43 protein-coding genes and 1 tRNA gene (1 of these 44 only partly in view) are annotated in these 44,277 nt (G+C 65.0%); 21 read left to right on the top strand and 23 right to left on the bottom strand.

What is annotated here, in order from left to right:
* Window positions 1–271: 271 nt before the first annotated feature.
* From msrQ to ACFO5X_RS12700, 4 genes are all read right to left on the bottom strand, one after another.
* Complete coding sequence (gene msrQ, locus ACFO5X_RS12715) at window positions 272–880, bottom strand: protein-methionine-sulfoxide reductase heme-binding subunit MsrQ (protein ID WP_380717838.1); 609 nt, start codon at window positions 878–880, stop codon at window positions 272–274.
* The gene (locus tag ACFO5X_RS12710; protein ID WP_380717837.1) at window positions 877–1,428 is read right to left on the bottom strand and encodes a hypothetical protein; all 552 of its coding nucleotides are present in this window, start codon (window positions 1,426–1,428) and stop codon (window positions 877–879) included. The genes msrQ and ACFO5X_RS12710 overlap by 4 nt, the downstream gene beginning before the upstream one ends.
* A complete protein-coding gene (msrP, locus tag ACFO5X_RS12705; RefSeq protein ID WP_380717836.1) occupies window positions 1,425–2,327 on the bottom strand; it encodes a protein-methionine-sulfoxide reductase catalytic subunit MsrP in 903 nt (300 codons plus the stop codon). Before msrP ends, ACFO5X_RS12710 begins: the two co-directional genes overlap by 4 nt.
* A 69-nt stretch (window positions 2,328–2,396) precedes the next feature.
* A complete protein-coding gene (locus tag ACFO5X_RS12700) occupies window positions 2,397–3,890 on the bottom strand; it encodes an FMN-binding glutamate synthase family protein (RefSeq protein ID WP_380717835.1) in 1,494 nt (497 codons plus the stop codon).
* Window positions 3,891–4,005: 115 nt separating this feature from the next.
* On the opposite strand from ACFO5X_RS12700, the gene ACFO5X_RS12695 reads away from it, so the two are divergent.
* Window positions 4,006–4,449 carry a DUF302 domain-containing protein gene (locus ACFO5X_RS12695; protein ID WP_380717834.1) on the top strand — a complete coding sequence of 148 codons (444 nt, stop codon included), beginning with the start codon at window positions 4,006–4,008 and terminating at the stop codon, window positions 4,447–4,449.
* A gap of 57 nt (window positions 4,450–4,506) precedes the next feature.
* On the opposite strand, the gene clpB is transcribed toward ACFO5X_RS12695, so the two are convergent.
* Window positions 4,507–7,122, bottom strand: coding sequence for an ATP-dependent chaperone ClpB (gene clpB, locus ACFO5X_RS12690; RefSeq protein ID WP_380717833.1), 2,616 nt, complete (start codon window positions 7,120–7,122; stop codon window positions 4,507–4,509).
* Between the two features lie 256 nt (window positions 7,123–7,378).
* Here clpB and pyrF point away from each other — a divergent pair, with 256 nt between their 5' ends.
* Window positions 7,379–8,095, top strand: a complete 717-nt coding sequence (gene pyrF / locus ACFO5X_RS12685; protein WP_380717832.1) for an orotidine-5'-phosphate decarboxylase — start codon at window positions 7,379–7,381, stop codon at window positions 8,093–8,095.
* 199 nt (window positions 8,096–8,294) lie between these two features.
* Here pyrF and ACFO5X_RS12680 read toward each other — a convergent pair whose 3' ends face one another.
* Window positions 8,295–8,705, bottom strand: a complete 411-nt coding sequence (locus ACFO5X_RS12680; protein WP_380717831.1) for an NUDIX hydrolase — start codon at window positions 8,703–8,705, stop codon at window positions 8,295–8,297.
* Window positions 8,706–8,822: 117 nt separating this feature from the next.
* Between ACFO5X_RS12680 and ACFO5X_RS12675 the strand changes: the two genes are divergently transcribed.
* Together ACFO5X_RS12675 and ACFO5X_RS12670 are read left to right on the top strand one after the other, a co-directional pair.
* Entirely contained in the window at window positions 8,823–9,653 is an 831-nt protein-coding gene (locus ACFO5X_RS12675) for a ParB/RepB/Spo0J family partition protein (protein WP_380717830.1), read from the top strand.
* Window positions 9,654–9,882: 229 nt separating this feature from the next.
* The gene (locus ACFO5X_RS12670; RefSeq protein ID WP_380717829.1) at window positions 9,883–11,136 is read left to right on the top strand and encodes a DNA polymerase IV; all 1,254 of its coding nucleotides are present in this window, start codon (window positions 9,883–9,885) and stop codon (window positions 11,134–11,136) included.
* A 14-nt stretch (window positions 11,137–11,150) separates the two neighbouring features.
* Here the strand turns inward: ACFO5X_RS12670 and ACFO5X_RS12665 are convergent, their stop codons facing one another.
* Window positions 11,151–12,011 carry an N-formylglutamate amidohydrolase gene (locus tag ACFO5X_RS12665; protein ID WP_380717828.1) on the bottom strand — a complete coding sequence of 287 codons (861 nt, stop codon included), beginning with the start codon at window positions 12,009–12,011 and terminating at the stop codon, window positions 11,151–11,153.
* 150 nt (window positions 12,012–12,161) lie between these two features.
* Between ACFO5X_RS12665 and ACFO5X_RS12660 the strand changes: the two genes are divergently transcribed.
* From ACFO5X_RS12660 to ACFO5X_RS12640, 5 genes are all read left to right on the top strand, one after another.
* A tRNA-Val gene (locus ACFO5X_RS12660) sits at window positions 12,162–12,236 on the top strand.
* A 78-nt stretch (window positions 12,237–12,314) separates the two neighbouring features.
* Entirely contained in the window at window positions 12,315–12,440 is a 126-nt protein-coding gene (gene ykgO / locus ACFO5X_RS12655) for a type B 50S ribosomal protein L36 (protein WP_380717827.1), read from the top strand.
* Between the two features lie 170 nt (window positions 12,441–12,610).
* Entirely contained in the window at window positions 12,611–13,627 is a 1,017-nt protein-coding gene (locus tag ACFO5X_RS12650) for a Fe(3+) ABC transporter substrate-binding protein (protein WP_380717826.1), read from the top strand.
* Window positions 13,628–13,849: 222 nt separating this feature from the next.
* On the top strand, window positions 13,850–14,734 hold the full coding sequence (locus ACFO5X_RS12645) for an adenylate/guanylate cyclase domain-containing protein (RefSeq protein WP_380717825.1): 885 nt from the start codon (window positions 13,850–13,852) through the stop codon (window positions 14,732–14,734).
* Window positions 14,731–15,606 carry a CobW family GTP-binding protein gene (locus tag ACFO5X_RS12640; RefSeq protein WP_380717824.1) on the top strand — a complete coding sequence of 292 codons (876 nt, stop codon included), beginning with the start codon at window positions 14,731–14,733 and terminating at the stop codon, window positions 15,604–15,606. Before ACFO5X_RS12645 ends, ACFO5X_RS12640 begins: the two co-directional genes overlap by 4 nt.
* Before the next feature lie 3 nt (window positions 15,607–15,609).
* Here the strand turns inward: ACFO5X_RS12640 and ACFO5X_RS12635 are convergent, their stop codons facing one another.
* Window positions 15,610–17,526 carry a glycosyltransferase gene (locus tag ACFO5X_RS12635; RefSeq protein WP_380717823.1) on the bottom strand — a complete coding sequence of 639 codons (1,917 nt, stop codon included), beginning with the start codon at window positions 17,524–17,526 and terminating at the stop codon, window positions 15,610–15,612.
* Between the two features lie 66 nt (window positions 17,527–17,592).
* Window positions 17,593–18,765, bottom strand: coding sequence for a glutamine-hydrolyzing carbamoyl-phosphate synthase small subunit (gene carA, locus ACFO5X_RS12630; RefSeq protein WP_380717821.1), 1,173 nt, complete (start codon window positions 18,763–18,765; stop codon window positions 17,593–17,595).
* A 165-nt stretch (window positions 18,766–18,930) separates the two neighbouring features.
* On the opposite strand from carA, the gene ACFO5X_RS12625 reads away from it, so the two are divergent.
* Window positions 18,931–19,398: a GatB/YqeY domain-containing protein gene (locus ACFO5X_RS12625; protein ID WP_380717820.1), complete on the top strand. Its 468-nt coding sequence runs from the start codon at window positions 18,931–18,933 to the stop codon at window positions 19,396–19,398.
* A gap of 54 nt (window positions 19,399–19,452) precedes the next feature.
* Here ACFO5X_RS12625 and proS read toward each other — a convergent pair whose 3' ends face one another.
* The 3 genes from proS to pepT all read right to left on the bottom strand — a co-directional run bounded on the left by proS (window position 19,453) and on the right by pepT (window position 23,027).
* Window positions 19,453–20,793: a proline--tRNA ligase gene (gene proS, locus ACFO5X_RS12620; protein WP_380717819.1), complete on the bottom strand. Its 1,341-nt coding sequence runs from the start codon at window positions 20,791–20,793 to the stop codon at window positions 19,453–19,455.
* Window positions 20,794–20,858: 65 nt separating this feature from the next.
* Window positions 20,859–21,689, bottom strand: a complete 831-nt coding sequence (locus ACFO5X_RS12615) for a class I SAM-dependent methyltransferase (protein ID WP_380717818.1) — start codon at window positions 21,687–21,689, stop codon at window positions 20,859–20,861.
* A 99-nt stretch (window positions 21,690–21,788) separates the two neighbouring features.
* Window positions 21,789–23,027 (bottom strand): peptidase T, encoded by a 1,239-nt coding sequence (gene pepT / locus ACFO5X_RS12610; RefSeq protein ID WP_380717817.1) that lies wholly within the window; start codon window positions 23,025–23,027, stop codon window positions 21,789–21,791.
* A gap of 154 nt (window positions 23,028–23,181) precedes the next feature.
* Here pepT and ACFO5X_RS12605 point away from each other — a divergent pair, with 154 nt between their 5' ends.
* The 4 genes from ACFO5X_RS12605 to ACFO5X_RS12590 all read left to right on the top strand — a co-directional run bounded on the left by ACFO5X_RS12605 (window position 23,182) and on the right by ACFO5X_RS12590 (window position 28,815).
* Window positions 23,182–24,249, top strand: a complete 1,068-nt coding sequence (locus ACFO5X_RS12605) for an AI-2E family transporter (protein WP_380717816.1) — start codon at window positions 23,182–23,184, stop codon at window positions 24,247–24,249.
* Window positions 24,249–24,929: a P-loop NTPase family protein gene (locus tag ACFO5X_RS12600; protein WP_380717815.1), complete on the top strand. Its 681-nt coding sequence runs from the start codon at window positions 24,249–24,251 to the stop codon at window positions 24,927–24,929. Before ACFO5X_RS12605 ends, ACFO5X_RS12600 begins: the two co-directional genes overlap by 1 nt.
* A gap of 43 nt (window positions 24,930–24,972) precedes the next feature.
* Window positions 24,973–27,147: an RNA degradosome polyphosphate kinase gene (locus ACFO5X_RS12595; protein ID WP_380717814.1), complete on the top strand. Its 2,175-nt coding sequence runs from the start codon at window positions 24,973–24,975 to the stop codon at window positions 27,145–27,147.
* A 120-nt stretch (window positions 27,148–27,267) separates the two neighbouring features.
* A complete protein-coding gene (locus tag ACFO5X_RS12590; RefSeq protein ID WP_380717813.1) occupies window positions 27,268–28,815 on the top strand; it encodes a Ppx/GppA family phosphatase in 1,548 nt (515 codons plus the stop codon).
* Between the two features lie 11 nt (window positions 28,816–28,826).
* Here the strand turns inward: ACFO5X_RS12590 and ACFO5X_RS12585 are convergent, their stop codons facing one another.
* The 6 genes from ACFO5X_RS12585 to msrB all read right to left on the bottom strand — a co-directional run bounded on the left by ACFO5X_RS12585 (window position 28,827) and on the right by msrB (window position 32,752).
* Window positions 28,827–29,111, bottom strand: coding sequence for a hypothetical protein (locus tag ACFO5X_RS12585; RefSeq protein WP_380717812.1), 285 nt, complete (start codon window positions 29,109–29,111; stop codon window positions 28,827–28,829).
* 174 nt (window positions 29,112–29,285) lie between these two features.
* Window positions 29,286–30,299, bottom strand: coding sequence for an endonuclease/exonuclease/phosphatase family protein (locus ACFO5X_RS12580; protein ID WP_380717811.1), 1,014 nt, complete (start codon window positions 30,297–30,299; stop codon window positions 29,286–29,288).
* Entirely contained in the window at window positions 30,299–30,982 is a 684-nt protein-coding gene (locus ACFO5X_RS12575) for a TerB family tellurite resistance protein (RefSeq protein ID WP_380717810.1), read from the bottom strand. The genes ACFO5X_RS12580 and ACFO5X_RS12575 overlap by 1 nt, the downstream gene beginning before the upstream one ends.
* Before the next feature lie 89 nt (window positions 30,983–31,071).
* The gene (locus tag ACFO5X_RS12570) at window positions 31,072–31,683 is read right to left on the bottom strand and encodes a VOC family protein (RefSeq protein ID WP_380717809.1); all 612 of its coding nucleotides are present in this window, start codon (window positions 31,681–31,683) and stop codon (window positions 31,072–31,074) included.
* A gap of 119 nt (window positions 31,684–31,802) precedes the next feature.
* Window positions 31,803–32,312, bottom strand: coding sequence for a peptide-methionine (S)-S-oxide reductase MsrA (msrA, locus tag ACFO5X_RS12565; RefSeq protein ID WP_380717808.1), 510 nt, complete (start codon window positions 32,310–32,312; stop codon window positions 31,803–31,805).
* A complete protein-coding gene (msrB, locus tag ACFO5X_RS12560) occupies window positions 32,309–32,752 on the bottom strand; it encodes a peptide-methionine (R)-S-oxide reductase MsrB (RefSeq protein WP_380717807.1) in 444 nt (147 codons plus the stop codon). Before msrB ends, msrA begins: the two co-directional genes overlap by 4 nt.
* A 182-nt stretch (window positions 32,753–32,934) precedes the next feature.
* Between msrB and ACFO5X_RS12555 the strand changes: the two genes are divergently transcribed.
* Window positions 32,935–33,417 (top strand): glutathione peroxidase, encoded by a 483-nt coding sequence (locus tag ACFO5X_RS12555; RefSeq protein WP_380717848.1) that lies wholly within the window; start codon window positions 32,935–32,937, stop codon window positions 33,415–33,417.
* Here the strand turns inward: ACFO5X_RS12555 and ACFO5X_RS12550 are convergent.
* The 4 genes from ACFO5X_RS12550 to ade form a co-directional block, all read right to left on the bottom strand.
* Entirely contained in the window at window positions 33,414–34,304 is an 891-nt protein-coding gene (locus ACFO5X_RS12550) for a DMT family transporter (protein ID WP_380717806.1), read from the bottom strand. The genes ACFO5X_RS12555 and ACFO5X_RS12550 overlap by 4 nt on opposite strands.
* Window positions 34,305–34,419: 115 nt before the next feature.
* A complete protein-coding gene (locus ACFO5X_RS12545) occupies window positions 34,420–34,707 on the bottom strand; it encodes an HU family DNA-binding protein (RefSeq protein ID WP_380717805.1) in 288 nt (95 codons plus the stop codon).
* 129 nt (window positions 34,708–34,836) lie between these two features.
* Entirely contained in the window at window positions 34,837–36,300 is a 1,464-nt protein-coding gene (locus ACFO5X_RS12540) for an AMP nucleosidase (protein ID WP_380717804.1), read from the bottom strand.
* Window positions 36,297–38,099, bottom strand: a complete 1,803-nt coding sequence (gene ade / locus ACFO5X_RS12535; RefSeq protein WP_380717803.1) for an adenine deaminase — start codon at window positions 38,097–38,099, stop codon at window positions 36,297–36,299. The genes ACFO5X_RS12540 and ade overlap by 4 nt, the downstream gene beginning before the upstream one ends.
* 111 nt (window positions 38,100–38,210) lie before the next feature.
* Between ade and ACFO5X_RS12530 the strand changes: the two genes are divergently transcribed.
* Entirely contained in the window at window positions 38,211–38,639 is a 429-nt protein-coding gene (locus ACFO5X_RS12530) for a VOC family protein (protein WP_380717802.1), read from the top strand.
* On the top strand, window positions 38,639–39,046 hold the full coding sequence (locus tag ACFO5X_RS12525) for a hypothetical protein (protein WP_380717801.1): 408 nt from the start codon (window positions 38,639–38,641) through the stop codon (window positions 39,044–39,046). The genes ACFO5X_RS12530 and ACFO5X_RS12525 overlap by 1 nt, the downstream gene beginning before the upstream one ends.
* Here ACFO5X_RS12525 and ACFO5X_RS12520 read toward each other — a convergent pair whose 3' ends face one another.
* Complete coding sequence (locus ACFO5X_RS12520) at window positions 39,047–39,910, bottom strand: LysR substrate-binding domain-containing protein (protein WP_380717800.1); 864 nt, start codon at window positions 39,908–39,910, stop codon at window positions 39,047–39,049.
* 107 nt (window positions 39,911–40,017) lie between these two features.
* Between ACFO5X_RS12520 and ACFO5X_RS12515 the strand changes: the two genes are divergently transcribed.
* The 4 genes from ACFO5X_RS12515 to ACFO5X_RS12500 all read left to right on the top strand — a co-directional run.
* Window positions 40,018–40,773, top strand: a complete 756-nt coding sequence (locus ACFO5X_RS12515; RefSeq protein WP_380717798.1) for a class II aldolase and adducin N-terminal domain-containing protein — start codon at window positions 40,018–40,020, stop codon at window positions 40,771–40,773.
* A gap of 24 nt (window positions 40,774–40,797) precedes the next feature.
* Window positions 40,798–41,958, top strand: coding sequence for an acyl-CoA dehydrogenase family protein (locus tag ACFO5X_RS12510; RefSeq protein ID WP_380717797.1), 1,161 nt, complete (start codon window positions 40,798–40,800; stop codon window positions 41,956–41,958).
* 270 nt (window positions 41,959–42,228) lie between these two features.
* Window positions 42,229–44,238, top strand: a complete 2,010-nt coding sequence (locus ACFO5X_RS12505) for an acetate--CoA ligase family protein (protein WP_380717796.1) — start codon at window positions 42,229–42,231, stop codon at window positions 44,236–44,238.
* Window positions 44,235–44,277: the 5' portion of a carnitinyl-CoA dehydratase gene (locus ACFO5X_RS12500; protein ID WP_380717795.1), read on the top strand. The gene runs 737 nt beyond the window's last position; only the first 43 of its 780 coding nucleotides appear in the window; the start codon lies at window positions 44,235–44,237; its stop codon lies beyond the right edge, outside the window. The genes ACFO5X_RS12505 and ACFO5X_RS12500 overlap by 4 nt, the downstream gene beginning before the upstream one ends.

Below are 44,277 nucleotides of genomic sequence, written 5' to 3'. Positions count from 1 at the left end.
AGGGGTATTTACGGGCTGACGTTCATACCCGCAAGGCCTTTCTAACGACAATGTCGTATTTTTTTGATTATTCCATTAAATCGTTCAAATTCAATTACTTGTATGATAAGATTTTTGCCCTGCCCGGGCTCCGGCGATCTGTTGTAGCGAAAAATCTGCGACTCAGTGGAAACCCGGATACCAGATTTTGCGTTATCCTCAGACTTACCCCCAACCGCGACCGGACTCACCCGTGAATCGGCCCGGTTCGCCGGCGGAATCAGGGCCCGAGTCAGGCCCCGACGCGAATCCAGCGCCGTACGGGCAGACGGATCAGCAGCAGCGCCACGATGATCGCCAGATAGACCAGCGGCTCGAGCCGGAATCCCTTGGCCAGCATCAGATAGTGCACCCCACCCAGGATCGCCGCGGGATAGACCAGCCGGTGCAGGGTCCGCCACTTCGCTCCCAGCCGGCGCACCGATGCATTGTTCGACGTCACTGCCAGCGGCACCATCAGGACAAAAGCCGCCATTCCCACCGCTATATAGGGGCGCTTGACGATCTCGGACCAAAGCTGCCCCAGCACCTGCAGATCGAGCACCGCCCAGACCAGCAGGTGACAGCAGACGTAATAGAAGGTGATCAGCCCCACGGCGCGGCGGAACTTCATCAGGTTCAGCCCGACCAGCCGGCGCAGCGGCGTGATCGCCAGCCCTGCCACCAGGAACTTGAGCGCCAGCTCGCCCAGCTCGCGCTCCAGCCCCTTCACCGGTTCCGGCCCAAGTCCGCCGCTGATCCCCTGCCAGAACAGCCAGGGCGCCCCGGCCATGCAGACGACATAAACCGCCCAGACCGGCACGCGCCGCAGCAGCCCGTTAACCCGGTCGATCAGGGTCATCTGCGCGCCTTCGCGCAGTCTCGGATGGCGAAACTGCCCGGATCGCCCGCCGTATAGACGACCGACACAACCATCTGTGCATAACAGGCTGTCGGCACGCGGTAGGGCGCCAGCTTGCGCGCGATGGTGATCCACTGCACCACCCGCCCGCCTTTCATGTCCGCCTGGAACACGTCCACCAGAGTCTTTTCGGCCACGCCCGCGTAATGAGTCGCCAGCCGGTCCGACCGGATGCCGCGGGCAAAGCCCTGCGCCGCCGTCCAGTCATCGACGAAGACGACAAAGACCTCGGCCTCACGTCCCTGCTCGCGGCTGACTCTGGCCGCGGGCATCACCGCCTCGATCACCCCGGCCGCATCGGCCAGGCGCACCGCCTCGGCAAAGCCCTCGGGTTCGCGGATCGTCACGATCGACACGGCGCCTCCGGCACCGTCCAGCAGGCGGTTGGGCAGGACCAGCTCGGGCGCCCCGACGCCCATGTCGTCCATCGGCGGAGGTGACTCCATGGCCACCCCAAGCGCGGCCAGCGTGATCAGCTCGCGGATCAATGGAATTTCGCCAGGTCCATTCCGGCATACAGCGATGCCACCTCGGCCTCGTAGCCATTGAACATCAGCGTCGGCTGCTTCTTGGCAAACAGCCCGCTGCCGACGCGCCGCTCGCTCGCCTGGCTCCAGCGCGGGTGATCCACATTTGGATTCACGTTCGAATAGAAGCCGTATTCGCGGTCGCTATACTTGTTCCAGGCGGTCGGCGGCTGCTTGTCCACCAGAGAAATCCGCACGATCGACTTGATCGACTTGTAGCCATACTTCCACGGCACGACCAGCCGCAGCGGCGCGCCGTTCTGGTTCGGCAGCGGCTTGCCATAGATCCCCGTCGCCATCAGCGTCAGCGGGTGCATCGCCTCATCCAGGCGCAGCCCCTCGACATAGGGCCACTCGATCACCGGATAGCGCACGCCCGGCATTTCCTCGGGGCGCAGCAGCGTCTCGAAGGCGACGAATTTTGCGCCGGACTGCACGCCCGCCATGTTCAGCAGGTCGGCCAGCTCGAACCCGTTCCAGGGCACCACCATCGACCAGGCCTCGACACAGCGGAAGCGGTAGATCCGCTCCTCGATCGTCATCGCGCTTAGGATCTGGTCCAGCGTGTAGTCCCCCGGCTTATCGACCATCCCGTCGATGGTCACACTCCAGGGCGAGGTCGTCATCTGCCCGGCGTAACGGGCCGGATCGTCCTTGCCGGTGCCGAATTCGTAGAAGTTGTTATAGGTGGTGATCTCTTCCCACCCGTTGGGCTCCAGCGCCTCGGCCCGCGCCCGCCCGGCGCCCAGGCCCACCATGCCGGCCGCAGCCAGACCGCCGATGATCTGCCGCCGGTTCACGAAAGCCGCTTCCGGCGTGACGTCGGCGGCGGTCAGGTCGTTCGTCCAGCGATGGGCCATGTCGGTCTCCGTTTTTGTTCTTTCGGAAAAGCTAGATCAGGACCGCCCGGGAAACCAAAACATTTCGTCTCACGTTTCGGAGACGGCGCTGTAACTTGGCAGGATCTGGTTCAAAGGTAGGCTTCTGCCGTCGGCCTGCACGATCCGTACGTGCCGCCGGCGCATCCGGCGCGGCTCGGACACGCCCACCGAATGGGCGATCATCTCGACCTCATGCACCATCTCGCGCGCGTAATGCGCGACTCGCATGTATTTGTCCTCGACCACCAGCCCCTTCTGCAGCCTCGGGTCATGTGTGGTAATGCCGGTGGGGCAGGTGTTGCGGTTGCACTTCAGCGCCTGGATGCAGCCCAGCGAGAACATGAACCCGCGCGCCGAGGTGACAAAATCCGCTCCCGCCGCCAGCGCCCAGGCCACATCCGAAGGGTTCACCAGCTTGCCCGAGGCGACGATGCGGATCCGCTCCTTCAGCCCGTGCCGGTCGCGCAGGTTCACCACCGGTGGCAGCGCCTCGCGGATCGACATGCCCACCAGGTCGATCAGCGGCATCGGCGCCGCCCCGGTGCCGCCCTCGCCGCCGTCCAGCGTGATGAAATCCGGCGCGCTTTCCGCCCCGCGCCGGTCAATCGCTTCGAACAGCTCGTCAAAGGTCTCGACCGAGCCGACCACGGTCTTGATGCCCGTCGGCTTGCCCGTCACCTCGCGCACATGGTCGATCATGTCGAGCAACTGCTCGAAATTCGCCACCTCTACATGGCGGTTCGGAGACAGGCTGTCCTGGCCCACCTGAATCCCGCGGATATCGGCGATCTCCTCGGTCACCTTGGCGCCAGGCAGGATACCGCCTTTGCCGGGCTTGGCCCCCTGCGCCAGCTTGATCTCGAACATCTGCACCTGCGGATGCGCCGCGATGGCGCGCAGCTTGTCGTCCGACAGATGGCCATGTGCGTCGCGCACGCCATACTTCGCCGTGCCGATCTGAAAGACGATGTCACATCCCCCCGACAGGTGATAGCGGCTGAGGCCTCCCTCCCCCGTGTTCAGCCAGACGCCCGCCTCCTTGGCGCCACGGCTCAGCGCTTCGACCGCCGGACGCGAGATCGCCCCGAAACTCATGCCCGAGATGTTGAAGAACGACGGCGCCATATAGGGTGTACGCGCGTGCGGACCGATCTCCATCGGCTCGGACTTCGCGTGCTCGTCATCCAGCGGCGGAAAGGCCGCGTTGACGAAGATCGGCGTGCCCACCAGCGACAGGCTGCGGGTCGAACCGAAAGCGACCGTATTGCCCTTTGCATCGGCGGCCCGGTTCACCCAGTCGCGCTGCGCCCGGTTGAAGGGCATCTCCTCGCGGTCCATCGCAAAGAAATACTGCCGGAAGAACTCGCCCAGCTCGGTGAACAGGATGCGGAACCGCCCGATGACGGGATAGTTGCGCCGGATCGCGTCACCGGTCTGGGTCCGGTCGATCACGAACAGCACCACCGCTCCCGCCATCAGCACCCCGATCAGCACCACAAAGGCCAGCGCCATCACTTCAAGCGCCTGCATCGCAAATCCCATATTCTTTCTCCGGCCCGCTTTGATGTGTCGCAATGTGCCCGCCGGCACTATATCCGAGACTGAGCGCCATAGCCCCCGCTGGCAAGCCGGGGCGCGTCACTTTGGGAGGATCACGATGAAACATGTCTTCATGGCCGCAGTACTGGCCGTGGCCGCGAATGGCGCAGCCGCCCAGCAGGCCGTCACCTATGCCACCAAGTCCAGCTTCGAGGACGTCATCTTCGAACTGGAGAACGCCATAACCGACGAAGGCCTGGTGGTCGACTGGGTCAGCCATGTCGGCGACATGCTGGAACGCACCCGCGCCGACGTCGGCTCGGACAAGGTGATCTTCGAGCGCGCTGACGTCTACAACTTCTGCTCGGCCCTGGTCTCGCGCCATGTGATGGAGGCCGATCCGATGAACATCGCCTTCTGCCCCTATGGCATCTTCGTCGCCCAGCTGGCCGACGAGACCGGGCAGATCATCGTCGGCTACCGCAGCTTCCCCGACGGTCCGATGCAAGAGGCCGCGGCGCTGCTCGACAGCCTCGCCCGCAAGGCCGCCGGAGTCGAATAGGCCGCACCGTCAGCGCAGCCGAGAAAAGAAAAGCCCCGCCGAAGCGGGGCTTTTGCGTTAGTGCACCACGGCGTCCCGCGGTGGCTGGCGGTTGCTCGCCGCCACCCGGTCGCCGATGATCAGGCCCTCGACTCCAGCCGTGACCGGCACCACCGACCCGTCCAGAATGTCCCCGGCCAGCAGCATCTCGGCCAGCGGGTTCTGCAGCGCGCGCTGGATCACCCGCTTCAACGGCCGCGCCCCGAACACAGGGTCGTAACCCTCGTCCGCCAGCCACGACTTCGCCGCCTGATCGAGCTCGATCACGATCTTCCGCCCGGCCAGCCGCTTCATCAGCCGCTTCAGCTGGATGTCGACGATCGCGTCCATATCCTTGCGCTGCAGACGGTCAAAGATGATCGTCTCGTCCAGACGGTTCAGGAACTCGGGGCGGAAATGGGCCCGCACCGCGTCCATCACGTCGCGCTTGGCGTCCGAGGCATCCGCGCCCTCGGGCAGCTGGCTCAGCGCCTGCGCCCCGAGGTTGGAGGTCAGCACGATCAGCGTCTGCTTGAAGTCGACCCGATGGCCCTGGCCATCGGTCAGCACGCCGTCGTCCAGAACCTGCAACAGCACGTTGAAGACATCCGGATGCGCCTTCTCGACCTCATCGAACAGGACGACCTGATAGGGCCGCCGCCGCACCGCCTCGGTAAGCACGCCGCCTTCGTCATAGCCGACGTAGCCCGGAGGCGCGCCGATCAGACGGGCGACCGAATGCTTCTCCATGAACTCGCTCATGTCGATCCGCACCATCGCGTTCTCGTCATCGAACAGGAACTCTGCCACCGCCTTGGTCAGCTCGGTCTTGCCCACACCGGTCGGCCCGAGGAAGAGGAAAGAGCCCAGCGGCCGGTTCTCGTCGTTCAGCCCGGCCCGCGCCCGGCGCACCGCATTGGCCACCGCCGTCACGGCCGCGTTCTGGCCGATCACCCGGCGATGCAGGTCATCCTCCATGCGCAGCAGCTTCTCGCGCTCACCTTCCAGCATCTTGCTGGTCGGAATGCCGGTCCAGCGCTCGACCACGGCGGCGATCTGCTCGGGGCGCACGGCTTCCTCGACCATCACGTCGTTCTCGCCCGATTCCGCCGTCTCGAGCTGTTTCTCCAGCTCGGGGATCCGCCCGTACTGCAGCTCGCCCGCCTTGGCGAAGTTGCCCTCGCGCTTGGCCTGCTCCAGCTCGGCCCGCGCCTTGTCCAGCGCCTCCTTGATGTCGCGCGCGCCAGCCAGCTTGTCCCGCTCGGCCTGCCACTTGGCGGTCATCTCGGCGCTCTGCTCCTGCAGGTTCGCCAGATCGACCTCCAGCTTCTCCAGCCGGTCCTTGCTCGCCTTGTCGTCTTCCAGCTTCAGCGCCTCGACCTCGATCTGCATCTGCAGGATGTTCCGGTCCAGCTGGTCCAGCTCCTCGGGCTTGGAGTCCACCTCCATCCGCAGCCGGCTCGCCGCCTCGTCCATCAGGTCGATCGCCTTGTCGGGCAGGAAACGGTCAGTGATATAGCGGTGCGACAGGGTCGCGGCCGCCACCAGCGCCGAATCCGAGATGCGCACGCCGTGGTGCAGCTCGTATTTCTCCTTGATTCCCCGCAGGATCGAGATCGTGTCCTCGACCGTCGGCTCGTCCACCATGACAGGCTGGAACCGCCGCGCCAGAGCGGCGTCCTTTTCGACGTACTTGCGGTACTCATCCAGCGTCGTCGCGCCGATGCAATGCAGCTCGCCCCGCGCCAGCGCCGGCTTGATCAGGTTGGCCGCATCCATCGCGCCATCGGATTTGCCCGCGCCGACCAGCGTGTGCATCTCGTCGATGAACAGTACGATTTCGCCCGCGGCCGCCGTGACCTCGTTCAGCACGGCCTTCAGCCGCTCCTCGAACTCGCCGCGATACTTCGCGCCCGCAATCAGCGCGCCCATGTCCAGCGCCAGCAGCTTCTTGTTCTTCAGCGATTCCGGCACGTCGCCATTGACGATGCGCAGCGCCAGACCCTCGGCAATCGCGGTCTTACCCACGCCGGGTTCCCCGATCAGAACCGGGTTGTTCTTGGTCCGACGGCTCAGCACCTGCATCGCGCGCCGGATTTCCTCGTCGCGTCCGATGATCGGGTCGATCTTGCCCTGCTCGGCCGCCTCGGTCAGGTCGCGCGCATATTTCTTCAGCGCGTCATAGCCCTCTTCCGCCGTGGCGGAATCGGCCGTGCGTCCCTTGCGGATATCGTTGATCGCCTCGTTCAGCTTCTGGGCTGAAACGCCACCCGCATCCAGCGCGTCCTTGGCCGGCGATTTCACCATGCACAGCGCCATCAGGATCCGCTCGACCGGCACAAAGCTGTCGCCCGCCTTCTTGGCGACGGTCTCGGCCTCGCCCAGAACCTTGGCCGTGGTATTGTCCAGATAGACCTGCCCCGCATCGCCCGAAACCTTGGGCATCTTGCCCAGACTCAGCGTCAGCGCATCCATCACGCGCGCCGGCTGTCCGCCCGCCCGGGTGATCAGGTTGCTTGCCAGCCCCTGTTCGTCGTCCATCAATGCCTTGAGGAGGTGCTCCGGCGTCAGCCGCTGATGGCCCTCGCGCATCGCAATCGTCTGAGCGGCCTGCACGAATCCCCGTGCGCGCTCGGTGAACTTGGTCAAGTCCATATAGTCTCTCCTTGTGTCAGCGCCTCGGGATTACGACGCCCGCCAAGCAGCGCGTCATGGGTGAGGCCTTGCCCTCAATTTGGGAACCGCCGCGCCGCCTTCAAGATCTGGCAGAGCGCGAAATGACCCTCACCCAACGATTTCCCCACGGGTATCGCCCGGACCGGGGCGTTCCCCCCCCGCCACATCGCTCCCGCACCTTCCCTCGCCGCCCCCAGTGCGCTATGGCCAGCCGAACAACAAAGGAGCCAGGCCGATGTCAGATGACCGCCTCATCGTCGCGATGGACGTCCCCGACGCCGTGCAGGGCCTCGCCCTTGCCGAGCAGCTGGGCGACCTCGTCTCCTTCTACAAGATCGGTCTCGGGATGCTGACCGGCGGCGGGCTCGGCCTCGCGCGCGAGCTCAAGCAGGAACACGGCAAACGAATCTTCCTCGACATGAAGCTCTTCGACATCTCCGCCACGATCGAGGCCGCCGTGCGCGGCATCGCCCGCTTCGATCTCGACTTCCTCACCGTCCAGGGCGACCCCCATGTTGTGAGGGCCGCGAAAGAGGGCGCCGGCGCCTCGGGCCTCAGGATCCTCGCCGTGACCGTGCTCACCTCGCTCGACCGGGCCGATCTCGACGATGGCATGATCGTGCCAGGCGACGTGGCCGAGATCGCCCTCGAACGCGCCGCCCGGGCGCTGGCCGCCGGGGCTGACGGGGTGATCGCCTCGCCGCACGAGGCCGCCGCCATTCGCGCCCTGCCCGAAGCGGCCGGGCGGCTCATCGTCACTCCCGGCGTCCGCCCCGCCGGCAGCGACGCCGGCGACCAGAAGCGCATTGCCACCCCCGCGATGGCCATTGCCAGCGGCGCCGATCATATCGTCGTCGGGCGGCCGGTCTGGGCTGCGCCCGCGCCCCGCGCTGCCACTCGGGCGATTCTCGACGAATTGCAAAGCCCGCAGGCGCGACAACCGAACACCTAGCGGCTGCCTGAAAAACAACCACCACATCTGGAATCTGTGCCCACAAAAGCACAATCTAGAGGTGTATTTTGACCCTAGGGAAATCTACTCTGGGCAAAGTTCCCCGTCTCGACGACCCTGATCCCCGAGACACTCCCCCGACGGACCTTCGTCTTCCTGTGGTCCGTCACCTCCCCCCGCGCAAGATGCGGGGGTTTCTTTATCCGCCGTCCCGTTCGCGCAGATAGGTCTCGACCCGCGTCGCGAAATGCGGGATCGCCGCCGGATCGCGCAGATAGTCGCCGGGCGCCATCAGCCGCCAGCCCTGCCCCTCGTCGCCGAACCGCACCGCCGCGGCCAGCTCTGCCGGCATCTCGGCGGCAAAGAACCAGGCCACACCGTTCAGCTGCCGGTAGGACCGCGCCCAGACCAGATCCGAGACCGCCAGCGCCAGCCCGACCTCTTCCTCCGTCTCGCGCAGCACGCAGGCCTCGGGACTCTCGGCGCCCTCGCGGCCGCCACCCGGCAGATCCCAGCGGTCGGGCCAGGGGATATCGGGCCGGTTGTCCCGCCGGATCACCAGCAGATCGCCGCCCAGGAACAGCGCCAGCTTCGCGCCAATGAATTCCATGCCGCACCTCCGCGCCTCCCCTATGCCCCGGTCACCCCTGCGCCGCAACCGCCGCGCGCCGTATTCGCGCGGTGTTTACCGCGCAGGTTCACCCTGCCCGCGCCAGCCGGAGGCCCCATGCGAATCCCCCTCGACAAGATTGACCCCCACGCCCTGATCCGCGACCGCTCGCTGATCGACGCTGCCGCCCAGACCGAGCTGCAGCGTTCCATTGCCGCCACCGGCCTGCGCCAGCCGATCGAGGTCTTTCCCACCGGCGACGACGGCTATGGTCTGCTCTCCGGCTATCGCCGCCTCGCCGCTACCCGCGCCCTGTTCGACCTCACCGGCCAGGACCGATACGCCGCCATCGACTGTGTGGTGCGCGATCCCGCCAGCCGCCAGGCCGCGCTGGCCGAGATGGTGGCCGAGAACGACATCCGGCAGCCCCTCTCGCCCTGGGAGAAGGCCGCGATTGCCGTGTCCGCCCTGCGCGCCGGGCTGTTCGAGACGCTCGACCTCGCGCTCGCCGGCCTCTATCCCCACGCCGCGCGCCAGAAACGCGCCAAGCTGCGCGCGCTGGCCGAGGTGGTCGAGGCGCTGGACGGCACCCTCACCGACCCCGAGACCCTCTCCGAATCCCGTCTCCTGCGTATCGCCGCCGCCCTCCGCCTCGGCTGGGGCGAGTTGATCGAGACTGCCCTCACCGAGGGCCCCGACCACAGCGCGGCCCAATGGCTCCGCATCCTCCCCCTGCTCGAGGAATCCGAACAGCTCACGGCCAGGGGAGAGTCCACGCATCCCGACCGTCCAAAACGATTGCTCAGACTGAACAGCGCCCACCGAAACACCGTCATACGCCGGGAAAGGACCCGCTACGGCTTCCTGCTGCACATCACTGGTAAAGGCGCGACGGACCCGCTGGTGGACGAGGTGTTCCGCGAGATCGAGCGGATGTTCGCAGGCTAGGCGAAGCGTGATCCCACGGACAGCGCTACCTGCGCGGCTTCGCGGCGGCTCGCTTTTTACAGGGTGGGCAACACGCCGGCCAAAGGCCAGCGCTCCCGCAAAATCCCCTCCCCTCTGCCCTCGCAGATCCGCTATAAGAGCGGGGACAAAACCATGTCCCAAATGGTCACTCGTCGAAACTCAAGCAAATTCAACCCCTTGACCCCCCGTCCTAGCTGGGACACCCAAAATGCCCGCCCTGTGCCGTGACTGCCTGACCTCTTTCGAGACCGGATCCCGATGCCCGGCCTGCCGGTCGCCGCGTGTCACCTCCCACCCCGAACTCTTCTCGCTCTCCATCGCCCACATGGACTGCGACGCCTTCTACGCGAGCGTGGAAAAGCGCGACCGCCCGGACCTGGCCGACAAGCCGGTCATCATCGGCGGCCGCCATCGCGGCGTCGTCTCCACCGCTTGCTACGTCGCCCGCATCCGCGGCGTGCGATCCGCCATGCCGATGTTCCAGGCCCTCAAGCTCTGCCCCGATGCGGTGGTGCTGAAGCCCCGCATGTCGCTCTACGCCGAGATTTCCCGCCAGATCCGCGCCATGATGGAAGAGCTGACGCCGGCGGTGCAGCCTCTCTCGCTCGACGAGGCCTTCCTCGATCTCTCCGGCACCGAGCGCCTGCACGGCGCGCCCCCCGCCGTGATGCTCGCCCGCCTGATCCGCCGGATGAAGGACGAACTTGGCCTCACCGGCTCGATCGGACTGTCGCACAACAAGTTTCTCGCCAAGGTCGCCTCAGATCTCGACAAGCCCCGCGGCTTCCGGGTGATCGGCCGCGCCGAGACGGCCGATTTCCTGCGCGACCAGCCGGTCCGCCTGATCTGGGGTATCGGTCCCGCCTCGCAGGACTCGCTCGACCGCGCCGGCATCCGCACCTTCGCCGACCTGCTCCGCTGGGACCGCACCGACCTGCATGCCCGCTTCGGCGCGATGGGCGAAAGACTCTGGCACCTGGCCCGCGGCGAGGATCACCGCCGGGTCTCGGCCCACGAACCGGTCAAGTCGATCTCGAACGAGACCACCTTCGACACCGACACCGCCGATCCCGACATCCTGGACGGGCATATCTGGCGGATGGCTGAAAAGGTCGCCGACCGCGCCAAGGCCCGCGCCCTCGCGGGCCGCGTGGTGACCCTGAAGGTGAAGAAGACCGACCACGCCATCCTGACCCGGCGGCTCCAGCTGCGCGAGCCGACCCAGCTGGCCGACACGATCTATCGCACCGCGCGCGGCCTCTACGACCAGGTGGCGAAGGACGGCCCGTTCCGCCTGCTCGGCTGCGGACTCAGCCAGCTCTTGCCGGAAACTTCGGTGCAGGCCTCTGGCGACCTCCTCGATCCCGGCGCCCGGCAACGCTCGGAAGTCGAACGCACCGCCGACCGAATCCGCGCTCGTTTCGGCGCCGACGCTATCGTGAAGGGCCGCGCGCTGCGCTAGCCAAAGTGCCGGGTCTATTCCGCCGCCAGTTGCACGTCCTCGCGCCGGATCGCCGCGATTTCGGCGACCACCCCGCGCAGCAGGTCGCGGAAGGCATCGAACTGAGCGTTCGGCTCGATTCGCGCCTCGTCCATATAGAGCGCCCGGTCGATCTCGACCTGAATCGCGTGCTGATGCCGCGAGGGCCGGCCATAGGCCTGAGTCACATAGGCGCCGGCAAAAGGCGCGTTGCGGGTGACGGTCAGCCCGGCACTGGCGAAGGCGGCCTCGATGCGATCCACAACATCGCCGGCCGCCGCGGCGCCGAACCGGTCGCCCAGCACGATTTCCGGCCGCCGGCGCGCCGTACGCGCCACACCGTCCATCGCTTCGTGAGGCATCGAGTGACAGTCGATCAGAATCGCCTCGCCATACCGCGCATGAGATTCGTCCAGCAGATGCTGAAGCGCACCGTGATAGGGTTGCCAGTAACGGTCGATCCGTTTCTGCGCTTCGGCCATCGGCAAGCGGCCGCGGTAGATCGCACGCCCGTTGGCCACCACCCGGGGAATCACCCCAAGCCCGCTGGCGACACGCGGATTGTGCCCGTGCCTGCGCGCGCCCTCGATCAGCGCCGGGTCCAGCTCGTCGGTCGACCGGTTCAGATCGATATAGGCCCGCGGCGCCCCGGCCCGCAGAAGGGGCGCGCCAAATTCGGGAACGCAGGCGAAAAGATCATCGACAAAAGCATCCTCGGACGAACGAATCGTCAGCGTATCAAGCTGGCTCTGGGCAACGAACCGTTCTGGATAGACCCCGCACCCGTGAGGGGACGCGAACACGACACAAGACAGGCGTTCCTGCGGCAGGGCGAGATGGTAAGGCGCTGCGTTCATCCGTTCTCCTTCGTTCGATACACATTACAAGGAAACTTTGCTGCACCAATAGCCCTTGATCACCTCGGCGACTCCTTTTATAGACCCCGCTACCGGCGCGGGATTCCGCGCCCCATTTATTGTGGGGTCGGCGACTACGCCGGTATTCATGGGTGATTAGCTCAGTGGTAGAGCACTTCGTTGACATCGAAGGGGTCACAAGTTCGAACCTTGTATCGCCCACCATGAATTCACCGTTCCGGCCCCGGCCGGGATGCCCGCAACACAAGGCGCTGGCCCGCGCCGCAGACAGAGGATAGGACCATGAAGGTCAAGAACTCGCTCCGGTCGCTCAAGAACCGGCACCGCGATTGCCGCATCGTGCGCCGCAAAGGCCGCGTCTACGTGATCAACAAGACCCAGCCCCGGTACAAAGCCCGCCAGGGCTGAAACCCGGCACACTGGACGTTTTGCAAGGCCGCCCTCCGGGCGGCCTTTTGCGTTTTAGACCGCGCTCACATGTCCGAGAGAAAATGTCAGGTTTTGATTGGCAGAGAAGCCTTGCTCCTTTACAGAGCGTTTCAGTCAGAAATAAAATCTCGAGAGAGGACGCTTCACTCATGACCCGCCCCACATCGACGCTCGCAGCTGCAACCCTGCTGGCCCTGAGCACCAGTGCCGCAACGGCCGACGAACTGAACCTGTATTCCTCGCGGCACTACGACACCGATGAACGGCTGTATGCCGATTTCGAGGAAGCCACCGGAATCACCATCAATCGGATCGAGGGTGACGCGGACGAGCTGATCGCGCGCATGCAGGCCGAGGGCGCGAATTCACCCGCCGACATTCTCCTGACCGTCGACACCTCGCGACTGGAACGCGCGCGCCTTGCTGGCGTGCTGCAACCGGTCGAAAGCGAGATACTGGAGACTCGCGTGCCCTCCTACCTCCAGGATGCGGGAAATGAATGGTTCGGATTCTCGCAGCGCGCGCGGATCATCTTCTATGACAAGAACGACGTGCCCAACCCGCCGCAAACCTATTCCGCGCTGGCCGACCCGGCTTTCAAGGGCAAGGTCTGCATCCGTTCGTCGACCAATACCTACAACCAGACCCTGCTGGCCTCGATCGTCACGCACGAAGGCGAAGAGGCGGCCAAGGCCTGGGCGGCGGGCGTGGTAGCCAATATGGCGCGCGATCCGCAGGGCGGCGACACCGACCAGCTGCGCGCCATCGTCTCGGGCGAATGCGACATCGCGGTGTCCAACACCTATTACTTCGCCCGCTCGATCCGCACCGACGTGAAGGGCCTGAGCGAACACCGCGACATGATCGGCTGGGTGTTTCCCGATCAGGACGGCAACGGCGCCCACATGAACCTGTCCGGCGGCGGCGTGGCGGTGAACGCCCCGCACCGCGAGAATGCGATCAAGTTTCTCGAATACCTGACCAGCGATTCGGCTCAGAAATACTTCTCGGCCGGGAACGACGAATATCCGGCCGTACCGGGCGTGGGACTCTCGCCCGCGATCGCCGAACTCGGCATCTTCAAACCAGACGATGTATCACTTTCGGATGTGGCGGCGAACCTGCCGGTCGCCCAGAAGATCTTCAACGAAGTCGGTTGGAAGTAGCACGCTCCCAGGGTTTGCGGCCGGTGCGCCGCGGGCCTTGCACTGGACGCGCAGGCGGGCAAGTCAGGAAAACCCGCCCCGCTTCCGACAAATTTTCTTTTCCGATCACGCGGATTTGCCAGTAAGTTGAGAATGCTTTAGCGCAACGCGAAGATCGCATGCCCGGCTCCGGATCGGACAGGCGCTTCCCGCTGCCCGTTCTTATTTGGAAAACTTCGCAAGATGCCGATTGCCTGCGTTCTGATCTCGGACATCACCGGCAGCACTCAGCTCTACGACCGCGAGGGCGGAGAAGTCGCGGCCCAGTATATCGAGCAGGTGGTGACCCGCATGCGCGAGATCATCGCCACCGCCGGCGGCCACTGCGTGAAATCCAAGGGCGACGACACCATCAGTTTCTTTCATCATCCCGACTATGCCTTCGAAGCGGCTTGGGCGATGGTCAACGAGGAATGGGCCAACGACATGGCGGTGCACGCCGGGATTTACTCCGGCGAAGTGGTGCATCAGGAGGCCAGCATCTTCGGCAGCGCGGTGAATACGGCCGCACGCCTGTCCTCTCTGGCCAAGCCGGGTGAGATACTGCTGGGCGACAGCTGCTACGACGATCTTGCCCTGCCCCACAAAAGGCGGCTGGTTCCGATCGGAGAGCTGCTGCTCAAGGGAAAGGAAGCGCCGACCAAGGTCTTTGCCGCTTCGGTCCCCAGCCTCGCGGCGACAACGGTGGTGTTTGCCCGCAACGGCGCCCGGGCCCGCCCGAGCCACATCGAAACGGTCGAGCTGACCTTCGGCGACAGGATTTGGCAGCTTGCCGAGGGCGAGACACTGTCCATCGGCCGGTCCGCCGACTGCGACATCGTGCTGGATCGCGCCTGGGTGTCGCGCCGGCATGGCGAATTCTCGATTCGCCAGTCACAGCTTGAATATGCCGATCACAGCTCGTCCGGTTCACTGGTTCTGACATCCGACGGCAAGGAGCTTTCCGTGCACCGTCGCGCCACCATGCTGTCGGGGTCGGGCACCGTTGTCCTGGGCCCGCGCGAGACCGCTGACGACGGCTGTTCGGTCGGCTTCGTCGCCTACGGCATGAACGTTCGCGCATCGTGACCGGCGCGCTTTCCCGCATGCCGCTGACCATCGTCAGCGGATTTCTCGGCGCCGGGAAAACGACGCTGATCAACCGGCTGCTAAGCGAGGATCATGGACTGCGCCTGGCTGTCATCGTCAACGATTTCGGATCGGTTAACATCGACGCCGCGCTGATCCGCCAAAGCGGGGCGCATACGGTCGACCTGAACAACGGCTGCGTCTGCTGCTCGATGGAAGGCGATCTGTTCATGGCCATGGATGCAGCGCTCAGCCGCGAGCCCCGGCCCGATCACCTGATCGTGGAAACCAGCGGCATCGCCGACCCGGCCGCGATTGCCCAGGCCGCGATCGCCGATCCCGAGATATCGTACGGCGGGATCCTCACCCTCGTCGATGCGCTGAACGCGCCCGCCCTGCTGGACGATCCGCTGATGGGGCCGCAGGTCTCGCAACAGATCAGGGCGGCGGACCTGGTCTTGATGACCAAATGCGACACGCCCGCAGATGACCTGATGGCCCGCCTGAAATCGTTGGGCGCCCGCGCGCCGATGCCCCTGTCTGACGCGCCGCTTGCGCCGTTGCTTTTCGGAATGGTACCGCTCCCGAAAGGGCCTGTAGCTTCGGCGCATCCGGCCTACGTCGCCTGGAGCCACACTTCCGACCAGCCGATAAGTCGCGCGGCAATGGGTGCGCGGCTCGAAAGCAGACCGCCGGGGTTATATCGGCTCAAGGGCACAGTCCTGACAGACGACGGCGCCTATGAACTTCATGTGGTCGGCCAGCATGTCGAGGCGCGGCGCACGGGCGGCACCCGGACCGAACTGGTGGGACTGGGCCCAAAGGACCGAATCTCAGTCACGGATATTGATCGCTGGTGGCAGGGCAACTAGCCGTCACGCTCCGCGGACTTGAGATTGGCCCTGCTCTGCCGGTGTCTGGCCGTGCTGGGTCTTGTCCCAATAGTGTGGCGCAACGATCAGCTCGAGAATCGCCTTGGCCGCAGCGACCGCCCCCAGCATGAAATAAAAGGGCATCGTCACGATCCAGGGAATCAGGAAACGGCGGCCCGCGCGCAGTGCGCCGACCCCGGCCACCACCACCGAGATCACCTCCACCGCAAGGATCACGCTCCCGGCCAGCATGAAGAACTGTCCGGGCACAACCCCCAGCGCCGGATGGCCCAGCCCGAACATCATCATCCAGTAGGACCACAGTACCGGCGCCAGCATGAACTGCCCGATTGTGCCCAGAAAGAACGCCTGAAAACTCAGGAAACGGCGCGTCCCGAGCTCGCGCCACAGCCGGGCGGGCGAGGCCATGTGCACCAAATAGGTCACCATGAATCCCTTCAGCCAGCGGGAACGCTGCTTGATCCAGGGCCATGGCCGGCAGGTGGCTTCTTCATAGGTTGTGGAGTTCAGCATCTCTGTGCGCCAGCCGGCCCGGCACAGACGCATTCCCAGATCCGCATCCTCGGTGACACTGTGCGCGTCCCAGCGCCCCAGGCGCTCCAGCGCGTCACGGCGGAAGAAAAGCGTGGTGCCGCCCAGAGGCAGTACAAGCCGCAACCGGTCGAGCGCCGGCATCACCACCCGAAACCAGGCCGAATATTCCAGCGCGAAACAGCGAGCCATCCAGTTGGCGCGCGGATTGTAGAAATCGAGTATGCCCTGCACACAGACGACATCGGGCGGCGCGGCGGCAAAGTGTGCGGCCACCCGCTCGATTTGGTCGGCTCCAGGGGCGTCCTCTGCGTCCCAGACGCCGATAATGTCTCCGCGCGCGAAATCCAGCGCATAGTTCATCGCCCTGGGTTTTGTCGTCAGACCGCTGAGGGCAGGCACCGTAACCACCCGCATCCAGCGTGGCAGTGTCGTCCGCTCCAGGGTTTCCCGCGTCACCGTGTCCTGCGCCTCGAGCACCAGTATCACGTCCAGCAGGGCCTTCGGGTAGGTCAGCCGGCACAATCGTTCAACCAGTGCATGGGCGATCTCGCGTTCGCGAAACAGCGGGACAAGAACCGAGACCCGCGGCCGCCGTTCCGCAGAGAGCGCACTTCCCGCAGAGGCCCGCGCGCGCGGAATCGGGCGGGCCAGACACACACACAGGGCGGCAATGCGCAGCGCCGCGAACGCCAGGGCCGCACCCGCCCCGAGGGCGCCCAGAACGGTCAGCGTCAGGCCGGGCATCAGCATAAATCCGACAAGCACCAGCAGCACCGCCAGCGCGACTGCAAGGCGGTGACTGGCATTCCAGCGCCGGCAGCTCAGGTGGATCGGCAGGCGCGTTTCGGCGGCGGCGGCCAGGTCGCGGCCAAAGTGATGAGCTACAGCGGTCTCGATCTCCGCACGGGTGGCCAGAATCGGAATCACCCGCCGCGGCAGATCGCTCAGTTCGGCGCGCAGGGCGTCAATTTTCTCGGGCTGCGCCGTGGCGACGAAGATCATGCGCCCATGCTCGAACCAGGGCAGCGCCTTGTGATGCAGCCAGAACGCGACGGGCCGCAAAGCCATCAGTGCCGGATCGGGCGGCGTGCCGGCCAGATCCGCGCGGCGCAGGCCGAATTGGCGGGCCAGTGCCGCCTGTACCTGTCCCTCGGTGCCCCATCCCTCGGCGACCACGATTTCGCCGAGCGGCGCGCTCAGCCAGGCCTGCTGACCCAGAGCGGCAGCCAGCTGGCCCTGGGTCATGACTCCGTCGGCGACCAGCATCTGACCCAGCGGCACATGCCGCCCCGGCGTGGCCTGGAGATCGTCCTGCGCCAGTCCTGCGTTTCCACCATCGACCAGCCTTAGATAGGGCGTGCTCATGAGGCTCATCCCGAACCGAAGTCGGGATGAGCTTGGCCTCTTAAGGTTAACGGTGAGTTAAGCTACTCAGGCTGGTTCGGGCGCCTTGCGCGCTGCCATCGCAGCGGCGAACCGTTCAAAAAGATAATAGCTGTCCTGCGGTCCCGGGCTCGCCTCGGGATGATATTGCACCGACCAGACCGGACGATCCGCCACTCGGATCCCGCAGTTCGAGCCATCGAACAGCGACCGGTGGGTTTCCGTTACGCCCGCCGGCAGGGTCTGAGCATCGACGGCGAACCCGTGGTTCATCGATGTGATCTCGACCTTCCCGGTTTCCAGATCCTTGACCGGATGGTTGGCCCCGTGGTGTCCGTGGTTCATCTTTACCGTCTTCGCGCCCAGTGCCAGCGCGAGCATCTGGTGCCCGAGGCAAATGCCGAACACCGGGATGTCGGATGATGCGAGCACCTGCTTGATCATCGGCACCGCATAGGCTCCGGTAGCAGCTGGATCGCCCGGTCCGTTCGACAGGAACAGCCCGTCAGGCTGATGCGCCAGAACCTCTTCCGCAGTGGCGCTGGCGGGCAGCACGGTTACATCGCAGCCAACGGTCGACAGGCAGCGCAGAATGTTGCGCTTGGCGCCATAGTCGACAGCAACGACCTTGAACTTCGGCGACTCCTGCGTGCCAAAACCCTGCGGCCAGGCCCAGCGGGTTTCGTTCCAGCGGTAGGATTGCGCGCAGGTCACGTCCTTGGCGAGGTCCATGCCCTCGAGACCCGGCCAGGCCCGCGCGGCCGCGACCAACGCCTCGATATCGAACTTGCCCTCGGGATTGTGGACAAGCGCCACGTTCGGCGCCCCCTGCTGCCGGATCGCGCGGGTCAGACGACGGGTGTCGATGCCACCGATGGCAATCCGGCCGCGCCGTTCCAGCCAGCCTTGCAGTGCCTCGGCGCTGCGCCAGTTGCTGGGCGTCGTCGGGTCCCATTTGACCACCATGCCCGCCGCGACCGGCTCGGCGGTTTCGTCATCCTCGGCGTTCACGCCGACATTGCCGATATGGGGGAAAGTGAAGGTCACGATCTGGCCAGCATAAGAGGGATCGGTCATGATCTCCTGGTAACCGGTCATCGCCGTGTTGAAGCAGAGTTCGGCCACCGTCTGCCCGGTGGCACCAAATCCCTGACCGTAAAAGATCGTGCCATCGGCAAGGACCAGACATGCAGTCGGCCGAACGGGTGCATGGGCGGGCATGGCGCGAGTCTCCTGATGGGGGCAAATTGGCGGATATCTACGGGCGCCGTCCGCAAGGGTCAACCCGCAGCGGCCCGCGCGTGACGTCGCGCAAGGCCAGTTGTCTCGCTCCCGCGGATTGGATAGAGTCCAAGGCTTGGACGATCCATGGGGATGGAACGGAATATGGACTTGCGTACTCGGGTCAATTCGGCCCTGAAACAGGCCATGCGCGACAAGGCAACGGTGCGCCTGTCGACGCTGCGCCTGATCAACGCGGCAATCAAGGACCAGGACATCGCGGCACGGGGCGAGACGGGCGACGACCGCGGTGTCGACGATGCCCAGGTTCTGGCGATCCTCGGCAAGATGACCAAGCAGCGCCAGGAAAGCGCGCGGGCCTACGAAGAAGGCGGCCGGCTCGACCTGGCCGAGCGCGAGCGGGAAGAGATCGAGGTCATCTCGGAATTCCTGCCCCGCCAGCTGGACGCGACCGAGACCGAAGCCGCGGTGGATGCCGCGGTCAGCGCGACGGGCGCCAGTTCGATCCGCGACATGGGCAAGGTGATGGCCGAGCTTAAGTCGCGCCATACCGGCCAGATCGACTTTGCCAAGGTCGGTCCCTTGGTCAAGAACCGCCTCTGCACGGGCTGAGGCGGTAAGGGCGGCGGGGCAAACCCCGCCCTGCCCGAGCAGGGCGACACCGGATTACCGGTGCGCCGCGTAAATCTCCACCACCTTGCGCACGGCCGCTTCCGGCGCCATTTCTTCGCTCTCGCCGGTGCGGCGCGAGGTCAGTTCGACCACACCATTCTTCAGGCCGCGCGGACCGACCGTGATGCGCCAGGGCAGACCGATCAGATCCATCGTCGCGAACTTGCCGCCGGCGCGTTCAGTCGTGTCGTCATAGAGCGGCTCCAGCCCCGCCTGCGTCAGGGCGGTGTAGAGCTGCTCGCAGGCCGCATCGGCTTCGGCGTCGCCCTGCTTGAGGTTGACGATCCCGCAATGGAATGGCGTCACCCCTTCCGGCCAGATGATGCCCTTGTCGTCGTGGCTGGCTTCGATGATCGCTCCCAGAAGCCGGCTGACCCCGATCCCGTGGCTGCCCATCTCGACCGGCACCTGCGCGCCATCCGCGGTCTGCACCGTCGCGCCCATCGGCTCGGAATACTTGGTGCCGAAGTAAAAGATCTGCCCCACTTCGATGCCCCGGCCGACCTTGCGATGCTCTTCGGGCACTTCGCCAAAGGCCGTTTCGTCGTGGGTTTCGTCAGTGCGCGCGTAAAGCGTAGTGAACTCCTTGCACACCGCAGCCACTTGATCGCGGTCTTCATAATTGATGTCGCGTTGGCCCAGTTTCAGCGCGGTCACCCGGTCGTCGTAGAAAACCTCGCTCTCCCCGGTCGAGGCCAGCACCAGGAATTCATGCGTGTCATCGCCGCCGATCGGGCCGGAATCCGCGCGCATCGGAATCGCGGTCAGGCCCATCCGTTCGTAGGTGCGCAGGTACGAGACCATGTGCCGGTTGTAGGCATGCAGCGCGCTCGGCTTGTCGATGTCGAAGTTGTAGCCGTCCTTCATCAGAAACTCGCGCCCGCGCATCACGCCGAACCGCGGCCGCACCTCGTCGCGGAACTTCCACTGGATGTGATAAAGCGTCAGCGGCAGGTTCTTGTAGGACGACACATGCGCGCGGAAGATGTCGGTGATCATCTCCTCGTTGGTCGGACCGTAAAGCATGTCGCGCTCGTGGCGGTCCTTGATCCTCAGCATCTCGGGACCATAGGCGTTGTATCGCCCGGATTCCTGCCACAGGTCGGCCGGCTGCACCGTCGGCATCAGCACCGGAATGTGCCCGGCGCGCTGCTGTTCTTCATGGACGATCTGCTCGATCCGCTTCAGCACGCGGAACCCAAGCGGCAGCCACGAATAAATCCCCGCGGCCTGCTGCTTGATCATGCCCGCGCGCAGCATCAGGCGGTGGCTGACGATCTGCGCCTCGGCCGGGTTTTCTTTGAGAACGGGCAGGAAATAACGGGACAGGCGCATGAGGGCTCCGCAGGGCTGGATATTCAGACGGTCTAGGATGTCGGACGCAGCGAGACAAGGGGCGGCTAGGCCTTGGACGCGCACAACCCGAACATGAGCGGCAGCGCCGACGGGCCGGGCAGGTACATCCGCCGGCCGGGACGCTGCTCCATGCCCTCGAAAGGGCGCCAGCCATTGGTGAAAGGGAATTCCTCCAGAACCTCGATGCGCAGGCCGGCGCGCGCCAGGGCCGAAACGATTTGTCCGAGGCCCCATTGGAAACCGACGCTGGGGTGCGGGTTGACGAAGGGCGTGGCCACCGGCGTCACCGCTCCCAGACCTTCGCCCGACAGCCCGACATAATCGCCGACACCTTCCGTGGTCTCGATGGGCAGGGACTCGAAATAGTTCCCGGTGGGACTCCCGGAGTCGTCAAGGGCGAGCGCGACGGGGTGGAATTCCATCAGAACCAGCCGACCGCCCGGCCGCAGCACCCGCGCCGCGCCGCGGGCCCAGGCGTCGAGATCCGGCAGCCACCAGAGCACGCCATAGCTCGCAAAGACGATGTCATAGCGGCCCTCGGCCGCGTGCATCCACGCCACGACCTCGGCCCTCTCGAACCGGGCCGGAATGCCGGTCTGGTTGGACAGATCCGCCGCGAAACGGATCGCCTCGTCCGAAATGTCCACGCCCGTGACATCGGCCCCCAGAGCGGCCAGGCTGAGGGTATCCTGCCCGGAGTTGCACTGCGCGTGCAGCAAGGAGCGTCCCGTCACATCGCCGAGCAGTCCGATTTCCTCAGGGAACAACGTCGATCCACCGCCACGGAAAAACGCGGCCTGATCGCCCTTGTGAGCATTATGCGCCACCGTTGCAGCGTTCCAGGACAGACGATTGCGCTCTTCATGCAAAGGCATGGCCAACCTCCACTTTTCTTCTCTTTTCAAATATTCTGGGGGGTCGCCATAGTTGCGCCATTGGTCCAAGCGGCAATGGCGACGGGTGGAACCCTCGACCTAACCGGCCGCGCGGCGCGCGATGTTCAGGCAGACCTCGGTCGCCTTTGCCATATCCTGAACTGAAATCCATTCCAGCGGGCCGTGGATTTCCATCATTCCGGTAAACACATTCGGCGTCGGCACGCCCATCTCGGTCAGCCGCGAGCCGTCGGTTCCGCCCCGGATCGGAACAGAGACGGGTTCCAGTCCCGCCGCGCGCACTGCCTCGCGCGCCAGGTCCACCGGGGTCATGTCCTTTTCCAGCCAATAGCGCATGTTGCGATACTGCGGCCGGATGGCCACCTCGATCTCTGCGCGTGGTTCGGTGGCGGCAACCGTCTCGCAGACCTGCCGCATCAGCGCGCCCTTGGCCTCGAGCCCGTCCAGTTCGAAGTCCCTGAGGATGAACTTCAGCTTCGCCTGTGTCGCGCCGCCGCTCAACTCGTAGAGATGGATGAACCCCTCGCGCCCGTCTGTCGTCTCGGGGGTCAGCGTCACATGCGGGAGCGTCATGACGATCTTCGCGGCAAGGTGCAGCGCGTTCACCAGTTTGTCCTTGGCCCAGCCCGGATGCGCCGAGACGCCGGTCACGGTGACAACGGCCCCATCCGCCGAGAAGCTCTCGAATTCGATCTCGCCGGGCTTGGAGCCGTCGAAGGTATAGGCGAAATCCGCACCCAGATCCTGGGGCAGCCGCTTGTCCACGCCGCGGCCGATCTCCTCGTCCGGCGTAAAGGCCAGCCGCAGCTTGCCATGAGGAATCGTGCGGTCGGACAGCAGATGCCGCGCCGCCGTCATGATGATCGCCACCCCTGCCTTGTCATCCGCGCCCAGCAGGGTGGTGCCGCTGGCTGTAATGATGTCTTCACCCATCTTCTCGCCCAGATAGGGGGAAACTTCGGGATTCAGCACCAGCCCCGGCGCGTCGGCAAAGGCGATGTCGCCGCCGTTATAGCCGCGGTGCACCACCGGCTTCACCCCCGTGGCGTTGAACTGCGGCGCGGTGTCGACATGGGCACAGAAGCCGACGACCGGCGCGCCCTCCACATTGGCCGGCACGGTGGCGAGCACTGCGCCATAATCGGTCAGCTGCACGTCCTCGGCGCCCATCTCCTCGAGCTCGGTGACCAGCAGGCGCGCCATGTCGAGTTGCCGCGGCGTGCTGGGCGATGTGGGCGAGGTCTCGTCGCTCTGGCTGTCGATGGCGGCATAGCGCACGAGGCGCGCTTCCAGTTCGGCGTCGAAAGGGGTGCGCATGGGTCCGTCTCCTTGGCAGATCGCGCGCATCAGCACCCCGCGTCGCGCCCGAGTCAAGGCCGCGCGCGGCGTGATTTCGCGGCTTCAAACGGCGCTGCCCCTTGAAACAGAGGCTCTCATGGGCAATGTGACGGAAGAACACAGGAGCCATGGCATGTCGCTGCCCGTCAGGGATCAACTCAGATACTGGGGCTTCGCTGCCGTGGCCTTTGCCCTTGTGCTCTGGCTGCTGGGCGATGTGCTGATGCCGTTCATCCTGGGCGGGGCGATTGCGTATTTCATCGACCCCTTGGCCGACCGACTGGAGCGGGCCGGCATGTCCCGCGCGGGTGCGACGGCCCTGATCACCGTGTTCGCTCTGCTGATCTTCCTGGCGGCCGTGCTGCTGGTCGTGCCGACGCTGATCTCGCAGACCGCCGGGCTGATCGACGTGTTGCCGCGCCTGACCAACCGCTTCCAGACTTTCCTGGGCGAGCGGTTTCCCTCGATCCTCGACGGGGAGTCGACCATACGCCAGACACTGGCCTCGGTCGGGACCGCGATTCAGGAAAAGGGCCCGGCTCTGGTGGAGACCCTGCTGGGCTCGGCTCTGTCGGTCATCAACGTCGTGATCCTGCTGATCGTCGTGCCCGTGGTCGCGGTCTACCTGCTGCTCGACTGGGACCGCATGATCGCCCGCATCGACGAGCTGCTGCCGCGTGAACACGCGCCGACCATCCGACGGCTGGCGCGCGACATCGACAAGACGCTGTCGTCCTTCATCCGCGGCATGGGCACGGTCTGCCTGATCCTGGGCACCTACTATGCCGTGGCGCTGATGCTCGTCGGGCTGAACTTCGGCCTGGTCGTCGGCTTCATCGCCGGGCTGGTGACCTTCATCCCCTATCTTGGCGCGATGATCGGCGGCGCGCTGGCCATCGGGCTGGCCCTGTTCCAGTTTTGGGGCGATTGGCTGTCCATCGGCATCGTCGCCGGTATCTTCGTTCTGGGCCAGGTCGTCGAGGGCAACTTCCTGACGCCCAAGCTGGTCGGCAACTCGGTTGGCCTGCACCCGGTCTGGCTGCTGCTTGCGCTTTCGGTCTTCGGCAGCCTGTTCGGCTTTGTGGGCATGCTGGTCGCCGTGCCGGTGGCCGCCGCCCTGGGTGTCATCGCGCGTTTCGCGGTCGAACAATACACTTCGAGCCGGCTCTACAAGGGAACGCCGGGGCCGGACGACATCTGATGGCCCAGCAGCTCAGCTTCGACCTGCCCGTTCGCACGGTGCTGGGACGAGACGACTTTTTCGTGGCGCCATCCAACGCCATGGCTCTGGCTATGATTGAATCGACATCGACCTGGCCGGTGCCGCAGCTGTCACTCACCGGCCCGGCGGGTGCCGGCAAGACGCATCTTGCGCATGTCTGGTCATCTCTGACCGGCGCGCCCATCGTCGCTGCCGCCGACCTGCCCGACGCCGATCTGCTCGCGCTCGCCGATGGGCCGGTCGCGGTCGAGGACGTGCCAGCCATCGCTAGGAACCGCGGCGCGCTCGACGCGCTGTTCCATCTCTACAACCTGACCGCCGCCCGGCACAGCCCGCTTCTGATGACCGGCCGAGCCGCACCACGTCACTGGAACCTCGCCCTGCCCGATGCGCAAAGCCGTATCGACGCGGCCTGCCACATCGCGCTCGAGGCGCCAGATGACCGGTTGCTGGCCGCCGTCTTCGCCAAGCTGTTCGCCGACCGCCAGCTGACCCCGCCGCCGGATGTGATCGCCTATCTCCTGCGGCACGGTGAACGCTCTTTCGTGGCCGCCGCCGACACGGTCGCGCGGATCGACCGCCGCGCGCTGGATCAGGGCCGCAAGATCAGTCGGTCGCTGGTCGCCGAGGTTCTGGGCGGCACTGGCGGGCCGGACTGAATTCTGTCACGGTGCGGTTACATATCGTTGATACCGCCCGCTCATGACCAATGCCGATTTCCTCGCCTCCGACTTCCCAGCCCCGGAAGATCTGCCCGATGTCGACCCGAAAGGTCCAGGCCGGTTCTATAACCGTGAGCTGAGCTGGCTCGGCTTCAACTGGCGTGTGCTGGAAGAAGCCGAGAACCCGCGCGTTCCGTTGCTGGAGCGGCTGCGCTTCGTGTCGATTTCGGCGAACAACCTCGACGAATTTTTCACCGTCCGCGTCGCTGGCCTGCGCGAACTGGCGATTGCCGGCAACACGACTCCGGCGGCCGACGGGCTGTCCCCGGCGGAACAGCTGGTGCTGATTTCGGAGGACGCCCGCCGCCTGATGCAGGCCCAGCAACGGGTCATCCTCGCACTGTTCCGCGAGATGGAAGAGGCCGGAATTTCGGTCCTGACGCGCGATGCGCTCGACGCGGCCGACAAGGCCCACCTTGGCGATGTCTTCCTCAGCCAGGTGTTTCCGGTGCTCTCGCCTCTGGCGATCGATCCGGCGCATCCGTTTCCCTTCATTCCGAACACCGGCTATTGCCTCGCTCTTGAACTCGAGCGGGTACGCGACGGGCGCAATCTTCAGGCGCTGCTGCCGGTGCCCGCCCAGATCGACCGCTTTGTTGCGCTGCCCTCGGCCCCCGGGAAGAACCGATTCCTCGCGTTGGAAGAATTTCTGCTTCTGGAAATCGGCCAGCTTTTCCCAGGCTATAGGCTCAAATCCCATTTCGAATTCCGCGTCCTCCGCGACAGCGACCTGGAAGTCGAGGAAGAAGCCGAAGACCTCGTGCGCGGCTTCGAAGTCGCGCTCAAGCGCCGGCGCCGGGGTGAAGTCGTGCGCATGACGCATTCGGCCGGTGCACCCGAAGAACTGCTGGCCACCGTCATGCGCGAACTGCGGGTCGAGCGCAGCGAGGTGATTCAGGTCGACGGAATGCTGGGTGTCGCCGATCTCAGCAAGCTGGTGACGGATTCGCGCCCCGATCTGCTGTGGCCGCCGTTCACGCCGCGCGTACCCGAACGGGTTATGGACTTTGACGGCGACATGTTCGCGGCCATCCGTCAGAAGGATATGCTGCTCCACCACCCCTACGAAACCTTCGACATGGTGATCCGCTTCCTGCAACAGGCGGCCCGCGATCCCGATGTCGTTGCGATCAAGCAGACGCTCTACCGGACCTCCAAGAACTCGCCCATCGTCGAGGCGCTGTGCGAGGCGGCCGAGGACGGCAAGTCCGTGACCGCGCTGGTCGAGCTCAAGGCCCGTTTCGACGAGGCCGCCAACATCCGCCAGTCCCGACGCCTGGAGCGGGCCGGGGCGCATGTGGTCTATGGGTTCATCGACCTCAAGACCCACGCCAAGATCTCCACCGTGGTCCGCCGCGAAGGCGACAGCCTGGTAACCTACACGCATTACGGAACCGGTAACTATCACCCGATCACGGCCCGCATCTATACCGACCTCAGCTTCTTCACCTGCAATGCCGCACTGGGGCGCGATGCAACGAAGGTGTTCAACTATCTGTCGGGCTATGCCCTGCCCGAATCGCTGGAAAACCTCGCCATTTCGCCCATCACCCTGAAGCCCAGGCTGCTGGAACTGATCGCCGCCGAGATTGGCCATGCCCAGGCGGGCCGACCGGCGGTGATATGGGCGAAGATGAACTCGCTGATCGACCCCGAGGTGATCGACGCCCTGTATGCCGCCAGCCAGGGCGGCGTGAAGATCAGCCTTGTCGTCCGCGGAATCTGCGGCCTGCGGCCCGGGATCAAGGGCTTGTCCGAAAACATCCGGGTGAAGTCCATCGTCGGCCGTTTCCTCGAACATTCCCGCATCGTCTGTTTCGGCAACGGACGCGAGCTGCCATCGAAGCGCGCGCGCGTCTTCATATCCTCGGCCGACTGGATGGGACGCAACCTTAACCGCCGGGTTGAAACGCTGGTCGAAATCGAGAATCCCACCGTCAAGGCGCAGATCGTCAGCCAGATCATGGCAGCGAACCTGGCCGACGTCGCCCAAAGCTGGGTGATGTCGCCCGACGGCAAGTTCACCCGCTCGCCGGTGCCGGAAGGCGCCTTCGCCTTCAGCTGCCACCGGTTCTTCATGGAGAACCCCTCGCTTTCGGGGCGTGGCTCGGCCGGAGCCAAGGACGTTCCGCAACTGACCCACACCGAGGATTGATGCGGGCCGCCGCACAGGCCATAAACGGCAGGAATCGCCGCATTGCAGCACCGGTGGTGTCGCGACGATTGACCCAGGCCGCTGCATATCGCAGTCTCACCATGGAAATCCCGGAGACCCATGACCTCGCAAACGGATACTGACGTATCGGAAGGCGGTCCCTTCGGGCGCCCCCTGTTCGATGATCCCGGCACCCGCGCGCTGTCGAAAGTCGGCGTTGTCGATATCGGCTCGAACTCGGTGCGTCTGGTCGTCTTCGATGGCGCCGCCCGCTCGCCCGCCTATTTCTACAACGAAAAGATCATGTGCGCCCTTGGCGCCGGGCTGTCGGAAACCGGCCGACTGAATCCCGAAGGCCGCGTGCGCGCCCTGGCCGCGCTGGAACGATTCCAGCTTCTGGCGGAGGGCATGGGCCTGCCCAGCCTGACCGCCGTGGCGACTGCCGCGGTGCGCGACGCCGAAGACGGCCCGGCCTTCCGGGAAGAGGTGCTGCAGAAGACGGGCCTGCGCATCTGGGTCATCGACGGCGAGGAAGAGGCCAGACTCTCGGCGCAGGGCGTGCTGCTGGGCTGGCCCGGCGCCTACGGTCTGATCTGCGACCTTGGCGGATCGTCCATGGAACTGGCCGAGATTCGCGACGGGCGGGTCGGCAAGCGGCTGTCCACCTCGGAACTCGGCCCGCTGAAGCTGCGCACGCTCAAGGGCGGCAGCCGGGCACGGGGCGACCACATCCGCCGAGTGATGGAAAAGCTCAGCGAGCGAATGGGACCGCAGCACGACAGGCTGTTCCTTGTCGGTGGCAGTTGGCGGGCCATCGCCCGGATCGACATGGCGCGGCGCAACTATCCGCTGAAGGTGCTGCACGAATACCGGATGACCAATTCCGCAGTGCGCGAAACGCTGGCCTACATCGCGGAGAACGACATCGAAACGCTCAAGGCGCAGACCGGCACATCGACCGCACGACTGGAACTCGTGCCCTTCGCCGCCGAAGTTCTGGGCCGGCTGGTGCGCCGCTTCCGCCCCTTGGACATCGCCATTTCCAGCTATGGCATCCGCGAGGGCCTCCTTTACGAACAGATGCCCCAGCGCCTGCGCGACCGTGACCCGCTGATCGAGGCCTGCCGGTTTGCCGAGGCCAAGGATGCTCGCCTGCCGGGATTCGGCCGCATCCTGTTCGATTTCGTGATGCCGCTGTTCCCCACCGCCACCCCGTCGCAGGTGCGGCTGATCAAGGCGGCCTGCCTGTTGCACGACGTCAGCTGGCGCGCGCACCCCGACTATCGTGCCGAAGTCTGTTTCGACAATGCGACCCGGGCCAACCTTGGCGGACTGAAACATTCCGAAAGGGTGTTTCTCGGTCTCGCGCTGCTGCACCGCTATCGCAACAAGCGAGAGGGCACCGCCTTCGAAGACCTCTACGATCTGCTCGACCCGAAAGCCCTGCACATGGCAGAGGTGCTGGGCAAGGCGATGCGCTTTGGCGCCATGCTCTGGATGCAGAATACAGAACTGATGGGCCATTTCGACTGGAACCCGCGCCGCCGCCGGCTGGGGCTGTCGATGCCCGAAAAGGCGATGCCACTATATGGCGAGGTCGCCCAGTCGCGCCTGGCATCTCTGGCCCAATCGATGAATGCCAGCGTCACGATCCGCAAGATGCCCTGAGCGACTGCCGCTCAGAGATCGGTGGGGGGATTCGGCTTGGTCGGCGTCGGCTCGCCCGGCGGCTGGTCGTCGGGATCGGTCTCGACCTTCCGGCGGATGATGATATCGCCGTTGGGCAGGATCTGGGGAGTCTCGTACATCGTCCAGTCCTCGACCTTCGACAGGATCTCGGCGAGCGCCGGTCCCATCTCGGCCAGAAACCGCTGCATCGGCGGACCAAATTCGTCGGCCAGCGCGCCCAGATCGCGCATGGCTGGCGACATCTCGTCCTTAAGCCCTTCGAAGAATAGCTGCATCCCCTGTTCCATCAGCGTCCGGCCTTTCGGCTCTTCCGCGAGGGAAGGAGAGGCAGCCAGCGTCGCTGCGGCGCATATGAGGGCAAGGCGTTTTTCCATGACCCCAATATAGGCGCACAATGTGGTTCCGTTAAGGGCCAAACCGTCGCGAGGTCGGGCGGGGCCGGCCGCACCTCAGATATCGATGTCGAGCGTCACCGGGAAATGGTCCGATGCCGTCAGCAGCGCGTCCCGCAACTCCGGAACACGCCAACAGCGCAGGTCGTCGAACGGATGCCATATGCGCCACGCGGGATGACGCTCCATCAGCGCGGGCGAGACCATGATATAGTCCAGTAGCGCCGACAGGTATTTCTCTTCCCCCGCCAGCCGGAACCGGGCCGAGGTCGGCGCCGCGCCCAGCCGCCTTTGCAGCGCCTGGCGGGCATGCGGGTCGAACATCTGCTCGCCCAGAAGAATTTCCACCGAAGAGCGCTGAAACAGATTCTCGTAGTCATCCAGGCCGGGGCCGTCGTTCAGGTCGCCCAACAGGATCACGGACCGCCCCTCGGCCAGCCGCGCGGCGATTCTGCCCCGCAGCCAGATCGCCTGCGCAAGTTGCTTGCGCCTGTTGGCGATCGACAGGCGCATCACGTGATCCGCGTTTCGCGCGCCGTGCGGCGCCTTCGATTTGAGATGCGCGCCGATCAGGCAGACCTCGGTGCCCTTGCGCGTCGTAACGGTCAGTTCCAGCGGCGGTTTCGAGAAGGTCACCACGTCTTCGTTCGCATCCACATCCAGATCGATGCGGAAGCTCTGGTCAAAGCGCGGCGGTTCCGCCCCCGCTGTGTCGGCCGCCTCGCCGCCGCCGGGCGTGTGAACCGCCTCCAGCGCGTCGGGGTCGTAGAGAAAAGCGATCTCCTGATGCGTGTCGTTGGCAAACCCCATCACCGCCCGCCGTTGGCGCAACTCGAAGGCGGCCGCAAACTGCTCCAGCGCGGCGACGGTATTCTGCGACCTCCCCGTGTTCGGCGCTTCGATGATCATGATCGCATCGGCATCCAGTGCTGTGAACACGATGCCCAGTGCCGTGATCTGTTCGGCCTTGGTCACGTCCTGCCGGCCCGACCAGCTGTCGTCGGCCACAAGATGGTTGTGGGTGTCAAATAGATTGGCGAACCACTCGACGTTGTAGGTGGCCAGCCGCATCAGTGGACAGCCGCCGTGCCGATCTCTTCCCAGGCCCGATTGATGTCGCGAATTTTCTTTTCGGCCAGCTTCACCGCCTCCTCCGGCACGCCACGCGCGATCATCCGGTCGGGATGATATTCGCGCACAAGATCGCGCCAGGCCTTGCGAATCTCCTGCCGACTCGCATCGCGGCTGACACCCAGCACGGTCCAGGGGTCCGGTGGCGCATCGGTCACGAAACGGCACCGCAGCGCCTGGAAGGTCGACTCGCTCAATCCGAAAATGCCCGCCACATCCGACAGGAAATGATCCTCGGCCGGATGATAGGCGCCATCGGCCACCGCGATGTGAAACAGGCCCTCCATCAGGTCGCACAATACGCCCGAGTCGCTCTTGAACATCCGCCGGATCGACCGCGCGTATTGCTGGTAGCCCGCAACATCGGTACGCGCCAGGTTGAACACGCGCGCCGCGGCCGCCTCGTCTTCGCGCGCGATCTGGAACACTTCACGGAAGGCCGTCACCTCGTCGCGGGTGACCGTCCCGTCGGCCTTGGCCATCTTGGCGCCCAGCCCGATCACCGCAATCGTGAAGGCCACGCTGCGCTCTGGCGGGGTGCGCAGCGAATCAAAAACCTGCGCCAGGCTTTCGCCATTGGCGAGCGCGGAAAGCGCCTCGGATATGCGGGTCCAGATCGACATGGCACCACCTTACCCGCTGCGGGCACGACTGTCAGGTGCGCCCTGAGCGCGCAGCCTCCCTACACGAAAAGCCGCCGCTGGATCAGGCATCACAGCAGGACTCGCAACCCATGCGGCGTGTCGATCTCGGCGCGCAGCAGCAGCGGACCCATTTCGTAGACCACCCGCGGGTCGTGGAGGTGCGGCTCCAGCCGCGCCGCCAGAACCGGCGCCTCAGGGTGACAGACGACCAGCCGCCGCAGGGCGCAGCCGGACACCGCGAGCATATCGCTCGGATGCACAGGGCTCTGCCACGTGATCAGTGCCGGGTGCAGGTTGTCGAACGGAAGGACGCCAGTCTCGGGAACCGCCATGCGCCACGCCAGATCGCCGCGAGTCAAATCCATGGGAACGCCCGCGTCCGCGCCCAGCGCCGCAAGCTCCGATTCCATGTCGTCGCTCGCGCAGACCCAGTTGGTCAGCCGTGCCCGGCCATTGAAGCGGTCCAGATCGAACCATCTAGCGCGCTCCGGCGGCACCGCGGCCGGGTCGATGGCGATGGCTTCCAGATACAGCCCGTCGGCCAGCCCGAGCAATGCGTTGTGCGTGCCGAAGTCGACGTGGCTTCCCCCGGTCTGAAGAACCACCCCAAGTGCCTCTTCCACAGCCAGAGTCGCCTCGGCCCGGGTGGCGCCAGCCACCACAATATGATCCAGCCGCATCGCGCACTCCGGAGGTGTTTCCGGCGAGGTTATGCGGGGTTTCGAACCTTGGGAAGAGCCTGACTATGTAGCCAGCTCAGCCCCGGGCGTGCCGCGCACACCCGGGACCGCAGCTTGCCTTATTCTGCGGCGTTGCGCTTGGGCAGAACCCAGTTCGGACGGACCCAGTGGCAGGTATAGCCGTTCGGGATCCGCTGGAGGTAATTCTGATGTTCCGGCTCGGCCTCCCAGAAGGCGCCGACCGGTTCCACTTCCGTCACAACCTTGCGAGGCCAGAGGCCCGAAGCGTCGACATCGGCAATCGTGTCAAGCGCGACCGCCTTCTGCGCCTCGTCCACATAGTAGATCGCCGAGCGATAACTCAGGCCGACATCATTGCCCTGCCGGTTCAGCGTCGTTGGGTCGTGGATCTGGAAGAAGAACTCCAGAATCTCGCGATAGCTGATGCGGTCGGGATCAAAGAGGATCTCCACCCCTTCCGCATGGGTGCCGTGGTTTCGATAGGTCGCATTTTCCACGTCCCCGCCGGTATAGCCGACACGGGTCTTCAGGATACCGGGCTTGTGGCGCAGCAGTTCCTCCATGCCCCAGAAGCAGCCTCCGGCCAGAACAGCACGTTCAGTCGTCATGTTACATCCTCCACCTGATCGATGTAGGCTCCATAGCCCTCCGCCTCCATGTCATCACGGTGCACAAAGCGGAGCGAAGCCGAGTTGATGCAATAGCGCAGTCCGCCCCGGTCGCGTGGACCGTCTGGGAAGACGTGGCCCAGGTGGCTGTCGCCGTGTTTCGACCGAACCTCGACGCGCACCATGCCGTGGGTCCGGTCCTCGAATTCCTCGACATTGTCGATCGGCTTGGTGAAGCTCGGCCAGCCGCAGTGGCTGTCGAACTTGTCCGCCGAAGCGAAAAGCGGCTCGCCGGAAACGATGTCGACGTAAATTCCCGGTTCCTTGTTATGCAAGAGCTTGCCCGTGCCGGGGCGTTCCGTGCCGCTCTGCTGCGTCACATAGAACTCTTCCTGCGAAAGCTGCGCAATGCGGGCCGGGTCCTTTTTATACGCTGTCATGCTATCCTCATGTCGGAGTCGATACGTAGTATTTGGGGCCGCGCTGGCGAAAGCAAAGGAATATTTCGACCGCCTCGCAGGCTCGTGCGATTGATCCGGTGTCGGGACCGGGGCGTAATGAACCGATCATGGGAAAGGTGACCGCAATGCTGAAACATGCTCTGACCCTCTGCTTCGCGCTGATGGCGCCTCCGCTGGCCGCCGGCGTGGGCGGCACCTTCCCCTCCATCGACGGCGGCACGCTGGCGATCGAAGACTGGCGCGGGCATCCCGTTTTGGTGGTCAACACGGCGTCCCAATGCGGGTTCACGCCGCAATACGAGGGTCTGCAAAAGGTTTTCGACACCTACAAGGCGCGCGGTCTTGTGGTGCTCGCCGTCCCGTCCGACGACTTCAACCAGGAACTCAGCAGCGCCGCCGAGGTGAAGGAATTCTGCGAGCTGACCTACGGGATCGACCTGCCGATGACCGACATCACCCATGTGCGCGGGCCACAGGCGCATCCCTTCTATCAGGCGGTCAAGGCAGCGACCGGTTTTGAGCCGGGCTGGAACTTCAACAAGATCCTGCTTGGCCCGGATGGCGCCGTCGTCGGCACCTGGGGGTCGGCGACCCGGCCCGAGTCCCAAACCATCCTGCGCGAGATCGAGGCCCTGCTGAACTAGGGCGCGCCCACCCGAGCCTTCACGGGACGCTGGCGCGAGAATTGAACGGCAAAGATACCCGCCGTTACGATCAGCACCCCCAGCACATCGCGCGCCCCCAGCTTTTCGCCCAGCAGCACCGCGGCGATCGAGACGCCGAAGACCGGGTTCAGGAAATGGAAAGTCGCCGCGCGGGTCGGTCCGATCCGGTCGAGCAGCAGGAACCACAAAAAGGTCGCGGCCAGTCCCGGCACCAGGGTCGTATAGGCGAAGGCCAGGGCCAGGGACAGCGTCGGGTGGACACGGATATCCTCGAAGGCCAGCGCAGCGACGAAGAGAACGGCGGCGCCGACGAACATCTGCAGTCCGACGATCATCATGAAATTCCCGCCCGATGTGGCGCCGCGCACGGCAAGTGTCGCAAAGGTCAGCGCCAGAACGCCGATCCCGCACAGCATCACACCGTGCAGATCCACGCCCGCGCCCAGCCTGCTCGACATGATCAACCACACACCGGCCACTCCGGCCAGCAGGCCGGCAATTCCCAGCGGACGCAGCTTTTCGCCCAGCAGCAGCCAACCGGCCAGCGCGACCAGCAAGGGCATGGTCGAGGCGATGATCGACGCGAGCCCGGCCTCGACCGTCTGCATGGCGACGAAGTTCAGGCCCAGATACAGGGCGTTCTGGCAGACGCCGAAGAGGATGGTGGCAAACCACTGCTTTCGCGTCAGGCGCCAGCTCTGCCCCATGAACCGGGCGATGGTCACGCCCAATAGTCCCGAGATCAGAAATCGGGCCGCGAGCGAAAACAGCGGCGAGGCATCGACAACGATGATCCGGGCCGAGGTGAAGGCCGAAGACCACATCAACGCGAAGGCAAGGCCCATCAGGATGGCGCGCAGGTCCATGACTCAGCCTTTCGCCGCAGTTCTGGTCATGATGCTCTCTCCCGATTGGCACGGGGCCAAAACGAAAGGGCCGCCCGCGGGGCGACCCTTTCTCAAAACGTCAGCCGATGCAAGTTCAGCCGTTCACGCTGTCCTTGAGTGCCTTGGCGATGGTCATCTTGACGACCTTGTCGGCTTCCTTGGTGAAGGACTCGCCCGTGGCGGGGTTGCGGACGGTCCGCTCGGGGCGCTCGCGGCAGTAGATCTTGCCGACGCCCGGCAGGGTGACCGAGCCGCCGCTGGCGACTTCGCGGGTGATCAGGGCGCAGACGGCGTCCAGTGCGCCGCTGGCAGTTTTCTTGTCGGAACCCATTTCGTCTGCCAGTGCAGCGACGAGCTGGGACTTGGTCATTGCTTTTGCCATTCTTTTTCTCCTTCAACTGCCCGCTCTATTGGGCCTCGCCCGCGCATTTTAACGGGATGTTGTGGCAAAACACAATGAATTGCGGAGAAAGCCAAGCCTAAATCCGCCTGTTTTTCGCGTTTTTCACCGTTAAAGAAAGGCTGTTTCGTCAAAAGACCTCAGTTTCCGGCTGTGGAGCCGTTCGAGCGGCATGTTTTGCAGCCGTTCCATCGCCCGGATGCCGATCTTGAGATGGCGCGAAACCTGTGCGGTATAGAACTCTGATGCCATGCCCGGCAGCTTCAACTCGCCATGCAACGGCTTGTCGGAAACGCACAGCAGCGTGCCATAAGGCACGCGGAACCGATAGCCATTTGCGGCGATCGTCGCGCTTTCCATGTCCAGTGCGATTGCCCGCGACTGGTTCAGACGCTGCACCGGCCCGGATTGGTCGCGCAGCTCCCAGTTTCGGTTGTCGATGGTGGCGACGGTCCCGGTGCGCATGACCCGCTTCAGCTCGAACCCCTCCAGTTCGGTCACCTCGGCCACCGCCTCTTCCAGCGCGATCTGAATCTCGGCCAGCGCCGGGATCGGCGTCCAGATCGGCAGGTCGTCGTCCAGCACGTGATCCTCGCGCAGGTAGGCATGGGCCAGGACGAAATCGCCCAGCGCCTGGGTGTTGCGCAGACCAGCGCAGTGACCGACCATCAGCCAGGCGTGCGGACGCAGAACCGCGATATGGTCAGTCGCCGTCTTTGCGTTCGATGGCCCGACGCCGATGTTGACCAGCGTGATCCCCGATCCGTCCGCCCGTTTCAGGTGATAGGTCGGCATTTGCGGCAGCCGCGCCGGCGCATCGAGCGGGGCGTCGGCGGTGGTGATCTCGGCATTGCCGGCACTGACGAAGGCGGTATAGCCGCTGGCCGGATCGGCCAGCATCGCGCGGGCATAGGCCTCGAATTCGGCGACGTAGAACTGATAGTTGGTGAACAGGACGTGGTTCTGGAAATGCCCCGCATCGGTTGCCGTATAATGACTGAGGCGGGCCAGGGAATAGTCGATCCTCTGCGCGGTGAAGAGGGCGAGCGGCCCGATGCCATCCTGCGGCACGAAGGTGCCGTTCACGATATCGTCGTTGGTGGTCGCAAGATCCGGCACGTCGAAGATGTCGCGCAGGGTCAACCCCGAGGCGCCGTCCTGCGGAACGGTAAGATCGGGCTTGGTCGCCACGGCAAAATGCACCGGAATCGGTGTGTGAGACGGCCCGATGGTGACCGGCTGGCCATGATTGCGGATCAGCAGGCCGATCTGCTGGATCAGATACTGCCGGAACAGATCCGGCCGCGTGACCGTCGTGGAGTAGGTGCCGGGCAACGCGACGTGGCCGAAGCTCAGGCGCGTATCCACGCGGGCATAGCTGGTCGTGGTCAGGCGAATTTCCGGATAGAAGGCGCGGATGCGATGGCCCGGAGGCCCATTGCGCATCACCTCCATGAAGTGATGGCACAGGAAGTCGGTCGCTTCGGTATAGAGCTCTTCCAGGCGATCAACCGCCGCCGTCGCATCGGTATAGGTCTCGTCGCGAAAGGCTTCCGGCGTCTCGATCCGGCTCATGATGGAACCTCCAGCACCGGTATTTTCTGGAAGCTGCGCACGTCGACCAGCCCCAGATCGGACAGCCGCAGCTCGGGAATCACCACAAGGGCAAGCAGCGAATGCTGCATGTAGGCGTTGTTCAGCGTGCAGCCGCAGGCCCGCATCGCTTCGACCATCTGCGTTGCCTTGGCCGCCACCTCCTGCGCCGGGCTGTCCGACATCAGCCCCGCGATGGGCAGTTCGACCAGCGCCAGCTCTTCACCCTCGCGCCAGAGGGTGATGCCTCCGCCCACCCCGGCCAGCCGGTTGGCGGCCAGCGCCATCTGCTCCCGGTCCGTGCCGACCACGATCATGTGGTGACTATCATGCGCCACGGTAGAGGCCATCGCCATGCGACCCTTGTAGCCGAACCCCGAAACGAAGGCGTTAACGACGCCGCCGGTCGCGCGGTGCCGTTCGACCAGCGCGATCTGGCAGACCTCTCCATCGCCCTCGACCAGCCCCTCGCGCACCGGCAGGTCGGCCTTCAGCGCCTTGGTCGGCGCCTGATTCTCGACCACCCCGATCACATTGGCACGGGCGGTGTTGGCCCCGGCTGGCGCCGCGATCTCGAAGTCGCCCGCGCCCAGCGCATGGCCAAGATGCACCGTATTGCGGGCGCTGTCGGGCCAGGCGTAGTGCGGACAATCGGCCAGGCAGACCCCGTTCCGCGCCACCACCCGGCCCCGGGCGATGACCATGTCGATCGGCAGCGTTGTCAGATCGGGTGACAGGATCACATCGGCCCGCCGTCCGGGTGCAAGCGATCCGATCTCGCGCTCAAGCCCGAAGTGGGTCGCCGTGTTGATCGTCGCCATCTGCAGCGCGATCAGCGGATCGCACCCGCAGGCAATGGCGTGGCGGACCACGCGATTCATGTGGCCTTCGTTGACCAGCGTCGCCGAGTGGCAATCGTCGGTACAGAGTATGAAATTCCGCGGATCGAGGCCCTTTTCCGTCACTGCGGTGATCTGGCTTTCCACATCATACCAGGCGCTGCCCAGGCGCATCATCGCCCGCATTCCCTGACGCGCCCGCGTCATGGCATCCCGTTCCGAGGTACCCTCGTGGTCATCCGCCGGGCCACCGGCGACATAGGCCGCAAAGGCCGGCCCCAGATCGGGCGAGGCATAATGCCCGCCCACCGTCTTGCCCGCGCGCTGGGTCGCGGCGATCTCGGCCAGCATCTTGGGATCGGCCGCGCTGACCCCGGGAAAGTTCATCATCTCGCCGAGACCGACAATCCCAGGCCAGGTCATGGCCTCGGCCACATCCTCGGGCGAAATTTCATAGCCGGTCGTCTCGAGCCCCGGCGCCGAAGGCGCGCAGGACGGCATCTGCGTGAAGATATTCACCGCCTGCAACAGCGCCTCGTCATGCATCATCCGCACGCCCTCCAACCCGAGGACATTAGCAATCTCATGCGGATCGGTGAACATGCTGGTGGTGCCATGCGGGATCACCGCGCGGGCGAATTCGGCCGGGGTCAGCATCCCCGACTCGATATGCATATGCGCATCGCAGAGACCGGGCAGCATGTATCGACCCTCGGCCTCGATGATCTCGGTCGCAGGGCCGGTGCAATAGGCGGCATCGGGGACGACGCAGGCAATGCGCCCCGCCGCGATCGCGATGTCATGGCCGGGAAGGCACTCGCGGGTCTGGACGTTGACCCAGATACCGCCCCTGATCACCATATCGGCAGGTTCGCGGCCGGCTGCGACGGCGATCAGGCGGGAGGCCACATCGGGCCAGGTTGGGAAGGGCTTGGCGTTCATGCAACAATTGTGCTGAATGGTCGGGCCGGCGCAAGAGGCGGTGGCGCGGTTTCATCAAAGCTTCATCTTGAAGCTGTCGCTTGGGTCTCACGACAATCCGGGAGACGTCACATGGATTATGGCACCGTTGGCGCCGCCGAGTTCGGCAGGTCGCTGCGCGGGATCGGGCTGAATCTGCTCGTGCGCGACGTCCCCGCACAATGCGCGTTCCTTGACAGAGTCTTCGGCATCCAGAGCCATCAGGTCACGAAGGATTTCGCCATCGCCACCTATGGCGCGCAGGTCTTTCAGATCCACGCGGACGGCACCTATCACTCCAACCCGCTCCTTGGGCTGGTTCCCGAGTCGCCACCGCGCGGAGGCGGCATCGAAATCAGGCTCTACGAAAGCGATCCGGACGCGGCGGCGTCCCGTGCCGAGGCGGCGGGCGGGACACTTTTGCAGGGCGCGACCGACAAGCCCCATAGTCTGCGCGAGGCCTATATCCTCTGCCCCAACGGCTACGCCTGGGTGCCGAGCCGCCCACTCGAGAAAGACTGATGGAAATAACATTCGACACACTCAACTCACCCGCCTTCCAGAAGGCGAAGTACTGGCTTGGCATCTCTGCCTTGCTGCTGGCAGCGGGCGCGGTGGTGATCTTTTTCACCTATTACGGCCGCGCTCGGGATGTCGGCGGCGAGAACGCCGAGGCGGAACGCTGGATCCTGCTGATGGGAACGTTCCGCGACAGCTTGTTGATCACGTTGCTCTACGCGGGGGAAAGCCTGGTCTACCGGAACGGCGATTTTGCCGGAATGGCCGCCGGTATATCATCGAACTCGCCGCTCTGGCCGCTTCTGTTGCAGCCGGTCGCGTCGATGCTGGTGGCGGTTCTGGTGCTGGTCATCGCGAGCCTTCGGGTGGTCCTGATCACGCGGTGGCTTGCCCGGAACGGGGTTCGCTAGTCAGGGCGGGCCGAGTTCCCCCCGCAGCCAGCTGGCGAAGGCCAGCGCGCCCGCGGATTGTTCGGCCTGGGGCGAGAGGATCAGGTAATATGCCTCGGGCATTGGCGCGCGGTGGGTGAAGGGGGCGACCAGCCGGCCCTCGGCGATCAGCCCTGCGGCAATGGTGTCATGCGCCAGCGCCAGCCCGCCCCCGGCCATGACCACCGCCAGGGTGACGGTGAATGTCGTGGCATAGGTGATGGGCGGATCGGGCCAGGGCAAAGCCTGATCTTCGGCCCAGGCCGCCCAGCTCGACAACAAGTTGGTGCAATCGTAGAGCGGTTGCATATGCAGATCCTCCAGGCTCACCACGTAATCGGGCGCACAGACCGGATAATAGTGATCTCTGCGCAGCAGTTCGGGGCGCACCGTGTCGGGCGGACGCAGGGAAAAGCGGATCTCCACATCCGCCCCTTCGGCCAGCTCTCGTGGCTCCCAGAGTTCCGTGGTCAGGTTCAGCATCACCCCCGGATGCGCCGCGCGAAATGCGGCAAGACGCGGCGCCAGCCAATGCACGGCGAAGGTGAGATTGCACATCACTTGAACCGCGTCGCCGCGCCGTCCAGTCACCGCGCGGGTTCCGCGCAGCAAGGTTCGGAAGGCATCGCGCACAACGGGCAGATAGGTGATCCCGGCCTCGGTCAATTCCAGCGCCCGCGGCCGACGGATGAACAGGGGCTGACCGATATGTTCTTCCAGAGCCTTGATCTGCTGGCTCACCGCACTTTGCGTCATGTTGAGATCGCGCGCCGCCCCGGTGAAGGACAGATGGCGCGCCGAGGCCTCGAAGGTGCGAAGCCAGCCAAGCGGGGGAAGCGTCTGCATAATCATAATCCTGCCATAAGTATTCCTACTGGAGAAGCGGCGAATTTTTCGTTGGTCTTCCGGCGGCTGGATTGGCAGGCTGAGCGCGACCTTCGAGGGAGAGACACATGACCGTCACGAATCTGCGCCCGAACATGAACCACTGGCAGGAAAGGGTGGATCTTGCAGCCGCCTTCCGCTGGACCGCCCGGCTGAACATGCACGAGGCGGTGTCGAACCATTTCAGCCTCGCGGTCAACGAGGACGGGACGCGTTTCCTGATGAACCGCAACCAGGTGCATTTCAGCCGGATCCGCGCGAGCGACCTGCTCGAACTCGACGCCAACGATCCTGACGCGATGAAGGGGCCCGACGCCCCCGACCCCACGGCCTGGGCCCTGCACGCCGCCATCCACCGGCACGTCCCCTTTGCCCGCTGCGCGATGCATGTGCACTCGATCCACGCCACCGTGCTTGCCAGCCTCGCCGACAGCTACCTGCCTGCGATCGACCAGAACACCGCCATCTTCCACGACCGGCAGGTGATCGACGACCACTATGGCGGACTGGCACTGGAAGAAGAGGGCGAGCGCTGCGCGGCGCTGTTCACCGATCCGAAGAAGAAGGTCATGATCATGGGCAACCACGGTATCATGGTGATCGGCGACACCGTCGCAGACTGCTTCAACCGGATGTATTTCTTCGAACGCGCGGCCGAGACCTATATCCGCGCCCTGCAGACCGGCCAGCCCCTGCGCCGTCTCTCGGACGAGATCGCCGAAAAGACCGCTTCGGAGGTCGAGCAGTATCCGGAACAGTGCGACCGGCACCTGTCCGAACTCAAGCTGATCCTCGATGACGAAGGATCGAACTACGCCTCCTAGAGGCTGTTTCGGGGTTACTAGACCATGCAATACGGGTTGACCGACGAGCAGGAGATGATCGTCTCCACCGTCCGCGCGTTTGTCGAAAACGAGATCTATCCTCATGAAGAGCTTGTCGAACGCACCGGGTCGGTGCCGGCGGACATCGCTGAGCGGATCAAGCAGAAGACCATCGATCTTGGCTTTTACGCCTGCAACTTTCCCGAAAGTGTCGGCGGCGCGGGATTGAGCCATCTGGAATTCGCGCTGGTCGAGCGCGAACTCGGACGCGGCTCGATGGCGCTCAATCACTTTTTTGGGCGGCCCCAGAACATCCTGATGGCCTGCAGCGGCGAGCAGATCGACCGCTACCTCATGCCCGCCGTGCGCGGGGAACGGATGGACGCGCTGGCAATGACCGAGCCGGGCGCCGGCTCGGACGTGCGCGGGATGAAATGCGCCGCGCGGCGCGAAGGCGGCGTCTGGGTGGCCAATGGCACCAAGCACTTCATCTCGGGTGCCGAACATGCCGATTTCGTCATCGTCTTCATGGCAACCGGCGAAGACGTGACCCCCAAGGGCGTCAAGAAGCGGATCACCGCCTTTCTCGTCGACCGGGGCACGCCGGGCTTCACCATCCGAAACGGCTACAAATCTGTCAGCCACCGCGGATACGCCAATTCGATCCTCGAATTCGACGACTGTCGCCTGCCCGATTCGCAGGTGCTGGGCGAGGTGGACGGCGGCTTCGAGGTCATGAATACCTGGCTCTACGCAACACGCCTGACCGTTGCGGCCATGTGCGTGGGCCGCGCAAGACGCGTGTTTGATTATGCCCTCGACTATGCCGCCACACGCGAACAGTTCGGCCAGGTGATCGGCAAGTTCCAGGGTGTCAGTTTCCAGCTGGCCGACATGATCACCGAAATCGACGCCGCCGACCTGCTGACCCTCGCCGCCGCCGACCGGCTGGACAAAGGTCTGCCTGCAAATCGGGAGATCGCGAGTGCCAAGCTCTACGCGTCCGAGATGCTAGCACGGGTGACCGATGCGGCGATCCAGCTGCACGGCGGCATGGGGCTGATGGACGACTATCCGCTGGAGCGCTTCTGGCGGGATGCCCGGGTCGAACGGATCTGGGACGGCACCAGCGAGATTCAGCGCCATATCATCAGCCGCGACCTGTTGCGGGCGCTGGGAGCATGAAGGGTTTCGCCGCGGCTGCGCCGCGCCGACCGGTGCGAGGGGCTTTGCCCCTCGCGCTCCCCAGGATATTTGAAGCAAGAGGAAACGGGGAGAGCACAATGACTCTCCCCCGAAGAGAGACCCTCTCTTCCCCTTGCGCGGTCATCGGCGTCCCCGCCTGTACCGCCAGAGCATCATGACAGAAGGTGGTTAAGAAGATCTTGCTGCTTCCTCTTGCTGAAAATATCCCCGCCGGAGGCTCCGACCCCGCCACGGGCGCTCGGATCTGACATGACGCGTGACCTGACAAGTCTATTCAATCCGCGCAGCATCGCCGTGATCGGCGGCGGGGCCTGGTGCGCCTCGATCCTTGGCGCCGCCGAGCGCATCGGATACGCGGGCGAGATTTTCCCGGTTCATCCCGGCGGCAAGGTCATCGCCGGGCGCCAGGCGCTGCGCAGCCTTGCTGAATACGATGGCCGTATAGACGCGGCTTTCATCGGCGTGAACCGGCGCGCCACCATCGACACCGTGGCCCAACTGCAAGCCCTTGGTGCGGGCGGCGCGGTCTGCTTTGCCTCGGGCTTCACCGAGGCCACGGCTGAGGATGCCGAAGGCGCGGCCCTGCAAACCCAACTCGTCTCAGCGGCGGGTGACATGCCCATTCTCGGACCCAACTGCTATGGGTTCGTCAATGCGCTCGACCGGGCGGCGATCTGGCCCGATCAGCACGGTATGAAGCCTGTGGACCGCGGTGTGGCGATCCTGACCCAGTCATCGAACATTGCAATCAACCTGACGATGCAGCGGCGCGCGCTGCCCATCGGGATGATGGTGACCTGCGGAAACATGGCGCAGACCTCTCAGGCAGAGATCGCGGCCGGCCTGCTCGACGACCCGCGGATCACCGCCATCGGGTTGCATGTCGAAGGCTTCGGCGACCTGCGCGGTTGGGAAATGCTCGCCCGCAAGGCACAGGAGAAAGGCGTGCCACTGGCGGCGCTCAAGGTCGGAGCCTCCGAGCAATCGCAGCGTGCGGCCGTCTCGCACACCGCGTCTTTGGCCGGCAGCGACGCCGGCGCGCAGGCGCTGCTCGACCGGCTGGGGATTGCACGCCTGCGCAGCCTGCCCGAGCTTCTGGAAACGCTCAAGCTGCTGCATTGCGTCGGTCGGCTACCGTCCCGGCGGATCGCCTCGATCAGCTGTTCGGGCGGCGAAGCCAGCCTGATCGCCGACATGGCGCAGGGCAAGCTGGCGTTTCCGCCACTTTCGCCAGCGCAGCAACAGACCCTGCGTGGGGCGCTTGGCCCGATGGTGGCTCTCGCGAACCCGCTGGACTATCACACCTACATCTGGCGCGACACGGCAGCGATGACGCGCGCCTGGTCCGCGATGACGGGGGAAGACATCGCGCTGACCCTGTCCATCGTCGACTATCCGCACACGGATGCGACAGACTGGGACTGCGCAACTCAGGCCGCGCTGAACGTCCGGGCTCAGACCGGGGCACCCTTTTCCGTGGTCGCCACATTGCCGGAGCTGATGCCGCAGGCGGTGGCCGAACGTCTGATGGCCGGCGGCGTCGTCCCGCTGCAAGGCCTCGCCGAGGCGCTGGCCGCCGCCGGGGCCGCTGCGTCCGAAGCGCCTGCAACCGTGCCTCCGCTCCTCCTGCCCGGACCCGAGCGGGAGGCGCGGACACTTGGCGAGGCGGAGGCAAAAACGGCTCTGGCCAGCCACGGGCTGCCGGTGCCCGAAAGGCGGATGGTGGCGCAGGCCAGCCAGCTGGCGGGTGTCGATCTGACCGGTCCGCTGGTTCTCAAAGGCACGGGTCTCGCTCACAAGTCCGAACATGGGGCCGTGCGTCTCGGGCTTGCCGTCAGCGAACTGAAAGAGGCCGCAGCCCGCATCCCCGGCCCCTGGCTGGTCGAAGAGATGGTGGCCGGCGGCGTCGCCGAATTGCTGGTCGGGGTGCTCCGCGACCCGGCGCATGGCTTTGTATTGACCCTCGGCGCCGGGGGCGTGCTGACGGAACTGCACCGCGACACCGTCTCGCTGCTGGTTCCGGCCCCGCGCGCCAGTGTCGAGGCCGCGCTGAACCGGCTGCGCTGCGCGCCGCTGCTGCGCGGATATCGCGGCAAACCGGCGGCTCACTGGGCGGCAATTCTCGACGCGATCGACTCTGTGCAGGCCTATGTGACCGCCAATGCCGACACCCTCGCCGAAATCGAAATCAACCCGCTGATCTGCACGCCGACCCGCGCGGTAGCAGTCGATGCCCTGATCCGGAAGACCATGACATGAATGTTGTGAAAACCGCGCGCGACGGCGCCATTCTGACCG

Source organism: Seohaeicola nanhaiensis, from assembly GCF_042654245.1.
Classification (GTDB): domain Bacteria; phylum Pseudomonadota; class Alphaproteobacteria; order Rhodobacterales; family Rhodobacteraceae; genus Seohaeicola_A; species Seohaeicola_A nanhaiensis.
This window is presented reverse-complemented; position numbering and strand designations above follow the sequence as displayed.

Bases quoted from the DNA above. Each gene is read 5' to 3' on its own strand.
- ACFO5X_RS12695 (WP_380717834.1), top strand. From the start codon at position 4,006: ATGAAACATGTCTTCATGGCCGCAGTACTGGCCGTGGCCGCGAATGGC.
- msrQ (WP_380717838.1), bottom strand. From the start codon at position 880: ATGACCCTGATCGACCGGGTTAACGGGCTGCTGCGGCGCGTGCCGGTC.
- ACFO5X_RS12600 (WP_380717815.1), top strand. From the start codon at position 24,249: ATGGCCCAGCAGCTCAGCTTCGACCTGCCCGTTCGCACGGTGCTGGGA.
- ACFO5X_RS12590 (WP_380717813.1), top strand. From the start codon at position 27,268: ATGACCTCGCAAACGGATACTGACGTATCGGAAGGCGGTCCCTTCGGG.
- ACFO5X_RS12615 (WP_380717818.1), bottom strand. From the start codon at position 21,689: ATGCCTTTGCATGAAGAGCGCAATCGTCTGTCCTGGAACGCTGCAACG.
- ACFO5X_RS12605 (WP_380717816.1), top strand. From the start codon at position 23,182: ATGTCGCTGCCCGTCAGGGATCAACTCAGATACTGGGGCTTCGCTGCC.
- ACFO5X_RS12700 (WP_380717835.1), bottom strand. From the start codon at position 3,890: ATGGGATTTGCGATGCAGGCGCTTGAAGTGATGGCGCTGGCCTTTGTG.
- ACFO5X_RS12515 (WP_380717798.1), top strand. From the start codon at position 40,018: ATGACCGTCACGAATCTGCGCCCGAACATGAACCACTGGCAGGAAAGG.
- ACFO5X_RS12570 (WP_380717809.1), bottom strand. From the start codon at position 31,683: ATGCGGCTGGATCATATTGTGGTGGCTGGCGCCACCCGGGCCGAGGCG.
- ade (WP_380717803.1), bottom strand. From the start codon at position 38,099: ATGAACGCCAAGCCCTTCCCAACCTGGCCCGATGTGGCCTCCCGCCTG.
- msrB (WP_380717807.1), bottom strand. From the start codon at position 32,752: ATGACAGCGTATAAAAAGGACCCGGCCCGCATTGCGCAGCTTTCGCAG.
- ACFO5X_RS12665 (WP_380717828.1), bottom strand. From the start codon at position 12,011: ATGAACGCAGCGCCTTACCATCTCGCCCTGCCGCAGGAACGCCTGTCT.
- ACFO5X_RS12575 (WP_380717810.1), bottom strand. From the start codon at position 30,982: ATGTCGATCTGGACCCGCATATCCGAGGCGCTTTCCGCGCTCGCCAAT.
- ACFO5X_RS12680 (WP_380717831.1), bottom strand. From the start codon at position 8,705: ATGGAATTCATTGGCGCGAAGCTGGCGCTGTTCCTGGGCGGCGATCTG.
- ACFO5X_RS12580 (WP_380717811.1), bottom strand. From the start codon at position 30,299: ATGCGGCTGGCCACCTACAACGTCGAGTGGTTCGCCAATCTATTTGAC.
- ACFO5X_RS12635 (WP_380717823.1), bottom strand. From the start codon at position 17,526: ATGAGCACGCCCTATCTAAGGCTGGTCGATGGTGGAAACGCAGGACTG.
- ykgO (WP_380717827.1), top strand. From the start codon at position 12,315: ATGAAGGTCAAGAACTCGCTCCGGTCGCTCAAGAACCGGCACCGCGAT.
- ACFO5X_RS12585 (WP_380717812.1), bottom strand. From the start codon at position 29,111: ATGCAGCTATTCTTCGAAGGGCTTAAGGACGAGATGTCGCCAGCCATG.
- ACFO5X_RS12645 (WP_380717825.1), top strand. From the start codon at position 13,850: ATGCCGATTGCCTGCGTTCTGATCTCGGACATCACCGGCAGCACTCAG.
- msrA (WP_380717808.1), bottom strand. From the start codon at position 32,312: ATGACGACTGAACGTGCTGTTCTGGCCGGAGGCTGCTTCTGGGGCATG.
- carA (WP_380717821.1), bottom strand. From the start codon at position 18,765: ATGCCCGCCCATGCACCCGTTCGGCCGACTGCATGTCTGGTCCTTGCC.
- ACFO5X_RS12625 (WP_380717820.1), top strand. From the start codon at position 18,931: ATGGACTTGCGTACTCGGGTCAATTCGGCCCTGAAACAGGCCATGCGC.
- ACFO5X_RS12555 (WP_380717848.1), top strand. From the start codon at position 32,935: ATGGCGCCTCCGCTGGCCGCCGGCGTGGGCGGCACCTTCCCCTCCATC.
- ACFO5X_RS12505 (WP_380717796.1), top strand. From the start codon at position 42,229: ATGACGCGTGACCTGACAAGTCTATTCAATCCGCGCAGCATCGCCGTG.
- ACFO5X_RS12650 (WP_380717826.1), top strand. From the start codon at position 12,611: ATGACCCGCCCCACATCGACGCTCGCAGCTGCAACCCTGCTGGCCCTG.
- ACFO5X_RS12595 (WP_380717814.1), top strand. From the start codon at position 24,973: ATGACCAATGCCGATTTCCTCGCCTCCGACTTCCCAGCCCCGGAAGAT.
- msrP (WP_380717836.1), bottom strand. From the start codon at position 2,327: ATGGCCCATCGCTGGACGAACGACCTGACCGCCGCCGACGTCACGCCG.
- ACFO5X_RS12670 (WP_380717829.1), top strand. From the start codon at position 9,883: ATGCCCGCCCTGTGCCGTGACTGCCTGACCTCTTTCGAGACCGGATCC.
- ACFO5X_RS12540 (WP_380717804.1), bottom strand. From the start codon at position 36,300: ATGAGCCGGATCGAGACGCCGGAAGCCTTTCGCGACGAGACCTATACC.
- ACFO5X_RS12510 (WP_380717797.1), top strand. From the start codon at position 40,798: ATGCAATACGGGTTGACCGACGAGCAGGAGATGATCGTCTCCACCGTC.
- pepT (WP_380717817.1), bottom strand. From the start codon at position 23,027: ATGCGCACCCCTTTCGACGCCGAACTGGAAGCGCGCCTCGTGCGCTAT.
- proS (WP_380717819.1), bottom strand. From the start codon at position 20,793: ATGCGCCTGTCCCGTTATTTCCTGCCCGTTCTCAAAGAAAACCCGGCC.
- ACFO5X_RS12675 (WP_380717830.1), top strand. From the start codon at position 8,823: ATGCGAATCCCCCTCGACAAGATTGACCCCCACGCCCTGATCCGCGAC.
- pyrF (WP_380717832.1), top strand. From the start codon at position 7,379: ATGTCAGATGACCGCCTCATCGTCGCGATGGACGTCCCCGACGCCGTG.
- ACFO5X_RS12550 (WP_380717806.1), bottom strand. From the start codon at position 34,304: ATGGACCTGCGCGCCATCCTGATGGGCCTTGCCTTCGCGTTGATGTGG.
- ACFO5X_RS12545 (WP_380717805.1), bottom strand. From the start codon at position 34,707: ATGGCAAAAGCAATGACCAAGTCCCAGCTCGTCGCTGCACTGGCAGAC.
- ACFO5X_RS12530 (WP_380717802.1), top strand. From the start codon at position 38,211: ATGGATTATGGCACCGTTGGCGCCGCCGAGTTCGGCAGGTCGCTGCGC.
- ACFO5X_RS12520 (WP_380717800.1), bottom strand. From the start codon at position 39,910: ATGCAGACGCTTCCCCCGCTTGGCTGGCTTCGCACCTTCGAGGCCTCG.
- ACFO5X_RS12525 (WP_380717801.1), top strand. From the start codon at position 38,639: ATGGAAATAACATTCGACACACTCAACTCACCCGCCTTCCAGAAGGCG.
- clpB (WP_380717833.1), bottom strand. From the start codon at position 7,122: ATGGACTTGACCAAGTTCACCGAGCGCGCACGGGGATTCGTGCAGGCC.